The following is a 57,671-nucleotide window of genomic DNA, read 5'->3' as shown; positions in this document are numbered from 1 at the left end:
GGGAGGCGTGATCCCCCCTGAAATAACAGGAGTTAAGCAAACTGACTCAGTCGTGCCAATTGCTCGAAATAGTCGGGGAAGGTTTTCGCCGTGCATTTGGGGTCGAGGATCGTCACAGGCGTATCAGAGAGTGCCAACAACGAGAAACACATCGCCATACGGTGGTCGTTATAGGTGCCGATTTCGGCTGACGTCAACTGCTTCGGCGGGGTGATGCGGATGTAATCATGCCCTTCTTCCACTTCTGCGCCGGCTTTGCGCAGCTCGGTCGCCATCGCCGCCAGACGATCGGTTTCTTTGACGCGCCAATTGTAAATATTGCGCAGCGTAGTCGTGCCGCCTTCCGCGAACATCGCCGCAGTCGCGATAGTCATCGCCGCGTCGGGAATGTGATTCATGTCCATATCAATGGCGTGCAAGGCGTTGCGCTCGCATTCGATATAATCATCGCCCCAACGAATAATCGCGCCCATTTTTTCCAGCACATCCGCAAAACGCACATCGCCCTGAACGCTGTTACGCCCCACGCCGGTCACCCGCACGACGCCGCCCCGAATGGCGCCGGCGGCCAGGAAATAAGACGCGGAAGACGCATCCCCTTCCACCAAATAATCGCCCGGCGAGCGATAACGCTGCTGACCCGCGATCTGGAACGTTTGATAATCGTTGTTTTCAACGGTGATACCGAACGTTTCCATCATATGCAACGTAATGTCGATGTACGGTTTGGAAACCAAATCACCCTTGATGCTGATGCGCGTATCCTGAGGCGCCAGCGGGGACATCATCAGTAACGCCGTCAGGAACTGGCTCGATACGCTGCCGTCTACTGTAATATCGTCACCCTGGAAACCCCCGTGCAACCGCAGCGGCGGGTAGTTTTCCTGCTCCAGATAGTCGATACGCGCCCCGCCCTGACGCAGAGAGTCCACCAGGTGACCAATGGGGCGTTCTTTCATACGCGGTTCACCCGTCAGGATGACATCCCCTTCCGTCAAGCACAGCGCGGCGGCCAGAGGACGCATTGCTGTTCCGGCATTGCCAAGGAACAATTCAAGCGGCTCGCTGACGTGAAACGGACGGCCAAGCCCCACGATATCGCACTGGGTACGGTCGGCAGACAATTGATAGCTGACGCCCAGCGCTTTGAGCGCGTTCAACATGTGCCGCACATCGTCGCTATCCAGTAAATTGGTTAAACGCGTCGTGCCTTCTGCCAGCGCCGCCAGCAGCAGCGCACGATTAGAGACGCTTTTCGAGCCAGGAAGATTGATCGTGCCATTAACACGTTTTACGGGTTGTAGGGTCAGGGATTCCTGCATGTGAATTGTTGTCTCCAAAATATTGATACAAAAAACCCGGTATCAGACCGGGGTTTTTAAAGAGAGCGACCACGGCCGCATGATACGGCAATCAGCCGTGGCGACGTTCGAAGTCAGCCATAAACTCGGTCAATGTCTTCACGCCTTCCAGGGGCATCGCATTATAGATGGATGCACGCATACCGCCAACGGCCCGGTGGCCTTTCAGCGCATGCAGGCCGGCCTGCTGCGCTTCTTGCAGAAATACGCTATCCAACGCAGGGTCTGCCAGCAGGAATGGCACATTCATTCGTGAGCGGTTAGATAACGCAACGTCGTTACTATAAAAATCGCCGCGGTCGATGGCGGAATACAGCAGGTCGGCTTTGGCCTGATTCCGTTTTTCCATTTCAACCAAACCGCCCTGCGCTTTTAGCCATTTGAACACCAAACCAGAGAGGTACCATGCAAAGGTCGGCGGCGTATTGTACATGGATCCATTGTCGGCCAGAATTTTGTAATCCAGCATAGACGGCAATTCCCGGCGGGATTTACCCAGCAAATCATCACGGACAATCACCAGCGTCAAACCCGCAGGCCCGATATTTTTCTGTGCGCCGGCGTAGATCACACCGTAACGGGTAACGTCGATAGCGCGGGACAAAATGCTTGAGGAGTAGTCGGCCACGACCACTTTGTCGCCGAAATCAGGCTGCTCTTCGATAGCCATGCCGTCGATAGTTTCATTCGGGCAGTAATGGACGAATGCGGCGTCGTCCGACAGCGCCCACTCGTTCATAGGCTTCACCGCACGCTGGCCGTCGACACGCGTTTTCACGTCGACGACGTTGGGCGTGCCATATTTTTGTGCTTCATTAATGGCGCTGTGGGCCCAATAGCCGCCGTCGATATAGTCAGCCTTGGTATTGTCGCCTAGCAGGTTCATCGGAACCGCCGCGAACTGCGCTCGCGCACCGCCGTGGCAGAAAAGAACTTTATAGTTGGAGGGGATATTGAGGAGGTCGCGCAGATCCTGTTCAGACTCGGTAGCGACCTGGATAAATTCTTTGCTGCGATGGCTGATTTCCATCACCGACGTGCCCAGACCCTGCCAGTTACACAATTCCTGTTGCGCTTGACGCATTACATCGGCCGGCAGCATCGCCGGACCGGCGCTAAAATTAAAAACCTGAGTCATTTCCCCTCACCACACTCTGTCTAAATGATAAAAATGGCGACCTGAGTCGTCGCTGGTTTTGCTTGGTTATTGGTTTTATCACTCGTTATTCGCGCCTGCAACGCTTATTCACCCCGGTTGCCGAAAACGTTGCCAACCGAGCGCCGACGCCGTCCCTCTAGCTGTTGCTCGCCTGTTACAGAGAATAAATAGAGTCGGCGCATAAAAGTCCGTATCATGCCTTTTTTGCAAAAAAACAACCGAGTGAGCAACATGACCCAAACGTTTATCCCAGGCAAAGACGCCGCCCTGGAAGACTCCATCGCCCGTTTTCAACAGCAGCTCCAAGACCTGGGGTTCAACATCGAAGAAGCCTCATGGCTGAATCCGGTGCCTAACGTCTGGTCCGTCCACATCCGCGACCGTGATTGCGCGTTGTGTTTCACCAACGGTAAAGGCGCGACGAAAAAAGCGGCCTTGGCTTCCGCGCTCGGCGAATATTTCGAGCGCCTGTCCACCAACTACTTCTTTGCCGATTTCTATTTAGGCCAAAACATCGCTAACGGCGATTTCGTCCACTATCCGGACGAAAAATGGTTCGCCCTGCCCGAGGATGACACGCTGCCCGAAGGTATCCTCGATGAGCGTCTGCACGCTTTCTACGATCCCGAACAGGAATTGACCGCGAGCGACCTGATCGATTTGCAATCCGGCCATGCCGAGCGCGGTATCTGCGCGCTGCCGTTCACACGCCAGTCCGATCTCCAGACGGCCTATATCCCGGTCAACATTATCGGCAACCTGTATGTCTCTAACGGAATGTCCGCAGGCAACAGCGCGAATGAAGCACGCGTGCAGGGACTGTCCGAAGTGTTCGAACGCTACGTGAAAAACAGAATCATCGCGGAAGCCATCAGCCTGCCGAAAATTCCGGCGGATGTACTGTCCCGCTATCCGGGCGTCGTCGAATCCATCGCCACGCTCGAGCAGGAAGGCTTTCCGATTTTCGCCTTTGACGCTTCGCTGGGCGGGAAATATCCGGTGATCTGCGTGGTGTTGTTTAATCCGGCCAACGGCACATGCTTCGCCTCCTTCGGCGCACACCCTGATTTCGGCGTCGCGCTGGAGCGCACGGTTACAGAACTCCTGCAGGGACGCGGCCTGAAAGATCTGGATGTTTTCACTCCGCCGACTTTCGATAATGAAGAAGTCGCCGAGCATACTAATCTGGAGACACATTTTATCGACTCCAGCGGTCTGATCTCCTGGGATCTCTTCAAAGACGAGTCAGACTACACCTTTAGCGATTGGGACTTTAGCGGTACGACCGAGCAGGAGTTCGCGACGTTGATGGAGATCTTCCGCGCGGAAGATAAAGAAGTGTATATCGCCGATTACGAACATCTCTCTGTGTACGCTTGCCGTATTCTGGTGCCGGGGATGTCTGACATTTACCCCGCCGAAGATCTGCTGCTGGCAAACAACAGCATGGGCGCGCACCTGCGCGAAACGTTGCTGGCGTTACCGGACAGCCAATTTGAGCAGGAAGACTATCTGGCGCTGCTACAGCAGTTAGACGATGAAGGACTGGATGACTTTACCCGCGTGCGCGAACTGCTGGGTATTGCGACTGGCAAAGATAATGGTTGGTTCACGCTGCGTGTCGGGGAACTCAAATCCATGCTGGCGCTGGCGGGCGGCGATCTGGAACAGGCGCTGAGCTGGGTTGAGTGGTCGCAGGACTTCAACCAGTCAGTCTTCAGTCCTGAGCACAGCAACTACTATCGTTGCCTACAAACCTTGCTGGAACTGGCGCTGGAGCCTGAAAGAGAAGCTGCGCAATATTACGATGCGTTGGTCAAGATGTACGGCGGCGATACGGTTGAGCATGCCAGCGCAGCCATTGCCGGGGAATCCTGCTTCTATAAGCTTTTCTCCGTCGACGCTGCGCTGACCGCGTTGCCAGCACATCAGTCGCTATTGGCAGCTTATGAAAAGCTGCAGCAAGCCAAACGCAAGCACTGGCAGTCCTAACCCTCCTATCAATACGGCAGGCATATGCTTGCCGTACTTCACCATGATCCCATTTTTTATTAGTGGGATATATATTTACACTCCGATGGATTCCCATCGCTGCAACAATGCTTTACACTCCCCGCGGCTGTTCGCCCCCGGTTTCCATTTTTCGTCAGCCTCAATTATTCCAGATTAAATTCAGGGTTATTTTTACCTAACACCTTAATTTAATTATGGATATTATTTTTGATGTTACTACTTGGTTAAATTTCGACTAGTGGCGAAGAATTTAACCGCTATAATTATAAAATAAATGCTGTTTTTAATAAAAAAACCCTATTTCAACGCACCTCCTTAAACGATCTTTATATTTTTTAAAAATATTTTTTCGTTAAAATTCATTCGGTTAACTTGATTGCATGGTGTTTTGAGGGACTTGAGGCCTGTCAAGTACCCGCCATTATGATCCATGTCAAATTTCGCATTAATATGCTTTGTTAATATCACTGCGCTGATAAACTTTAAGAGAGAGTTAGTGTGAAAGCTGACAACCCCTTTACTCTGCTACTACCGGCAGCAATGGCAAAAGTTGCGGAAGATGCAGGTGTCTATAAAGCGACAAAAAAACCGCTGACTACATTTTCCCTCGCGATAAGTGCGGGAGTTTTCATCTCCATCGCATTTGTTTTCTACATCACTGCCACGACAGGGTCGGCCTCCATGCCTTTCGGCATGGCCAAACTGGTCGGCGGTATCTGCTTCTCTCTGGGGCTGATGCTGGTGGTGGTCTGCGGCGCAGACTTGTTTACGTCCACGGTGTTGATTCTTGTGGCTAAGGCCAGTGACCGCATTACCTGGCGTCAGTTAGGCTGCAACTGGGTGAACGTCTATTTTGGGAACCTGGTGGGAGCGCTGATCTTCGTTGCGCTGATTTGGTTCTCAGGCGAGCACATGGTCGCTAACGGCGCGTGGGGTTTGAATATCCTGCAAACCGCGAATCACAAGCTGGAGCATACGTTCACTGAGGCACTATGCCTCGGCATTCTGGCGAATCTAATGGTCTGTTTGGCCGTCTGGATGAGTTACTCCGGCCGTACCCTGCTCGACAAATGTCTGGTGATGGTTTTGCCGGTCGCCATGTTTGTCGCTAGCGGCTTCGAGCATAGCATTGCAAACATGTTCATGATTCCTATGGGAATTGTGATTAAAAACTTCGCTTCGGAAGAGTTCTGGCATGCCATTGGAATGGCGCCGAGCCAATTCGAACACCTGACCATCCACAATTTTATTGTCGATAACCTGATCCCGGTCACTATCGGCAACATCATTGGTGGCGGGTTGTTGGTAGGCTTAACTTATTGGGTTATTTATTTGCGCGGTGGAGACAAGCACTAGGGTGTTATCGGCCGCAACATCGGGTTTTAAAAATCCATATAAAAGGTAGGTGTAAAATGACCGATCTGAATGAAAAATTAGCCAACGCATGGCAAGGTTTTAGCAAAGGTGAATGGCAGAATGAAGTCAATGTTCGTGACTTCATCCAGAAAAACTACACGCCGTATGAAGGCGATGAGTCTTTCCTGGCGGGCGCTACTCCTGCGACTAGCGCGCTGTGGGATAAAGTTATGGAAGGTATCAAACAGGAAAACCGCACTCATGCGCCTGTTGATTTCGATACTGACCTTGCTGCCACCATCACCTCGCATGATGCCGGCTACATCGATAACAACCTCGAAAAAGTGGTTGGTCTTCAGACCGATGCTCCGCTGAAACGCGCGCTTATCCCCTTCGGCGGCATCAAGATGGTTGAAGGTTCTTGCAAAGCGTACAACCGCGAGCTGGATCCGGAACTGAAAAAAATCTTCACCGAATACCGCAAAACTCACAACCAGGGCGTGTTTGACGTTTATACCCCGGACATCCTGCGTTGCCGTAAATCCGGTGTTCTGACCGGTCTGCCGGATGCGTATGGCCGTGGCCGTATCATCGGTGACTACCGTCGCGTTGCGCTGTACGGTATCGACTACCTGATGAAAGAGAAATTCGCACAGTTCAGCTCTCTGCAGAGCAAACTGGAAAATGGCGAAGATCTCGAAGCCACTATCCGTCTGCGTGAAGAAATTGCTGAACAGCATCGCGCTCTGGGACAGATCAAAGAAATGGCAGCCAAATATGGTTGCGATATCTCTGCTCCGGCAACGACTGCTCAGGAAGCGGTACAGTGGACTTACTTCGGCTACCTGGCTGCCGTTAAGTCTCAGAACGGCGCCGCAATGTCCTTCGGTCGCGTATCCACCTTCCTGGATATCTTCATCGAACGCGATCTGAAAGCAGGCAAAATCACCGAACAGGACGCTCAGGAACTGATCGACCACCTGGTCATGAAACTGCGTATGGTTCGCTTCCTGCGTACCCCTGAATACGATGAGCTGTTCTCCGGCGACCCGATCTGGGCAACTGAATCTCTGGCCGGTATGGGCCTGGATGGTCGTACGCTGGTCACCAAAACCAGCTTCCGTTTCCTGAACACCCTGTACACCATGGGGCCGTCTCCGGAACCGAACATGACCATCCTGTGGTCTGAAAAACTGCCGTCAAACTTCAAAAAATACGCGGCTAAAGTCTCCATCGATACCTCTTCTCTGCAGTACGAGAATGATGATCTGATGCGCCCTGACTTCGACAATGATGACTACGCCATTGCCTGTTGCGTTAGCCCGATGGTTGTGGGCAAGCAGATGCAGTTCTTCGGCGCTCGTGCCAACCTGGCGAAAACCATGCTGTATGCAATCAACGGCGGCATGGACGAAAAAATGAAGATGCAGGTAGGCCCGAAATCTGCACCGATCCTGAGCGAAACCCTGAACTTCGACGAAGTCATGGAACGTATGGATCACTTCATGGACTGGCTGGCAAAACAGTACGTCACCGCGCTGAACATCATCCACTACATGCATGATAAGTACAGCTACGAAGCCTCTCTGATGGCGCTGCACGACCGTGATGTGTATCGCACCATGGCATGCGGCATCGCCGGTCTGTCTGTTGCAGCTGACTCCCTGTCCGCCATCAAATATGCCAAAGTTAAACCTGTCCGTGACGAAGACGGCCTGGCTATCGACTTTGACATCGAAGGCGAATACCCGCAGTTCGGTAACAACGACCCGCGCGTTGATGACCTGGCCTGTGACCTGGTTGAACGCTTCATGAAGAAAATTCAGAAGCTGAACACTTACCGCAATGCAGTACCGACTCAGTCTGTACTGACCATCACGTCCAACGTGGTATACGGTAAGAAAACCGGTAACACTCCGGATGGTCGTCGCGCTGGCGCGCCGTTCGGACCGGGTGCTAACCCGATGCACGGCCGTGACCAGAAAGGTGCTGTAGCCTCTCTGACCTCTGTCGCTAAACTGCCGTTTGCTTACGCGAAAGATGGTATTTCTTATACCTTCTCTATCGTGCCGAACGCACTGGGTAAAGACGACGATGTCCGTAAAGCCAACCTGGCTGGCCTGATGGATGGTTACTTCCACCACGAAGCATCTAACAGCGTAGAAGGTGGTCAGCACCTGAACGTGAACGTGATGAACCGTGAAATGTTGCTCGACGCAATGGAAAACCCGGAAAAATATCCGCAGTTGACCATCCGTGTTTCTGGTTACGCAGTACGCTTTAACTCGCTGACCAAAGAACAGCAGCAGGACGTCATCACGCGTACCTTCACGCAGTCCATCTGATTATCATGTCTGCCTGAAAAGGCGTAAAATAAAGGCTCCACTCTGTGGGGCCTTTTTTCACCGCTTCGCCGGAGTATTGAGAGCCTGTTTTGTCAGCCCGCCGTGACCGTTTAACGAGGGATGGCTGCCAAAACAGATTCGACGCAGCGTCATCCTGCTGTAAGTCATGCATGATGGCGTCATTCTGCGCCCCAGCTGGCCGCTATTGTTCGGCCCAACCCGGAGAAACCTCGCAATGTCAGTAATTGGTCGTATTCACTCTTTCGAATCCTGTGGAACCGTCGATGGTCCAGGCATTCGCTTCATCGTCTTCTTTCAGGGATGCTTGATGCGCTGCCTCTACTGCCACAACCGCGATACCTGGGATACCCACGGTGGCAAAGAGATTACGGTAGAAGAGCTGATGAAAGAGGTGGTCACCTATCGTCATTACATGAATGCATCCGGCGGCGGCGTCACAGCCTCCGGCGGAGAGGCCATTTTGCAGGCTGAATTCGTCCGCGATTGGTTTCGCGCTTGTCAGGAGCAAGGCATCAACACCTGTCTTGATACCAACGGATTCGTTCGCCGTTACGATCCGGTGATCGATGAACTGCTCGATGCCACCGATTTGGTGATGCTGGATTTAAAGCAGCTTGACGACACGATCCATCAGAACCTAGTGGGTGTTTCCAATCATCGCACGCTGGAATTTGCACGTTATCTCGCCAAACGTCAGCAAAGAACGTGGATTCGCTATGTGGTCGTCCCCGGCTGGTCTGACGACGATAAGTCAGCACATATGCTGGGTGAGTTCACCCAAGAGATGGGCAATATCGAGAAGATTGAACTCCTGCCCTACCATGAGCTGGGTAAACATAAATGGGTGGCTATGGGTGAGGAATACCAGTTGGATGGCGTGAAGCCCCCAAAAGCGGAGACCATGGACCGCGTGAAATCGATTCTTGAAAGCTACGGCCACCACGTCGTTTATTGACACTGACGGCGAGCCGGTCAATCTATGACCGGCTGATTGACTGATTCGTTAAGCCGCCGCCAGCGGATTGGGATGTTGGTGATTGGCTTTTTTAAGCAACATCACCAAATAACAAAAAGCGATGGCGCCGATCAGGACGAACAGTAATTTATCGGAATAGGATTGCATCAGCATCGCCGCCAAACTGGGTCCTGTCAGGCTACCTATCGTATAGCTCAGCAACAAAGCCTGATTCATCGCAACCAACTCTCCCGCCGCCACTTTCTCGCAGGCCCAGGACATAGCCACGGGATAGAGCGTAAATGCCGCGCAGCCCAGAATGAATAACGCCGGCACCATCGCATACCGACTGAAACCCAACATCATGATACAGCCGATGATCACCGCGAATACCAGCACTCTCAGCACCATCAGGCGACCATAGCGGTCCGCCATTTTGCCGACCGGCCATTGTCCAAAAATACCGGCGCTAATCAGCAATGCCATCCAATAACCGACCTGTGCGTCACTCATTCCCTGATGGGCCAGATAGAGCGGCATCAGACCATACATCGACCCCAAGATGATGCCGGAAATCACGCAGCCGTTAATGCCTAAACGGGCCGTACGGTAACGTAACATCTGCCAAACATTCACCTTGTGCGTCATTATTTGCGGCGGAGAAAGTCGGGCAAACAGCATCGGTAATACGCTGAGCACGACCAGTACGACCGCCCACGGCAAGACGCTGAAAACATCAGTATGAACCATGCTAAGAAGCAGTTGACCGACGACGCTCCCCAGATAGTACGCCATCATGTACGCCGCCAGCAGTTGCCCCCGGTTAGTCGCATGGCCGCTGCACAACAAAGCGCTCTCAACCACGACCCATATCAATGCGCAGCCAACGCCCGCAATGAAGCGCCACAGCAGCCAGCTCCAAAAATCAACCGACAACGCCAAGGCTGCGGTGGCGATAGCCAGCAGGATCGCGGCGAAGTAATAAGAGCGGTTAAATCCAAACCGATGGATCAAGGCCCCGGCCAACAACGTTCCAATTAGGTTGCCACTGAAGTAAGAGGACCCCACCAGCCCGACTTGCCATACAGAGAGCTGTTGAGCATTCAACCAAAGGGGGACAAGCGTATTGAGCACAGCAATGCAGACCGTTAGCAGCAGTAAACCGCTAAGCAGCAAAATGACCGGGCGCGTATAGGTGAACATGGGTCGATGACCATGAGAGAAGATATTTTGCGCGCATCATGCCACCAGCAAAGTTAAAGTCAATCCGTGTTGAGAGAGTAACCGCACGATTTGTTCATGGCCTGACACCGCGGCGCCCTGCAGCGTCTTATCGAGCCCGAGTTTGCAGCAGCTTTTACGATAATAGTCTTTTCTTATGATCGCTTGATCTCGCATTCATCTCTGCCAGATTCCGGGGAAGAACGCCCTGATTTTTACCTTAAAAGGCGACAGTCCAGGCATAAAAAAAGCGCCCCTGAGGGCGCTTTTTCAGCAAAGGTGATTTAACCGATGAATTCCAGACCGTTCATATACGGACGCAGCACTTCCGGCACTTCGATGCGGCCATCCGCCTGCTGGTAGTTTTCCATTACGGCGACCAATGCGCGGCCCACCGCCAGACCAGAGCCGTTCAGCGTGTGTACCAAACGGGTTTTCTTGTCACCTTTGGTACGGCAACGAGTCTGCATACGACGTGCCTGGAAATCCCACATATTGGAGCAAGAGGAGATTTCACGGTAGGTGTTCTGCGCCGGCAGCCACACTTCCAGATCGTAAGTTTTGCAAGAGCCAAAGCCCATATCGCCCGTGCACAGCAGCACTTTGCGATAAGGCAGGTTCAGCAACTGCAAGATTTTTTCCGCGTGGCCGGTCAACTCTTCCAGCGCTTGCATGGAGTCTTCCGGGCGAACAATCTGCACCATCTCGACTTTATCGAACTGATGGACACGAATCAGACCGCGAGTATCACGACCGTAAGAGCCCGCTTCAGAGCGGAAACACGGTGTGTGCGCCGTCATTTTGATCGGCAATGACTCTTCGTCCAGGATCTCGTTACGCACCAGATTGGTCAGCGGTACTTCCGCCGTTGGGATCAGCGCATAGTTGCTGCTGTCAGCCTCTTCCGACAACGGTTTGGTGTGGAACAGGTCTTCACCAAACTTCGGCAGCTGGCCTGTACCATACAGGGAATCCTGATTGACCAGATACGGGACATAAGCTTCGAGGTATCCATGCTGCTCGGTATGCTGATCCAGCATGAATTGGGCAAGCGCACGGTGCATACGCGCAATCTGTCCGCGCATGACGGAGAAACGCGAACCGGTCAGTTTGACGCCATCGGCCATGCTCAGGCCTTGATTGATTTCACCCAAATCGACGTGATCGCGAGGTTCAAAGCCCAGCTGGCGCGGCTCGCCCCAGCGGCTGATTTCCTGATTTTCAGTATCGTCCTTACCTAACGGCACACAGTCGTCAGGCAAGTTCGGGATCGTCAAAGACAGTTCACGAATCGCGTTTTGGAGCTGCTCGAGTTCTTTTTTTGCGGATTCCAGCTTCTCACCCAATGCGTTAACTTCACGGCGCAGCGGTTCAATATCTTCACCACGTGCTTTAGCCGCACCGATCTCTTTCGATCGGGAGTTACGTTCTGCCAGCAAACTTTCCGTTTCGACCTGTAGCGTTTTGCGACGCGCTTCTTGTGCACGCAGCGCCTCAACATCCAGTGTAAAACCTCGGCGAGCCAGTAGTTTTTCGGCAACTGCGTCTAGCTCATTACGCAGTAAATTGGGATCGAGCATGCTAGTCCTGTGCTTTTTATTGATGGAAGAGATATAACAGCGGGCCTGAAAAGGTCCCTGTAGCAGAAAATATCGGTTGTAACCTTACCGCAACGGGTAGGCTAGCGGTAGCGTTTTGTCGGGCTATTTTGATCCTGAGAGGCCAGCCAGGCGAGCTTTTCACCGATCTTTCCCTCTAAACCGCGAGAGGTTGGATAATAATACTGTGTGGCTGCCATTTCCGAGGGGAAATAGTTCTCGCCCGCCGCATACGCATTGGGTTCATCGTGGGCGTAACGATACTCAGCGCCGAGTCCCATCTCTTTCATCAGTGCGGTTGGCGCATTGCGTAAGTGATCAGGCACATCAAAATCCGGCTTGTCACGCGCATCGCGCATCGCCGACTTGAATGCCGTATAAACGGCATTGCTTTTCGGCGCGCACGCCAGATAGACAATGGCCTGAGCGATCGCCCTTTCCCCTTCGGCGGGGCCCACGCGGGTGAAACAGTCCCACGCCGCAATCGCCACCTGCATACCACGAGGATCGGCGTTCCCCACATCTTCCGAGGCAATCGCCAGTAAACGTCGGGCGACATACAGCGGGTCGCCGCCCGCCGTGATAATACGCGCATACCAGTAAAGTGCCGCATCCGGCGCTGAGCCGCGCACTGATTTATGCAAGGCGGAAATCAGGTCATAATATCGGTCGCCTTTGTTATCAAAACGAGCACTGCGTTCACCGGCGACTTCGTTGAGCAATTCCGGCGTCAGATGACGCTCACCGGCGGCGTCGACTTCCGCCATATCCGACATCATTTCCAGTAAATTGAGTGCACGCCGGGCATCGCCGCTCACGAGCTGAGACAGCAGACGGCGCGTCTCGTCAGGCAAGACGATGTGCTGTTTTCCCAAACCGCGTTCGCTATCCTCCAGCGCCTGAGTCAAGACGACTTCGATATCATCTGCCGTCAGTGCTTTTAATAAGTAAACGCGGGCGCGGGATAACAATGCGGAGTTCAGCTCGAATGAGGGATTCTCTGTCGTCGCGCCAATGAAGGTGATCGTGCCATCCTCGATATGAGGGAGAAAGGCATCCTGTTGGCTTTTATTGAAGCGATGGACTTCGTCCACGAACAGAATGGTGCGGCGTCCTGCATTGCGATTTTGCCGCGCGCGTTCAATCGCCTCACGAATCTCTTTGATGCCGGACGTCACTGCCGAGATGCGTTCCACATCGGCATCCCCGTAACGACCGATCAACTCCGCCAGCGTAGTTTTCCCCGTTCCCGGAGGTCCCCACAGAATCATGGAGTGAAGCTGGCCGGACTCAATCGCACGCGGCAACGGTTTACCCGGCCCCAGCAGATGCTGCTGGCCGATGTACTGGGCTAACGTGACTGGCCGCATACGCGCGGCCAGTGGCTGAAATTCATTCTCGGAAAAATCGAGGGACAGATTACTCACAGACGCCTCACTGACGTTGGTCGTCCACCGCAACCCCTTTGGGCGGTGTAAAGGTGAATTTTGCCGCGTCTACCGCTCCGTTTTGCTGATCTTTGAGGACGTAACTACTACGTTGACCGTCCTGTTCGGTGGCGGTAAAACCTTTGATGGTGCCGGAACTGGTCACGCTGATGGAGAATTGACGCAGGTTGCCGCTGGCGGACTTCGGCATCAGCTCAAAGTCATCGCCTTTCTGCGTGACATGGTAATTTTTCCAGTCGCTCGGGCTATTACGCGTAATCAGGATGAACGGCGTGTTCCCCGTCGCATCTTTTACCCAGGTCGCCGTGACCTGCTCAACGAACGGGTTATAGAACCACAGCGTTTTGCCGTCGGAAATCAGTACGCTTTCGTCAGGCGACGTCGTTTTCCAGTTAAACAGATTCGGGCGCTGAACCCACAGCTCTCCCTCGCCATCCTGTACCGATGAACCATCATTGCCCGTCACCTTTTGGGAAAAGCTGGCGTGGAAGCTGTTAACTTTGCTCAGGCGACTTTGCAGATCGCTGGAGGCATCGGCGTATACAGCGCTGGATACCATGCTCGACAGCAAACAACCGGTCATTAACCATTTTTTTATCATAAAAAGATCCTTTTACTATCCTGATGGCATCGTAGGCGACTGTCACAGACAACCACCCAGTGTATGACCTCACTGTAGTTCAGGGAGGTACACCGAAACAGCCGATGTTGTCTGTATTGTCAGGCTTTTACGCATCTTTGCACAGACGACAGCCGCTTCGGTCCAAGAATTACTCCATAGGAGGGGGGGCCAGAACTTCGCGATTACCATTATGACCCGGGGAACTGACAATGCCCTGTGCCTCCATCTGCTCGACAAGGCGCGCCGCACGGTTGTAGCCAATGCGGAACTGACGTTGTACGCCCGAGATCGACGCGCGACGTTTTTCCACCACAAAAGCGACCGCCTGATCGAACAACGGGTCAAGCTCTTCATCCCCATCCAGCCCCAGGCTACCGCCTTCGCCTTCTTCACCGCCCTTGACGATACTGTCGATGTATTCAGGACGACCGCGCGCTTTCCAGTCTTGAACGACGGCATGCACTTCCTGATCCCGGACAAATGCGCCATGCACACGCACGGGGATAGAAGAGTTGGGGGCCATGTACAACATGTCACCCATACCCAGCAGCGATTCCGCGCCGCCCTGATCAAGGATCGTTCTGGAGTCAATTTTACTGGATACCGTAAAGGCAATACGCGTGGGAATGTTGGCCTTAATCAACCCGGTAATCACATCCACCGACGGGCGCTGCGTTGCCAGAACCAGATGAATCCCTGCCGCACGCGCCTTCTGAGCCAGACGAGCGATCAGCTCTTCGACCTTTTTACCTACCGCCATCATCAGATCGGCGAATTCATCCACCATCACGACGATGTAAGGCAATTTTTCCAGCATCGGCGGCTGCGTTTCCATACTGTCGCCCGGTTTCCAGAACGGATCGGGAATCGGACGCCCCATAGATTCAGCCTGTTCGACGCGTTCGTTATAGCCACTCAGGTTACGCACGCCCAGCGCCGACATCAGCTTATAGCGCCGCTCCATTTCGCCAACGCACCAACGCAGCGCGTTAGCCGCATCCTTCATGTCCGTCACGACTTCTGTCAGCAGGTGCGGAATACCTTCGTAGACCGACAGCTCCAGCATTTTCGGGTCAATCATGATGAAGCGGACGTCTTGCGGAGAAGCCTTATACAACATACTGATAATCATGCGTTAACGCCGACGGATTTACCAGAGCCGGTCGTCCCCGCCACCAGCAAATGCGGCATTTTAGCCAGATCGGCCACCACCGGCTGACCCGCGATATCCTTGCCTAATACGACCGATAACGGCGAAGGATTGTCGCGGAAACGGTCGCAATCCAGCACTTCACGCAGGAATACGGTCTGACGATGTTTGTTCGGCAACTCCAGACCGACATACGGCTTGCCGGGGATAACCTCCACAATACGCACGGCCACGACGGACAGTGAACGAGCCAGGTCCTTCGCCAGGTTGGAAATTCGGGCTGCTTTTACGCCGGGCGCCAGATCCAGATCGAATCGCGTGATGACTGGACCAGGGTGATACCCCACCACCGTCGCCTTGACGCGGTAATCCGCCAAACGCGCCTCAATCAACCTTGCCGTCTGCTCCAGCGCAAAATCATCCACCGGATCATCGTTACCGGAAGGCGGAGTCAGTAGGTCGAAAGAAGGGAACGGCGTCGTCGGTTTCTGTAGCGGTTGATCGTTACGCATCAGGAACGGGTGGATCAGGCTATCCATGATGGACGGCGAGGCGTCATCTTCTTTGTCTTCTGCCGCTTCCGCAGCAGGCGCAGCAGGCGCAGCAGGCGCAGCAGGCGCAGCAGGCGCAGCAGGTTGAACATAAGGCGTCATCGGCGTTTGCGAAGCAACCTGTTCAACGGCTGCCGCGGCCTCTTCCTGCGGAGACAAAGTAAACAGGGGTTCACTTGGCGTATCGTCAACCAAATCAGCCAGCGGCGAGATGGCGAAGACGCTGTCTAACGGCGGCACCTGAGTAGGGCGAGATGGCTCGGCAGAGGGTTGTTGCGGTTGAGCGTAAGACGAAGCAACTGGCGCAGTGGAGGTTTCTTCCTCGCCACCATTCAAGGTGTCGTGACCGTAACGTTCCTGTTGCTGCTCTGCAAAGTCCTGCGCGAGCTGATGCATCAGCGCATCGTCTTCCTGGTCTGCCTCATTCTGTTCGACCGGCTCTTCAACGCCATTCGACTGCGTTTGACGCTGAGCTTCGCGCTCCTGCTGCTCCGCAAGCCGCTGCGAAGGCAACTTAATACCATACGAAGCCAGCTCACGCCGGGTTGGGATACGCACAGGATTCGGGCGCGGCAACTCAGGACCGACGCCCTGCTTGATCTGCGGATTTGTATCCTCGGCTGAAAATGCCGGCGTGAACGGTAGCGTAGAGGCAGCCTGATGTGTTGATACGGTCGCCGCTGCCGTTGCTGCGACCGGCGTCACTGGCGTCGACGGTACAGGGGGAACGCGCTCTGCGGGCGGAGTATGATGCACCGGGCTTTCGCTCATGGGCTCGGCGACTTTAGATTCTGGGACTTCGAAAGAATATAGCGGAGGCACAGCGTGTTCTTTGGTTTCGTTAACGTGCTTATCCATGTCCATAGGAACGGTGACGACCTGCTGGCTGTCAATCGGCGTGGCAGGCGCCGTCACGTTTTCCGCCGCTGTTGCGCTTGCAGACACGCTCTGCGCGACGTCGTCTATTACCGGATCGGCAGGTGGCGGCGAAGTCGGTTGTCCCTCATCGTCCGTTGACTGCGCGGCAGGAGCCGTAGGTGAAGCAAGCAACACATCATCCTCCTCCTCGTGGCCACGAAGTTCAACGGACGGCGTAGCGTCGGTTTCATGGTCCGTTTGGCGCGCGACGTCCTCGTCATCGATATAATCATCACGACGTCCGCGATTGGAGAAGAACGTCAGGCAGCCCATCACCGCGGCCCCGATTTTTTCTGCAATCGTCAGCCACGACCAGCCGGTGAATAGCGTCAGACCCGCAGCCCATACGCACAATAGGATCAAGGTGGAGCCGATGCTGTTAAAGCGCGGGATCATGGCACTGCTTAGCAGGCTGCCCAGCACGCCGCCGGAGGCAAAATAGTAGAGATCATCCACGTTGACGGCGGCCAGACCGCACGACGTCAAAATAAGCGCCAGAGCGCCAATCAAACGTAAGGAGAAGGTGAAATAATCAAGCGCATGCTGACGATTGCGCTGACGATAAATCAGCCAACACAGCGAGATCATGACGGGGGGAATGGCATAAGCCAGTACGCCAAAAACGAAAAACAGCGTATCGGCCATCCAGGCGCCAACGCCTCCGCCCAGGTTGTGAATGGGTTCATGCCAAGCGGTCTGAGACCAACTGGGGTCGGACGGGCTGAAGCTCAGCAACGCAGCGGTCAGGTAACAGGCAAACAGCCCCGCAACAACCAGCAACGCCTCTATCAAACGTCGCCCCGCGCTGAGTTTTTCCAGCGTAATTTCTTTATCTTCAGTGTATTCCTGGCTCAAGCGTCTCTCCAGGTTCCGGTAAAGGAGTCATGACAAAACGCCGAGAAAGTCCCGGCGCTGTAGCTGTATAAATTCACAGGAGTGTAGCTGAATTCACCGGGCTTTGCACCCATACCGTCAGCGGGTCTTGATGACCAGCCGGTTGCTCTGCTTAACTTCTTCCATCACCACATAAGTGCGGGTGTCGTTAACGCCAGGCAGACGCAACAGCGTTTCCCCAAGCAGTTTACGGTAGGCAGACATGTCCGGCACACGGGTTTTCAGCAGATAGTCAAAATCCCCGGAAACCAGATGACACTCCTGAATTTCTTCCAGTTTCTGTACCGCAGTATTGAACTGCTCAAAAACATCCGGCGCGCCGCGGTTTAGTGTGATTTCCACGAACACCAGAAGCGATGCATCCAGATAATGCGGATTCAGTAACGCCGTATAGCCATTGATAAAACCCTGTCGCTCCAGACGTCGAACGCGTTCCAGACACGGCGTGGGAGATAGACCAACACGTTTGGAAAGCTCCACGTTGGAGATACGACCATCTTTTTGCAATTCGTTCAGGATATTGCGATCGATACGATCAAGATCTTTTCCCGGACGTTTTTTTGTGTCTACCATTATTATTGTCTCTCTTCACTCTTCCCTGCTCATCGCTCCCTCCGGCCCACATCAATGTGCCAGAGTTGCCCCTAAAGAAGACCCCTGTCTATTTTGTACATTAAAAGTCACGTCTGTTTATTCCGCGTATCGCGTACGATAAACAGGTGCATGAGCTATGCTGTCGCCTGTCAATTAAACAATGCAAAAACGGATAAAAAGCCGAGCATTCAACTATTCACATACAAAAAATTTCCTCTTCATAGGATGTTTTCGCAAAAGCGCAGCCGATTGTCAAAGCAAAACAATTAAAATCAGAAGAAACTGCCAGATTCAAATGCCCGATACAGTACCAGGCAGCGTTTTGGCGCTTCAATAGCGACCGTATGTTACCGTGTTACATCCCAGCACCAGAGCCGTTTCACTTTTTTCAATGGCTGTTAACGATGGGATAAATAGTTAACAACATTCCCCCACGCTTTTTTTAGGCCGTTAATTTCCTTACAATCGCCCCATCGTCCCTTCACTGGAGTTAAGGAACTCATGGGTACAGCTAAACACCGCAAACTGTTAATTCTAGGCTCCGGCCCCGCCGGATACACCGCCGCGGTCTATGCTGCGCGCGCCAACTTGAATCCGCTGCTGATTACCGGGATGGAAAAAGGCGGTCAGTTGACCACCACCACGGAAGTTGAAAACTGGCCGGGTGATGCCGATGATCTGACCGGTCCTGCGCTGATGGAGCGCATGCACGCCCATGCAGCCAAGTTCAATACGGAAATCGTCTTCGACCACATCAACCGCGTTGATCTGCAGACCCGTCCTTTCCGTCTGTTCGGCGACAGCGATGAATACACCTGTGACGCCCTGATCATCGCCACAGGCGCCTCGGCGCGTTATCTGGGCCTGCCGTCCGAAGAGGCGTTCAAAGGCAAAGGCGTTTCCGCCTGTGCGACCTGCGACGGCTTCTTTTACCGCAACCAGAAAGTCGCCGTCGTCGGCGGCGGCAACACCGCCGTCGAAGAAGCGCTGTATCTGTCCAACATCGCCTCTGAAGTGCACCTGATTCACCGCCGCGATACTTTCCGCTCCGAAAAAATCCTGATCGACCGCCTGAACGAGAAAGTCGCAAACGGCAACATCGTGCTGCACACTGACCGGACGCTCGATGAAGTGTTAGGCGATGAAATGGGCGTCACCGGCGTTCGTCTGCGTGATACCCATAGCGAAACAACGGAAACACTGGACGTCGCCGGGGCCTTTATCGCTATCGGCCACAGTCCGAACACCGCCATTTTCGACAACCAGCTTGCACTGGAAAACGGCTATATCAAGGTGCAATCCGGTATTCACGGCAACGCGACTCAAACCAGTGTTCCTGGCGTATTCGCTGCGGGCGATGTCATGGATCACATCTACCGTCAGGCCATTACCTCCGCCGGGACGGGATGTATGGCCGCACTGGATGCCGAGCGTTATCTGGATGGTCTGGGCAACAGCTGATGATCTGTCTCCTGGGGGAGTTTTCGCTCCCTCAGGCTTTTGTTTCACGATTTGTAAAAATTGATCGCCCGCCCTTCTTTTCCTTCTCTTTTCGTTTGCATGACCTCTTCGTCAAGGTAACATGACGCCAATCTGACCGAACGCCCGAGCAAATGTTAACCCGCGGTTATACAAGCGTTATTTCGCATTACTCCTATAAGAAGACAATCGGCACCTGATGAAAAATACCCGACAACAAGAACTCACCCGCTGGCTGAAACAGCAGAGCCGGTTGGCGCAACGCTGGCTACGCCTTTCGCTTCTGTTAGGGCTAGTGAGCGGCCTGCTGATCATCGCTCAAGCCTGGCTGCTGGCTGCGCTCTTGCAGGCGCTCATCATCGATCACACCCCGCGCGGACAGTTAATCGCGCCGTTCTCATTATTGGCGGCCACATTTTGCCTACGGGCCATCGTGAGCTGGATACGAGAGCGCGTCGGCTTTCGCTGCGGCGAAGTCATTCGCAAACAGATCCGCAGCAGGGTGCTGGACCGTTTGCAGCAGTTGGGACCGGCCTGGATTCAGGGGAAACCGGCGGGCAGTTGGGCGTCGTTGATTCTGGAACAGGTCGACGATATGCAGGATTATTATGCCCGCTATCTACCGCAGATGTACTTGGCGGCGCTGATGCCGCTTCTGATCCTCATTTTCGTCTTTCCAATCAACTGGGCCGCCGGGTTAATCCTGTTTTTGACAGCCCCTTTGATCCCCATATTTATGGCGATGGTCGGTATGGGCGCAGCAGAAGCGAACCGCCGCAATTTCCTGGCATTAGAACGTCTCAGCGGCCATTTTTTGGACCGTCTGCGCGGTCTCGAAACCCTGCGGTTGTTCTTCCGCGGTCAGGCCGAAACCGATCACATCCGCCAAGCTTCTGAAGATTTTCGCCGTCGTACGATGGAAGTCCTGCGAATGGCCTTCCTCTCCTCCGGCGTACTCGAGTTCTTCGCTTCCATTTCCATCGCCATCGTCGCCGTTTATTTCGGGTTCTCTTATCTAGGCGAACTGAATTTTGGTCACTACGGGACTGGCGTCACATTGTTTGCCGGTTTTCTGGTCCTGATCCTGGCGCCGGAGTTCTTTCAACCGCTGCGGGATTTGGGCACGTTCTATCACGCTAAAGCTCAGGCCGTGGGCGCGGCCGAAACGCTGTTCACCTTCCTGTCTGAAGAGGGGGAGAAAGTCGGTCACGGACAGACAAGTTTCGATAGCGACGAACCGCTAAAATTAGTGGCCCAGGCGCTGACGATCCTCTCCCCGACCGGTACCGTCCTTGCCGGCCCACTGTCATTCACCCTCGAGGCAGGACAACGGGTCGCCTTGGTCGGCGCCAGCGGCGCAGGCAAAACGTCGCTGCTGAATGTCCTATTAGGATTCCTGCCTTATCAAGGCTCTCTGACCATCAATAACATCGAGCTAAACACCCTTACCCCCGAGGCATGGCGTAAACAGCTGAGCTGGGTCGGCCAGAACCCGCATCTGCCGGAACAGACGCTGCGACAGAATATCCTGCTGGGCCATCCCGAGGCAGACGAGCAGATGCTTCAGGAAGCGGTTGAGAACGCCTATGTTCACGAATTTCTGCCTTCGCTGCCGTTGGGACTGGAAACGGTCTTGGGCGACGGCGCGGCGCGTCTGTCAGTCGGACAGGCGCAGCGTGTAGCGGTGGCGAGAGCCTGCTTCGCCCAAGCCATTTGCTGCTGCTGGACGAGCCTACGGCGAGTCTGGACGCGCACAGCGAACAACGCGTGATGAAAGCGCTGGGCATAGCCTCAGCAAGACAGACAACGCTGCTGATTACTCACCAGCTCGACGAAGCCCGTAGCTATGATGAGGTATGGGTGATGGCGGCGGGTCGTCTGGTACAGCAAGGGCGTTTTAGTGAGCTCAGCGTCACGCCCGGCCCCTTTGCAGAATTGATGACACAGCGCCGAGGAGAGCTTTAAGATGAAGAAAACATCGGTCTTCCGAATATTGATGCCCTTTCTGGGGCTTTATCGCCGCTATTTTTGGCGTCTGAGTCTGGGCGTAGTGCTGGCCATTTTCACCCTGCTCGCCAGCATCGGACTGTTGACGCTATCCGGTTGGTTCCTGGCGGGCTCAGCGCTGGCCGGGCTCGCCGGGCTTTATACTTTCAACTACATGCTACCCGCCGCTGGCGTCCGCGGGGCAGCGATTACACGTACGGTGAGCCGCTACTTTGAACGACTGGTCAGTCACGACGCCACCTTCCGCGTACTGCTGCATTTGCGCGTGTTTACCTTCAGCCGCATTCTACCGCTCTCTCCCGGCGGACTCATCCGTTTCAGACAGGCAGACTTGCTGAACCGCCTGGTGGCGGACGTCGATACGCTGGACCACTTGTATCTGCGCGTTATCTCCCCGCTGGTCAGCGCACTGCTGGTCATCGTGGTCGTGACCTTCGGTCTTAGCTGGTTAGACAGCACGCTGGCAATGACGCTGGCGACCATTATGCTGCTGCTTCTGGTCATCCTGCCGCCGGTATTTTACCGCGCGGGCCAGCCTATCGGCGAGGCGCTGACGCAGTTGCGCGCGCAATACCGTCTGCAGTTGACCACCTGGCTACAGGGGCAAGCTGAACTGACCATCTTCGGCTCGTTAACCTCTTCCCGTCATCGACTGGATCAACTGGAGAACCGCTGGTTATCGCGGCAACGTCAGCAGGCGACGCTTGGCGCCCTGTCGCAATCTCTTATCATCCTGAGCAGCGGGCTTACCGTCACATTGATGCTATGGATGGCAGCGAACGGCGTCGGCGGAGACACGCAGCCGGGCGCGCTGATTGCCTTATTTGTTTTCGCGTCACTGGCGGCTTTCGAAGCCTTAGGTCCGGTCGCCAACGCCTTCCAACATATCGGCCAGGTCGCCGCCTCTGCTGTGCGAGTCGACCAGTTGATGAAGCTTAAGCCTGCGGTCGTCTTCGCCATCGGAGGACCCGCCCCATCCTCTCAGGCCGCGTTGACGCTAGAAAACGTGAGTTTCACCTATACGGATCAGCCCCTGCCGGTGTTGCAGCATATTTCGCTAAGCCTCCAACCGGGCGAGCACATCGCTCTGTTGGGCAAAACCGGCTGTGGTAAATCAACCTTGTTGCAATTGATCACCCGCGCCTGGGACAGTACCGAGGGCGAAATCACGCTTAACGGTTCGCCGCTGTCTGCCTGGTCTGAAGAGCATCTGCGCAGCATGATGAGCGTCGTGCCTCAGCGGGTACATCTCTTCAGCGACACACTGCGTGAGAACCTGCGGTTAGCAGCTCCGCAGGCCAGTGATGAGGAACTGGCTCACGCCTTGCAACAGGTGGGGTTGTCTAACCTGCTGGCGCAAGAGGGGCTGAATGCCTGGCTGGGTGAAGGTGGCCGTCAACTGTCCGGCGGCGAACAGCGCCGCATAGGTCTGGCGCGTGCGTTACTCCATCCGGCACCGCTGATTCTGCTCGACGAGCCCACCGAAGGGCTGGACGCTGAAACGGAACAGCGCATGCTTCAGCTTCTGCGCGAACACTGCAAAGAGAAAACCCTGCTGGTGATTACTCACCGTCTGCGCGGCCTCGAAAACATGGACCGTCTGTACATCATGGACGGCGGTGAGCTTATCGAACAGGGTGATCACCAGACGCTCATGGCTCAACAAGGCCGTTACTGGCAGTTTCACCAACATCTTTAACTGAGGCCTGACATGCAGCTGTTTGAGCTTTCGCCCTTCTCCGTACAGTTCCCCGATCCGGAACTGGCTTTGAACGATCCTAACGGCCTGCTGGCGTTCGGGGGCGATCTGGCTCCAGCCCGTCTAATAGCGGCTTATCAGCAGGGTATCTTCCCTTGGTACTCGGAGGGAGACCCCGTGCTGTGGTGGTCGCCCGACCCTCGGGCCGTCTTGTTTCCCGACGCGTTTCACCTTAGCCGGAGCATGAAAAAGTTTATCCGCAAGACCGAGTATCGCGTGACGCTCAATCAGGCCTTTGCCGAGGTCATCTCCGCCTGCGCCAACGAACGTGAAGAAGGCACCTGGATAGACGATGACATTATTGACGCTTATTGCCAGCTGCATCAGGCAGGACAGGCGCATTCGGTGGAAGTGTGGCATAATGACAGGCTGATCGGCGGTCTGTACGGCATTTCGCAAGGTGCGTTGTTCTGCGGCGAGTCCATGTTTAGCCGGGCGGACAATGCCTCGAAATGCGGTTTACTGGCGTTTTTGCGGCACTTTGTCCGACATGGCGGCCAATTGATAGACTGCCAAATATTGAATGAGCACACGGCATCGCTGGGAGCGACTGAAATACCGCGCCGGGAGTTTCTGCAACACCTTTCCCGACTGCGTCCCATGACGCTGGATGAACTGTGCTGGCAGAGACAAACCCTGCCGCTCGCCTAATCAAACGACCCGCCTATGACGAATTAATCAAGCGCTGAGTAGCAACGCTTCTTTACATAATGTGGGTTTTTCGGCATTATCTTGCCGGTTAAAAACTAAGGTAGTAAAACCTAGAGGATTCGATGGCCAAAGAAGACAATATTGAAATGCAAGGCACCGTACTTGATACGCTGCCCAACACCATGTTCCGCGTTGAATTGGAAAACGGGCACGTGGTTACCGCTCATATCTCCGGTAAAATGCGTAAAAACTATATCCGCATCCTGACGGGTGACAAAGTCACAGTGGAGCTGACCCCGTACGACCTGAGCAAAGGCCGCATTGTCTTCCGTAGCCGCTAACAGGCCCGCCATCGCTTAACGCGATCCCACGAGGATGTTCGCCCTCCTGCCCTTTCCGCTTGCGGTCAGGGCTTTTGTTTTTTGTGCCCGCCTTCACAATTTTCTCATCGCACCCAGTGACGCTTACTGCAGCTTGCGCATCGGTTGCCCCCTCATATCCCTATCTCCCCTAAGATAATCGCACTGAGCAATATTTACAAAATTGTTGCTTTTTTATTGCTCAAGTTGCTCATAATAGAGGAGTAGACAAAACGATGTTAACCGTCCAGGCGATGAGGCATATCCGTTTTTGATTATTTTACAGATAACCACAATTCTGGCTTTCCCCGTTCTGGTGATGAAGCACGCTCACGCAGACACTCCACAGCCGCAGCGTATCGTCACAGCTCCGCCGGATATCACAATGGGACCGCTATTCGAAGCGGTGCAGAAAGCAAAAATGTTCCCGGATCAAAAAACGTTCGTTGACGCGATTCCCCGGTACTCGCCATCGGCCATCATGGCGGATTACTACATGCAGCGTCGATTGAATAGCTTTGATCTGCAGCATTTTGTGCGGCACAACTTCATTATTCCTGCGGATGGGAAAGGCTATATTCCTCCCGGCGGCCAGACGCTGCGGGAGCATATCGTCGACCTGTGGCCGCATCTCACCCGCAGTACACCCGACATCACCCGTTGGGACTCGCTCCTACCGCTGCCCAACGCGTATGTCGTGCCGGGTGGACGTTTCCGCGAAGTCTATTACTGGGACAGCTATTTCACTATGTTGGGCCTCGCGGAGAGCGACCAGTGGGATCTTATCCGCAACATGGTGCAAAACTTTGCCTACCAGATTGACCGTTACGGACACATTCCCAACGGGAATCGCACCTATTACCTGAGCCGTTCGCAGCCGCCTTTTTTCACCAAAATGGTTGAGCTGCTGGCGAAGCACGACGGCGACAATCTTCTGGTCACCTATTTGCCGCAGATGAAGCAGGAATATCAGTACTGGATGGACGGAGAAAACAGCCTCCAGCCTGGGCAGGCGGATAAACGCGTGGTTCGCCTCGGCGACGATGTGCTGAACCGCTACTGGGACGACCGCAACGTACCGCGGACTGAGTCTTGGCTCGACGACGTCACCACCGCCAGTCAGGTGCCGGAAAGCGAACGCCCGCAGCTTTACCGAGACCTGCGAGCGGGGGCGGCATCCGGTTGGGATTTCAGTTCCCGTTGGCTGAAAGACCCGATGAAGCTTTCCACGATTCACACCACGGACATCCTGCCGGTGGATCTGAACGCATTGATTTACCACAACGAAATGGCGCTGGCAAAAGCCAGCCGTTTAGCCGACAAGATGACTGATGCCGATCATTACGCGCGGCGCGCTGACAAACGTAAACAGGCGCTGAATCGCTACTTCTGGAATGCTGAAAAACGCTACTACGCGGATTACGATTGGCCTCAGGGTAAAGTGAGCCAACAGTTGACGGCGGCGACGCTGTTTCCGCTGTACGTCCAAGCCGCCCCACAGGATTACGCTCAGGAGACCGCTCAGGCGGTCCGTGACGAGCTGGTACAGGAAGGGGGCATGGGGACGACAACGGAGCACTCTCACCAGCAGTGGGATGCGCCGAACGCCTGGGCGCCACTTCAGTGGGTTGCAGTGGAAGGGCTGCGTTATTATCAGCAAGAAGCGCTCGCAGAAGAAATTGCGGTTCGTTTTCTCAACAGCGTTCAGCACACCTATGAGCGCGAGCATAAGCTGGTAGAGAAATACGCGGTTGAAACCGGTGAACTCGGCGGTGGTGGTGGCGGTGAATACGAACTGCAGGACGGGTTTGGCTGGACCAATGGCGTCACCCTCAAGCTGTTAAGCCTCTATCCCCCCCAACAGCGAGACAAGTAAACATCCGGCTTGTTAACTTTCGAACAAATCCGTCACTGATTTTGTAAAAACAAGGGCATCCATTAGGATGCCCTTGAGGTCATAGGTGACGATGATGCGTCGTTAAACGCTAGACCGCGCCCTCGGTTTTGCGTTTCTGAGCGCTATGAAAGCTATAGCTCAGCTGCTGCGTCGAAGCATCCAATTCCACCGTAACAGATCCCCCTTCCACCAGAGAGCCAAACAGTAGCTCGTTGGCCAGCGGTTTCTTGAGGTTTTCCTGGATAATCCGCGCCATCGGACGCGCGCCCATCGCCTTGTCGTAGCCCTTCTCTGCCAACCAGTCGCGGGCATCTTCGCTGACTTCCAGCGACACACCTTTGGCATCCAGCTGCGCCTGCAATTCGACGATGAACTTGTCCACCACCTGCTGAATCACTTCGGTTGAGAGATGGTTGAACCAGATGATGCCATCCAGACGGTTACGGAATTCCGGCGTAAACACCTTCTTGATCTCTTCCATCGCGTCGCTGCTGTTATCCTGCTGAATCAGCCCGATGGATTTACGCTGAGTTTCACGGATCCCGGCGTTGGTGGTCATGACCAAAATGACATTGCGGAAGTCAGCCTTCCGACCGTTATTGTCGGTCAAGGTGCCGTTATCCATCACCTGCAACAGCAGGTTGAACACATCCGGATGCGCTTTCTCGATCTCATCGAGCAGCAGAACCGCATGCGGATGTTTGATCACCGCATCCGTCAACAGGCCGCCCTGATCATACCCGACATAGCCCGGAGGCGCGCCGATCAGACGGCTCACCGTATGGCGCTCCATATACTCGGACATATCGAAGCGCAGCAACTCGATGTCCATGGCTTTGGCCAATTGCACCGTCACTTCTGTTTTACCTACCCCCGTCGGGCCAGCAAACAGGAAAGAACCCACCGGTTTGCGTTCATGGCCCAGGCCAGCGCGGCTCATCTTGATTGCCTCGGTCAACGCTTCGATGGCTTTATCCTGACCGAACACCAGCATCTTCAGACGGTCGCCCAGATTTTTCAGCACATCGCGATCGCTGGCGGAAACGCTCTTCTCGGGAATACGCGCAATACGCGCCACGACCGATTCAATATCCGCCACGTTGACCGTTTTTTTGCGTTTACTGACCGGCATCAGTCGGCTACGGGCGCCTGCTTCATCGATCACGTCGATCGCTTTGTCCGGCAGATGACGGTCATTGATATATTTCACCGCCAGTTCGACGGCCGCGCGCACAGCTTTCGCGGTATATCGCACGTCGTGGTGCGCTTCGTATTTCGGTTTCAGACCGTTGATGATCTGAACGGTCTCTTCAACGCTCGGCTCCGTGATATCGATTTTCTGGAAGCGACGCGCCAGCGCCCGATCCTTTTCGAAAATATTGCTGAACTCCTGATAGGTCGTGGAGCCGATTACGCGGATTTTACCGCTCGACAGCAGCGGTTTGATCAGGTTAGCCGCATCGACCTGCCCCCCCGAGGCGGCGCCAGCGCCGATGATGGTATGGATTTCATCGATAAACAAAATGCTGGTCTGGTCTTGCTCCAGCTGTTTCAAGAGCGCCTTGAAGCGTTTCTCGAAATCACCACGATACTTGGTGCCCGCCAGCAGAGAACCGATATCCAGAGAATAAATGGTGCAGTCGGCGATCACTTCTGGGACATCGCCCTGCACGATACGCCAGGCCAGACCTTCAGCGATGGCTGTTTTACCGACACCAGATTCACCAACCAGCAGTGGGTTGTTTTTACGACGGCGGCACAGCACCTGAACCGTGCGTTCCAGTTCGCGCTCGCGACCAATGAGCGGGTCAATGCCGCCGACGCGGGCCAGTTGATTAAGGTTGGTGGTGAAATTCTCCATACGCTCCTCCCCTCCAGCCTGCTCTTCGTTAACCGGATTTTCCTGGCTAACCGACGGCCCGGATTCTTCTTTACGCGTACCATGGGAAATAAAATTCACCACATCAAGGCGGCTGACATCGTGCTTACGCAGCAGATAGGCGGCCTGTGACTCCTGTTCGCTGAATATCGCGACCAGGACATTGGCCCCGGAGACTTCGCTGTGTCCTGAGGACTGTACGTGGAACACCGCACGCTGCAGCACGCGTTGAAAGCTCAGCGTCGGCTGCGTGTCGCGTTCCGCTTCACTCTCAGGCAGCGTTGGCGTTGTCTGTTCGATGAAGGTTTCCAGTTCCTGACGTAAAGCATCCAGATCGACTGTGCATGCGTCCAGTGCTTCACGTGCGGAGGTATTGCTGAGCAAAGCCAGCAGCAAATGCTCCACGGTCATAAACTCGTGTCGGTGCTCACGCGCTCTGGCGAAAGCCATGTTGAGACTGAGTTCCAGTTCTTGATTGAGCATAGGCACCTCCCCCAATATATTGCCTTAAATCAGGCTTTTTCCAGCGTACATAGCAACGGATGCTCGTTATCTTTGGCATAACGATTAACCTGATCGGCTTTGGTTTCCGCCACCTCGGCGCTGTATACGCCGCAGATGGCCTTTCCCTGATAATGAACCGTAAGCATCAGTTGCGTTGCACGTTCGATATCATAAGAAAAGAACTTTTGCAGTACGTCAATAACAAATTCCATCGGCGTGTAGTCGTCGTTATTGAGCACAACGTTATACATGGACGGCGGCTGCAATGCCTCAGCATGGCGAGCTTGGTCTGGTCCTCAGTGTGCGACCACGTACTATGATTTCCCATCATTTTTCCACATCTTAACTGTCATCTTGCCCTGGTCTACTGTACTTAACAGTAGCACGTCTATTTTTTATTTTACCATTGCCGGACCAAAATCACCCGGCAACAAAAGGACATCAACCCATTTCTGCGATAGGCGTAATCTTCTCCGTCATTCCGTTACCCATATCAAAATTTGACGAAGCCAACACGCACCCCCCATTCATCGCGCTTGACGACCCACGCTTTTTTAATAGAGTCTGGAGACGATTGATGATGTTTTAATCAATTTGATTTTACCTTAACCAATAACCCCACCGTAAAAATACGCTTACGAAGGATGGAGATGTATGGAGACGGGTACTGTTAAATGGTTCAATAACGCCAAAGGCTTTGGTTTTATTTGCCCTGAGGGCGGAGGGGAAGACATTTTCGCACACTACTCAACCATTCAAATGGACGGCTATCGCACGCTAAAAGCCGGCCAGGTGGTTAATTACAGTGTGCACCAGGGACCGAAAGGCAATCATGCCAGCCTGATCGTGCCGTTAATCAACGAGCCGGTAGTCTGACAATTGACCGAGTATGACACGTTGTCGACGCTGCATCTGTCTATAAGGCTGGCCACCGAGGTGGCCAGCCTTTTTATCTTATCTATCGCGAAAGTTTATGGCCATGGCGAGTATGTTCACGCGCACCAGACGATAGACCGTGATATAGGCAATCAGAGTTCGAAGGCGGTACGAAGAGAGTCACGTTCTGCATCGCTCAGATCAAGACGCATTAACCGATCGTCCAATAATACAGGGATGTTGGCATCTTTCAGTAATACCGCCCACGCCTGTTTCATACTCTCGTCCAAATAAATGGGCTGTTCATTTCGCTTCAGCAGGCTCGCCAGTTTGATTTTCTTATTATCTTCGCCGATATAGGTATAGGCTGAACGCGCATGAAAACCGATTTTCTGATCTCGCTGACTTCGACAGGAACAAGCGTCAATTCCGACAAACATTTCGCTTTACGACCAGCACGAAAAAATTTCACGCTGTTATTAAAGGACAGAATAACTAGAATAAGCAAAGCGCCGACAAGTCCGCCCGCGGCGATAATACGGTTATTCAACTTATCCAACCCTAGCGTCAGCGTCGCCAGCTCAGGATGCTCGGACGAGATCACGACATCCGTTGTGTAATTGCCGCGAGAGACATCCAGAAACATGATATTTATCTCTGATGCGTGTTGTTCATTTTTATAATTGTACTCCACATCCGCAGAACAGATCGTAATGCTATATTTCATTCGGCATTTACCATGAGAAATATCGGCATTATCAATAATCAGCGGGCTTTTATTGATAATATAATCTCGATAAATATCGGGCACTTCGCCTTTAATAAACACCAAAGCGAAACATAGCAATAACAAAGCCACAATAAACGCACCCAGACTGCTCGCAATGCCGGGGCGGGAAATAAAAATGGGTCGAGAAGAGATTATCGCCTTTGCATTTTCCATTAAAAACATATCCTTATTTTGCTGCTGTAGTGAAATTGACGTTTCATATAAGTCAGAAACAACAAAAAGCGGCGCGATTATAATAACTTTCCCTTCTTCTGTAAAAAATTCATTAAGCCTGGAGCAAAAATCACAGTTCATTGAATAGCAAAAACTCTCATATAATAAAATATGGGTTAGTTCATAAAATAAAGAGGTATTGCTAATAAAAGCCGGTCAACCTGATCGCGTCGGCCGATCTCTCTGTCATCACTATTCGTTAATCAGCCCTTCCCCGCGCCAGCCAAAGTACACGTGAGAACATATGGCGAATTAGTGGTGGAATGGCTTCTTCGCCTCTTGCCGCGGCGTCCATCGCAACTTCTATCGCGAGATCCGGCTTGGAGGTGCGGTGAATAGCCTTGCTGATAATTTTGGGCGGCGACAGCGGGACATTGTCCGGCAGTTGCGCTACGCGGTGGTAAACCTGCGCAAAGCCGCTTTTGTACATGAAATATTCCATATCTCGCGCTGGCAGCATCGTCAAATGATCGCGTTCATGTTCCTGCTGATCTACCAACAAGCTTCGGGTCGTGGCGGCATACTTTTTCCCCGCATCGTCGCCATCGACCAACACATGCCACTCGATGCCCATACGCTGAGCGAACTTGAGCAACGGCTTCAGGCCCGCCTGGGCGAACTCCACCACCTTCACCCCTTCGGCGCCGAAACGGTGACCGCTTTGGCGAGCCAGTTCGCCGATCATCCAGACCTCGGTCTCCCCTTCCACCAGCAGCCAGCAACGGGCAAACAGCGACGCAGGCCGATTAATGCGGATATGGAACGCAATACGGCGCGCATCCTCCACCGACATGCCTTGTGGCCCGAGGCGATAGGTCGCCACCCGCGTCGAATGACGCACCAGTCGACACAGTTGTTCCACCGGCACCAGCGATAGCAATTCGCCCGAGTTGGTCGTGGTCATTTTTTGAAGCGGTAGCTGACTCAACAACCCCCAGGCCACGGACAACATAATCGGATGCAGACGCGTTTCTGGATCTTCAATCAATAATAGTGGACGCGACTCCGGGTCGAGCCTCACCGCGCCTTTCGCCTGCAGTAGCGTCACGAACAGGCTAAGCAAAATAAGGCGATGATTCCGGCTGTTGGGACCCGCCATCATGCGGTTGAGCGTATCCAACGCTCGCCACGAGCGGCCGCCGCCCAACCGGGCATGTCGCTGATGACGCTCGCTCGGCGACGCGTTTTGCTCGGAGAAATAGTGCTCAACCAGCTGACGCATAATCGCCACGCCTTGATGCAGATCGCGATGGGTTATGCGATTAGGGTCCTGCCCCAATGCCTCAACCAGCGTTTCGAACTGCTGCGCCAGATGCTCCCCATGTTCGGCTTTCGCTTCAATCGCCGGCGTGGGCAACCGCCGCATAAATCGAGCATCCCGTAATCTGAGCACAGGATGAAGGCGAATCAGCGCCTGTACCAGCGCATCGATATTCGACAAAGGGCGCGCTTGACCATGCTCATCCAGAAAATTGCGCCAGGTCATGACCGCGTTTGACTCATCAACCTCGCCTTCCAACCGATAAACAATCCGTTTCAGGCGATCGTCGCCGTGAATAAATAAAGGAGATAGCTTACGGTAGCGCGCAGAGTGATGATGACCGACATCGGTTTCACGAAACGTGAAAACGACCTGAAGGTGGTTTTCGCGGCTACTCTCGTCGCCGGGAGTAAAATGGAAATCATCCAACTGGAAGCGATACAGCGGCTGCGCGGGAGACAGTAGTAGAGACAGCGCGTCGAGCAAGCTGGATTTGCCCCAGGCATTTTCACCAATCAGGACTGTGTTCTCCTCCAGCGCCAGAGACAACCGGTTAATCCCCCGGAAACCCACAATATCGACCTTTTCCAGATACATGCGCCACTCCTCATGGGCTACTTCATTACCAGCATGGCGACATGCCACCGACAGGGGGAAACCCTGCCCGCCATCACCGCTTTACCCGATTTTGTTTTTTATTTAAAATCACACAATTACAACTTATCACGCCAGCTAAACCGCGCCACTCTCCCAAGGAAAATCTTCACCATGTATTCAGGATTATTGATTATTCTGCTGCCGCTGGTACTGGGCTATCTGATTCCGGTGCGCCATCAAAGCGTGCTGCAAGGGGTCAATCGGCTACTGAGCTGGATGGTGTATGTGATCTTGTTCTTGATGGGCATCAGTCTCGCATTTCTGGAGAACCTGAGCAGCAACCTGCTTGCCGTACTGCAATATGCCGCCGTCAGCACGGTCTGCATTATCGCCGCCAATCTGTTGGCGCTGTGGCTGCTGGAGAAACGCAGCACCTGGAAGGCCACGGCGGTCTCCCACGACGCACTCCCTTCCCGGCTAAAAATGATGCTGGAATCGCTACAACTGTGCGGCGTGGTGTTAGGCGGATTCCTGTTAGGGCTGAGCCAATGGCCCCCATTAAAATTTGCGGCGTCCGGCGGAGAATACGCGCTGCTTGTGCTGCTGTGTCTTGTCGGGATCCAACTGCGCAACAGCGGCATGACCTTGCGACAAATCGTACTCAATCGTCGCGGCACGATTATCGCCGGTGTCGTCGCCGTCAGCGCACTGTGCGGCGGCGCGCTGGCTTCAGTGCTGCTCGATCTGCCGTTAAAAACCGGTCTGGCGATGGCTTCCGGTTATGGCTGGTATTCGCTCTCGGGCATTCTAATGACGGACGCCTACGGTCCGGTTATCGGCAGCGCCGCCTTCTTTAACGATCTGGCGCGGGAACTGATTGCCATCATGCTGATTCCCAGCCTGATTCGCTCGCGACGCGCCAGCGCGCTCGGCCTGTGCGGCGCTACCTCAATGGACTTTACCCTGCCGGTGCTGCAACGTAGCGGCGGCGTCGATATGGTTCCCCCCGCCATCGTGCACGGTTTCATCCTGAGCCTGCTCTCGCCAGTCCTGATCGCGCTATTCGTCGCATGATCCAACAGAGCGGGTGAACACCCGCTACTGACCTCCGTATTTCTCCAGCAGCGAATCCACGATAGCCTCGGTTTCCGCATCGGCGATACCATCGAAGCGCTGGGAGCGGAAATGCATCTGGAAGGCCGCAATCACACGCTGCTGCTGTTGCGCCGTCATCGAATCACTGACCTCGTAGCCATAGCGAGCCAGTTTATTCAGCAGCAGGCGGGGAGCGACAGGTTCACTCGGCGCGCGGCTCGCAAGATAAAATCGCACCCGATCCGCATCAGGCCAGGCACCAATACCGGCATCCGCCAGCGCCTTCCAGGGGAATAGAGGTCCGGGATCGACCTTTCTTTGCGGCGCGATATCGCTATGGGCCACCACATTTTGAGGCGCAATTTGATGACGTTGCAAAATATCGCGCGCCAGATGCGTCAGGAGCTTCACCTGCTCCGGCGAATACGGCGCCCATCGGCATCCCCCCAATAGCGCACAGCGGTATCCCTGATTCTCTAGTTCAATCCCTATAGAGACAGAATTCAGTTGAACCGCTCCACGCCAATAGCTAATGCCGGCATGCCACGCGGCCTGAGACTCCGGCACCAGTTGCCACGCCACGGGACGTCCCGCGCTTAGCGGCGGCTGTTCAGGGATCAAATAGTGCGCGCTGACCTCGCCCTGCGTCAGGAGACGCAGCGAGTTGGCGAAGTCTTCCGCGGTATAATGAATGACCAGCAGTCTGACTCGGGAGGTCTGATTGCGCGAAACCGCCTCCGTGTACAACTGGTAGTTTTTATCGATGGTCGAAGCGGGCACGCCCGTGACGGGCGCTTTGCATCCTGCCAGCAGCGTCAGGAGTCCGAAAAACAGCACGTCACGCATGAACCCGCGACCGTTAACGGCTGATTTTGACGGCGGTGCCGCTGATCGTGACCATCAGCATGCTGCTGTCCTTTCCCACGGTTTCATAATCAATATCGATGCCAACCACGGCATTGGCGCCTAATTCCGCCGCTTGCTCTTCCAGCTCTTTGAACGCAATCTGGCGCGCGCGGCGCAGCTCTTTCTCGTAAGCGCCTGAGCGGCCGCCGACAATATCCCGGATCCCCGCAAAGAAATCACGGAAGATATTCGCGCCGAGGATCGCTTCCCCCGCGACCACGCCGCAGTATTCCGTAATCACAAAACCTTCCAGCGTGGGGGTCGTAGACAGTTGCATAGCAATCTCCTTAAGCAATACGGATGAGTCGTCGAAAACATCATTATCATGTTTACGCAGTCACGGCGAATGGCGCGATGCCGCCTGCGTCAAGCCGACAAAGTATAGCCTGCGAATGCGCGGGAGCCTCCGGCGGATTCACGGCGGTTCTACCGTGGAGAATACCGTAGGCGATGAAAAATAGTTTGTTTGCTGTGTTTCTCACCTGAGATATCAGGCGATGGGGACGGGATACCATTATTTTATGCTACTAAATGGGCAATAAAGCACCTGTTTGCAAATTTTAACCCGTGACGATTGCATAACTATTCTGCCAACGTTACCATTTGCGGCATCAATGTCTATTCAATTATTGCGCATGAGTATTCAACTAGACAGCATTAACTGTTTCTACGGCGCGCATCAGGCGCTGTTCGATGTCACCCTAGACTGCCCGGTCGGTGAAACGCTGGTCCTGTTGGGCCCCAGCGGCGCGGGAAAAAGCTCCCTTCTGCGAGTGCTAAACTTGCTGGAGATGCCGCGTTCCGGTTCGCTGTCTATCGCCGGTAACCAGTTCAACTTCAGCCGCACACCGGGCGACGACGCTATTCGCGAACTTCGCCAGAACGTGGGGATGGTGTTTCAGCAATATAACCTGTGGCCGCATCTCACCGTGCAGCAGAATCTGGTCGAAGCACCGTGCCGCGTACTGGGCTTAGGTCGACAGGAAGCGCATGCCCGCGCTGAAAAACTGCTGAAACGTCTGCGTTTGAACGACTTCGCCGACCGCTATCCGCTGCATCTTTCCGGCGGCCAGCAGCAGCGTGTGGCGATTGCGCGCGCGTTGATGATGGAACCGCAGGTACTGTTGTTTGATGAGCCGACGGCAGCGCTCGATCCGGAAATCACGGCTCAGGTCGTGGGCATCATTCAAGAGCTAAGCCAAACCGGCATCACCCAGGTCATCGTTACTCACGAGGTGGATTTCGCGCGTAAAACCGCTAGCCGCGTGGTGTATATGGAAGACGGACGCGTTGTGGAACACGGCGACGCTTCGCACTTCACCCAGCCGCAAACCCGTGAGTTTGCCAGCTACTTATCACACTGATGATTCAGGAAAGTTATATGAAAAAGGTACTTGTTGCCGTGCTGCTTGCCGGATCGAGCTTGTCAGCCAGCGCAGCAGACGCCCTGCGTTTTGCGACTGAAGCGTCTTATCCTCCCTTCGAATTCGTCGGCGCCGACAACCAGATCCAGGGATTTGATATCGATCTGGCTAAAGCGTTATGTCAGAAAATGGAAGCGACCTGTACCTTCAATAATCAGTCGTTCGACAGCCTGATCCCGGGTCTGAAATTCCGCCGCTTCGATGCCGTTATCGCCGGTATGGACATCACGCCCGAACGTCAGCGTCAGGTCAGCTTTACCCAGCCCTACTATGACAACTCCGCCCTGTTTATCGCCCAGAAAGACAGCGTGAAAGCGGTGTCCGCGCTGAACGGAAAACGCGTCGGCGTGCAAAATGGTACGACCCATCAGAAATACCTGCTGGATACGCATCAGGACATCACCGTCGTGCCCTACGACAGCTATCAGAATGCGGTGCTGGATCTGAAAAACGGTCGTGTTTCCGCCGTGTTCGGGGATACCGCGGTAGTCAATGAATGGCTGAAGCAGAACCCCAATCTGGCCGTTGTCGGCGAAAAGGTGACGGACAAAGCTTACTTTGGCGCCGGTCTCGGCATCGCCGTTCGTCTGCATAACGATGCGCTGCTGCAAAAGTTCAACGATACGCTGAACGGCATCAAACAGGACGGGACTTACCAGGCCCTCTATCAAAAATGGTTCCAGCAATAGTCTGATACCCAATGATTGAATTACACCCTTTAGTCAGCGCCGCCGGTATGACCGTCGGCCTTGCCCTTTGCGCTCTGTTTTTAGGCCTGATTCTGGCGATGTTGTTTGCCCTGTGGGAAACGGCACGCTGGAAAATCGTCAGCGCCTGCGGCACCGCGCTGGTCACCTTGATTCGCGGCCTGCCGGAAATTCTGGTGGTGCTGTTTATCTACTTCGGCTCTTCGCAGCTGCTGCTGATGTTGGCGGACGGATTCACGATCAATCTGTATTTGTTCCAGATTCCGATCCAGCTGAATATCGAAACCTTCGAAGTCAGTCCATTCTTATGCGGCGTTATCGCGCTGGCGCTGCTGTACGCCGCCTATGCGTCACAGACATTGCGCGGCGCGCTGAAGTCGGTCCCTCGCGGTCAGTGGGAATCCGGTCAGGCGTTGGGAATGACCAAGGGCGCGATCTTTCGTCGTCTGATCATGCCGCAGATGTGGCGCCATGCGCTGCCGGGACTGGGAAACCAGTGGCTGGTGCTGCTGAAAGATACAGCGTTGGTATCGCTGATCAGCGTGAACGACCTCATGTTGCAGACCAAAAGTATTGCCACGCGAACGCAGGAGCCTTTCACCTGGTACATGATGGCTGCGGCCATTTATCTGGTGATCACCCTACTGAGCCAGTGGGTCCTCAAGCGTATTGAAACCCGCGCCACTCGCTTCGAACGGAGGCCCTCCTGATGCTTGACTATATTCCCGAGCTGCTCAAGGGACTGCATACCAGCATCACGCTGACGGCCGCCGCGCTTATCGTGGCGCTGTTTTTGTCGCTGCTGCTGACCGTCGTGCTGACGCTGAAGACGCCGTTGCTTTCTACGCTGTCTCGCGCTTATATCACGCTGTTTACCGGCACCCCGCTGCTGGTGCAGATTTTCCTGATCTACTACGGTCCGGGCCAGTTTGACGCCATCAAGCAGATCCCCTGGCTGTGGTCGTTGTTCTCTCAGCCGTGGCTGTGCGCCATGGTCGCGCTGGCGCTTAACAGTGCCGCCTACACCACCCAGCTGTTTTACGGCGCGGTGCGGGCGATTCCCGACGGTCAATGGCAATCCTGCGCGGCCTTGGGGATGAACAAACGCCAGACGCTGCGTATTCTGCTGCCTTTCGCCTTCAAACGTGCGTTGTCATCCTACTCGAACGAAGTCGTGCTGGTGTTCAAAGGGACCTCCCTCGCCTACACCATTACGCTGATGGATGTTATGGGCTACGGGCAACAGCTGTACGGGCGCACTTACGACGTTCTGGTGTTCGGCGCCGCTGGCATCGTTTACCTTTGTGTGAACGGTCTGCTAACGTTAATTCTGCGGATGGTTGAACGCAGGGCTTTAGCCTTTGAAAATCACGATGCATAACGACGCGCGACCGTGATACTGCCAGCCCGAAAGAGCCCGACTCTCTCGGGCTTTTTTATGCAGTCAGTACGCAACCCATGATGCGAGGAATTCGGCGCTAATCGGCGAAGGGCCTTCGCCTCAGCTTTCCCATCCAGTCATACCGCTCAGCGCCCTGCCTCACTATTGAATTTATAGTTATTTTATTTGCATATAAATTCACTCAATGGCAAGGTAGGCCTCTAAGGCGGACCGTGATTTCGTCTAAAAATAATTATCTGGAGTGAACACAATGAAGAAATTGGTACTTGCCACATTGCTGGCTGGAATGACCTTTGGCGCGACGGCTGCGGACAGCATTCGGTTTGCCTCTTCGGCCACCTATCCGCCGTTTGAATTCATGGATGCGAATAATCAAATCGCCGGCTTCGATATGGATCTGGCCAAGGCCCTGTGCGACCAGATGAAGGCGACGTGTACCTTCACCAATCAGGCGTTCGACAGCCTGATCCCGGCGCTGAAATTCCGTCGTTATGACGCTGTCATTTCCGGAATGGACATCACCCCAGAGCGGAGCAAGCAAGTCGCCTTTTCACAGCCCTACTACGCCAACTCCGCCATTGTGATCGCGCAGAAAGGGAAATTCGCCACTTTCAGCGATCTCAAGGGTAAACGTATCGGTATGGAAAATGGCACCACTCACCAGAAATACCTGAATGAAAAGCATCCTGAGATACAGACGGTGTCTTACGACAGCTACCAAAATGCGATCATCGACCTCAAGAACGGCCGTATCGATGGGGTATTCGGTGATACTGCGGTGGTCAATGAGTGGCTGAAAAACAATCCTGAGCTGGCGACGGTAGGCGAGAAAATCACCGACCCAGCCTACTTCGGCATTGGTCTGGGTATCGCCGTACGTCCGGACAACACCGCCCTGCTGACCAAATTGAATCAGGCGCTGAGCGAGGTGAAAGCAAACGGCACCTACAAAACGATCAGCGATAAATGGTTCCCGGCGCAGTAAGTCAGAGAGATATCATCGTCAACGGGCTGCACAACAGCCCGTCTTAACCCCCTTCCCGATTCAGCCCCTCACGTTTAATCCGGGTTTTACCCACAAGCACTTGATGACGAGCCAGGAATTGTCACGCCACCCGCTTCAGCAAGGTCAGCACTTCATAATGCGCGGTATGCGGGAACATATCGAACAGCTGAATTTGCTCGGCGCGATAGTCCGGTAGACGCGACATATCCTTGGCCATGCTTTGCGCATTACAGCTGGAGTACAGGATGTACGGCGGCGCCATCCGGCTGAGGTACTGGCAGAGATCTTCCCCAATACCGCGACGAGGCGGGTTCACAATCACCAAATCCGGCACGGCCCCTTCCCCGGTCGCGAACCGCGTCGAATCGAGCGCCTCGAAGTGAACCTTCTCCAGACCGAGCTGCTCGGCGGAGCGTCGCGCGCAGGCGATGGCTTCAGCGCTGATTTCAATGCCGGTCAGCGTCATCTCCGGCGTTGCGCAGTGAAGCCCGAAGCCGCCGACACCGCAAAACAGATCCCACAGGCTGTGAACCGGTAGCTCGCGCACCCAACGTCGCGCGGTATCGTATAACGCGGCGGCCACGTCAGGATTAGTTTGAAAGAAACTGTGAGGACGGATGGCGAGCGGTATCTGATTGAACGCTTCCTCCAACACCTGCTGTCGACTCAGCGGAATCTCTCGGTCACCTTCCATGATCGCCTGATGCACCGGCTGGATATTCGCCGAGATCACGGTCAGCTGCGGCAGCTGTTCCTGTAACCACGGCAGCGCCGCGCGCAGTTGATCCAACTTGGTTTCCGAGCGCAAAACAAACCGCAGCATACATTGACCGTTCAACCGACTTTCCGTCAGCAGCAGGTATTTCAGTTCGCCGCGCCGACGGGCGACCTGATAGGGCGTTAATCCCGCCCGTGCAATAAACGTCTTCAATACCGCGAAGATAGGTTGGAAACTGTCGGGATAAAGCGGGCAATCGCACAGATCGACGGGAGTGCCGTCACGATGTAATACGCCCAATAGCGGTCGTTCGACGCTGCCGCTCACCACCATTTTGGCTTTGTTGCGAAAAGCCGCGAGCGGCGACGGAAATGCAGGGAGCCACTGACGAACCGGATGGTCGACCAGCAATTCATTCAAGTGCTGCTGTTTGTCTTCCAACTGCTGCGGATACTCTTTTTCCAACCATTGGCAGGAACGGCAGGAGCCGTCGTTGTAGCGGGCGCAATCCATCACGGTAAATCTAAAACCTGTTAAGAAACTAAAGGAGGCGAATTGTATCACCCCCTTGAGCGAAAGATTATTTGTGGCGCATAAAAAATCGCTGGCTGCGCCGGGGGACAAACAGGAGCAACAACATGACGACATCCGCCGCTTTGTGTTCCAGCAGCTGTTGAAGCACGCCCATTTCATCCTCTGCGCTTAGATAAAAAATGGGAGGCAGCACATTCGCGACCGACGCGACAAGAAGGTAGAGCACCGTCAGGCCTTGGCAAGCCAGATAGCACCAGCGTCCCCAGTCGCGTCCATAAAGCACCGCAAACCCACAGCGAACTTCAAGGCAAAACAGCAACCATGCCGCCAGCATCAGCAGCGTGGTATCCCATTGCGCGGCGCTGTCGCTTAGCCAACCGCTGAACCCCTCCAGGCCCAGCTCGCCAATCACCAATGCCAGCCCCACGCAGCGGGTGGCGATAATCCCGGTTCCCGCCACCATAACCGCGACGGGCGTGCCGCGTCGGTACAGTCGCAATGCATCCTTTTTTATAGACAGAATAAGACTCTCCTCCCCATAAACCATAACGCCACCTCAAATCAAGGTGGCGTTATGGTGACGGCCGGACCGGCGCTCACTCGCAGTATGCCGATCAGCCTGACGGGCTTTTTGCATATCGCGTTGCCGCTGCTTCTCCGCCCGAGCCATAAACCACCACGCAATAATACCAATAATGCCAACCACCAAGAGTATCAGCGAAGCCAGCGCGTTAATCTGCGGATTAACCCCCATCCTCACGCTGGAGAAGACTAGCATAGGTAGCGTGGTTGCACCGGGGCCCGAGACAAAACTGGCGATCACCAGATCGTCCAGCGACAGCGTGAACGCGAGCAGCCAACCCGAAACCAGCGCAGGCGCAATCATCGGCACGGTGATAATAAAGAACACTTTGAGCGGCGTCGCGCCCAAGTCCATCGCCGCTTCTTCGATCGAATGGTCCAACTCGCGCAGACGCGCGCTGACGACCACCGCCACATAGGCCGAGCAGAAGGTCACGTGCGCCAGCCAGATGGTCAGCATCCCACGCTCCGCCGGCCAGCCGATGGCGTGCCCCAGCGCGACGAACAGCAGCAGCAGCGACAGACCGGTGATGACGTCGGGCATCACCAATGGCGCCGTCAGCATGAAGGCGAAACCGTTCGACCCGCGGAAGCTGCCGAAGCGCACCATGACCAGCGACGCCATCGTCCCAATCACCACGGCCATCGTCGCCGACGCCGCCGCAATCGTCAGGCTGAGCACCACCGCGCTTATCATCGCGGAGTCATGGAACAGCGCCGTATACCACTGCGTGGACCATCCCGCCCATACTGTCACCAGACGAGAGCTGTTAAACGAGTAGACCACCAGCATCAGCATGGGCGCATACAGAAAGGTGAAGCCCAGCACCAAAATCAAAATTCGCCAAGGGGATCGCACTGCCGGTAAATCATTCATGCCTGCTCCTCCGCCGCTTTATTTTGGTGTTTATGGAACCAGATGATGGGGACGATCAGCAGGAGCAACATGACCGTCGCCACCGCGGACGCCACCGGCCAATCGCGGTTGTTGAAGAATTCCTGCCATAGAATACGGCCGATCATAATGCTGTCAGGGCCGCCCAGCAGTTCCGGAATAACGTATTCGCCGACGGTCGGGATAAAGACCAGCATCGACCCCGCGATAATACCGCCCTTGGTCAACGGCACGATGACGCTCAAGAAGGTTTTGAACGGTCGAGCGCCAAGATCCAGCGACGCTTCCACCAGCGAGTAGTCCAGCCGCGTCAGCGCGGTGTAAATCGGCAGTACCATAAACGGCAGGTAGGAGTACACCACGCCGATGTAAACCGCCAGATTGGTGTGAAGGATCGTCATCGGACTGTCGATAACGCCTAGCCACAACAGAAAGTTATTCAGAATGCCGTTTTCTTTCAAAATCCCCATCCACGCATACACCCGGATCAGAAACGACGTCCATGAAGGCAGGATCACCAGCAGCAACAGAATATTGCGGGTCGACGGTTTGCTGTGCGCGACCGCCCAGGCCAGCGGATAGCCCAGCAGCAGACAGAGCAGCGTCGAAATCGCCGCGACCTGCAACGACTGGAGATAAGCCTCGATGTACAGCGGGTCAGATAACAACTGCAAATAGTTGCCGATGTTCAGCGCAATATTTAACGTGCCATCGACCCACGTCATCAGATCGGTATATGGCGGCACCGTACGCGCCATTTCCGCCAGACTGATTTTGAAGACAATCAGGAACGGCAGCATGAACAGACACAACAGCCATAAATACGGCAGCGCGATCACTGCTTTGTGTCCATGCAGCATCCGCCAGCGCCTGAGCAGGCCGACGGTTTTTCCCGATGTCGGGTGTTGTTCAGATAAAGTCGTCATTGATGTGTGCTCCCCTTGCTACACCGTCAGCACCACACAGCTGTCCGCATCCCAGCACAACCGCACTTCATCGCCCCACGTCGGCGCATTTTTGCGATAGCGATAGGCGTTCTGCAACTGAGCGCTGATGATCTGTCCGCTTTGCAGGCGAACGTGGTAAATCGACAAATCGCCCAGATAAGCGATATGAACGACCTCGCCCACCGCGAAGTTGCAGCCGTCTTCCGGCACGTTTTCACACAGCATGATTTTTTCCGGGCGCAGCGCGATGGATACAGGTACACCATCGACGACCGAGACGTCGGAAGCCACTTTGAGCGGATGCACCAGCCCCGGGCTTTGCACGATGAACGCATCGTCCTGACGCTCCTGCAACAGCCCTTCAAACATGTTCACCGAGCCGATAAATTCCGCGCTGAACCGGGTGGTCGGATTCTCGTAAATCTCTTCCGGCTCGCCGATCTGCACAAACTTGCCGCGGTTCATGATGGCGATACGCCCCGCCATCGTCATCGCTTCTTCCTGATCGTGAGTGACCATGACGCACGTCACGCCAACGCGATCCAGAATATCGACGACCTCGAGCTGCATGCGATCGCGCAGCTTTTTGTCCAGCGCGCCCATCGGTTCATCCAACAGCAGCAGCTTCGGACGTTTCGAGAGGCTGCGCGCCAATGCGACACGCTGGCGCTGGCCGCCGGAAAGCTGATGCGGCTTACGGTTGGCGAACTCCTGCATATGCACCAGCGACAACATCTCCGCCACGCGGTCTTTGATCTCGCCGCGTGACAGTTTGTCCTGTTTAAGGCCAAACGCGATATTTTTCTCAACGGACATGTGGGGGAACAGCGCATAGGACTGGAACATCATATTGATAGGACGCAGATAAGGCGGTACCAGCGACAGATCCTGACCGTCCAGCATGATTTGCCCCTGCGTCGGGCGCTCGAAACCGGCCAGCATGCGCAGCAGTGTAGATTTACCGCAGCCGGACGCACCCAGCAGAGCGAAGAGTTCACCCTTGTAGATGGTCAGGCTGACATCATCAACGGCCACTTGTCCGTCGTAGGATTTGGTCAGATTGCGGACCTCCAGCAACGGAGTGACCGCCTTTTGGGTTTTAGGCTGAGGGCGGGAAATCGCTTCGTTCACAAATAGGGCTCTCCGGCAGAAGCAAGATACATCGCAGTCAATGGACTGCGACAGATGAAGGGGCAATCAGGCGATCGCCGCCGCCTGATTGCCAAGGTCAGAATAGCTGTTATTTACCGCTCTTGACCTTGGTCCACGAACGGGTGATCACGCGATCGATTTTCGGGGACTGCACTTTTAACGTAAACAGCTTGGCGCGAACATCGGCCGGCGGGTAAATGCCCGGGTTATTTTTAACGTCGTCTTTCACTAGCGGCAAAGACGCCTTGTTCGGGTTAGCGTAATAGACATAGTTGGTAATCCCCGCAATTACATCCGGTTTCAGCAGGTAGTTAAGGAATGCATAGGTCTCATCCAGATTTTTGGCATCTTTCGGGATCGCCAGCACGTCGAAGAAGGCCAGCGCGCCCTCTTTCGGGATGCTGTAACCAATATTGACGCCGTTTTTCGCCTCTTTGGCGCGGTTCGACGCCTGCATCACGTCCCCGGCCCAGCCAATCGCGACGCAAATGTCGCCGTTAGCCAGATCGTTGATGTATTGCGAGGAGTGGAAGTAGCGGATGCTTGGGCGCAGCTTCAGCAGCAGGTCGTTGGCGGATTGCGTGTAGTCGCTCTCTTTCGTGCTGTTAGGATCTTTACCCTGATAATTCAGCACGGTGGCATAGATTTCCGCCGGAGCGTCGAGGAAGGAAACGCCGCAACTTTTCAGTTTTTCCAGGTTTTCAGGTTTGAGCACCAAATCCCAGCTGTTCACCGGAGCATCTTTGCCCAGCACCGCTTTGACCTTGTCGACGTTGTAGCCGATACCAGTGGTCGCCCATAAATAGGGCACCGCGTATTGATGACCCGGATCGTGAGGTTCAATCAGTTTCATCAGCTCAGGATCGAGGTTTTGGTAATTCGGCAGTCGGCTCTTGTCGAGCGGCTGAAAAATGCCCGCGCTCAGCTGACGCTCCAGAAAGCTGGCCGAAGGCACCACCAGGTCGAATCCGGTGCTGCCCGCCATCAATTTGCCTTCCAACAGTTCGTTGGAGTCAAATACGTCATAAACGACTTTGATGCCCGACTCTTTCTGGAAATTCTGCAGCGTGTCCGGCGCAATATAGTCGGACCAGTTGTAGACATGCAGCGTTTTATCTTCCGCCAATGCTGTGGCGGACGCCGCCATCAGCACGCTGGCAACCACACCCGATAACCATTTTTTACGTTGGGTGAACATATCCGTTCATTCCTCCATCTCAGGGGACAAATTAGGATTGACTGTGCATCTATCGATAACGCGAGTGTGTCGACCAGGGCAGCATTCGCAATGTGTTTTCATCGACTTGCGTCAGAATTCAGTATAGCGAATGACCGTCGGAACACGGCGGACCGCAGGCATAACTACCGTTTTAAAGCATAACCGGACTGAACTGGAGGCACCATAGAGGGGGAGTAAAACCGGGGTTTATGAATGATTTAGGGGGATTTGGTTGATACTGCTCGGCCAATGTCGCCTAAATGCCGTGGAATATAGGGCAAATAGGCGAAAAAGCTAAAATAAAACTCGGAGGGTCAAAAATAAGAAAATGCGATGGTACTAACTGATTAATAACACGATCAATGAAGGCTGGGCGCGGTAGCACGACTAGCAGGACTCTCTTCTTCATCACCGATAAACAGCAGATTGTTGGCACCTGCTTCCATAATCACCATCGACGTTTGTTCTTCAGCCTGCTGCATAAAGTAACGGAACTGTTCCAGACTGATCCCCGCACCGGCGCTAAAGGTCTGGCAGGCGATCAGCTTCGGCAGGTTATCGTCCTGGATGTCCAGAAATACCTTGGCCGTCAGAGAACTGGCGTTAGTTTGGCTCAGGTCGCCCACCAGCGGGATTAGCGCCGTCGGCTTCACTTCCGCCAACGCGGAAAACACGATGACCTTATCGACGATATCGACCTTGGCATCAAATATGCCGTCGAAATTTTGCATATGCGGCAAATGCAGCGCGTCGCAAGAGTCACATTCGAAATAAATGATGCCCAGTTGATCCAGCCACCGCCGTAGCACATTCAAATCAGGGACGATGATTGAATCCATATAAACTTGCCTCATTACTTACCCATCAGTGAAAAAAAGACACCGGCCCGCCAGACTATCGTGCGCTAATGCCCTCTATCAACATCCCGCCGGTGGAATCGGCGGCGACAGAGCATGGCCTGCGCATAAGCTCGCGGGGAGTGACGTACAGTCACCGGGCAGTCGGATAACGAAGACGCAAAACGAGTTGAGCGCTATCGCCTATTCGCTGCCTGATACGGCGCCTGAACGCGAATCTAGTATATCAAGAGCGACACCGCTGAGTCCCCCTGTTTTTGCCGACCGCCGGGCTGGCCTCTCCTTGAGTGGTCCTCATGGCCCACGAAAATCGCGTCGAGTGCGACGTTCGTCAGCCTGCCTTGACGCGTTAGCGCCACACGGGTCATCGGAAAAAGCGCACTGACTCAGTGCCGCGTCAGCGTCTAATCCATCCCTGAGAATGTAGGTAATTCAACATGAAAGGACGTTGTTCTTTTGCCAACGCTTTTCGGATATGGTCGCTCCAGCTGCCGCTGTGCTTATTGTCGCCGCGCTGCTGGTAATATTCCGTCAGCTGCTGGTCATACTGCGCCAACACGCTTTTATCCAACGGTGCATAGGTATTTTCATGGATCATCAGCTCCGCAGGCAGACGCGGCTTTTGATCCGGCTGGGCCGCCGGATAGCCAAGGCAAAGCCCGAACAACGGCAGCACCTGTTCAGGCAGTTTAAGCAACGCCGTGACTTCCGCGATATGGTTACGGATTCCGCCGATGTACACGCCGCCCAGCCCGAGCGACTCCGCCGCCACCAACGCATTCTGCGCCATAATGGCGGTATCGACGCAGCCCAGCAACAGCTGCTCCGCCAGCCCCACCTCCGCTTCCGGGAAGATTTGCAGGTGTCGATTGAAGTCCGCGCAAAAAACCCAAAACTCCGGCGCCTGCGCCACATACGCCTGACCTCCGCTCAGTTTGACCAGCGCCTGACGAGACGCATTGTCGGTAATGCGAATCAGGGAGACACATTGCAACATGCTAGAGGTCGAGGCACTCCGGGCGGACTGAAAAATGGCCTGACGCTGGTCGTCGGTCAGCGGTTGGTCGGTAAACTGGCGAATGGAGCGGTGATGACAAAGTAAATCGATAGTGGGAGTCACGATGGCGATCCTTACGCGTGATGAAAGTGGCTGACGCGCCGATGGACAGCGGTGGGCGCGGCAATCGACAAAATTAACAGCGACAGTATGCGTCGCTCAGCCCACAATTATAAGACAGCCTGCAAGGCTCACAACGCAGAGCATCGAACTTCTTCGCGGCACTGATAGCCTCAGGGCATCACTACGACAGGCAATGACTGCTTTTTATTGCGTTTTCATCCGGGCATAGTAAAAGGGTTGGCTAAATTTGAGATTGAATGAAGGAGTAAGCATGTTTGCTGTAATTTTCGGACGTCCAGGTTGTCCTTATTGTGTACGCGCCAAAGAACTGGCGGAAAAACTGACCGCTCAGCGCGATGATTTCAGCTATCGCTACGTTGATATTCAGGAAGAAGGGATCACCAAAGCCGATCTGTCAAAAACCGTCGGCAAACCGGTTGAGACCGTTCCGCAGATTTTCCTGGATGAGCAGCACATCGGCGGCTGCACAGATTTTGAAGCTTATGCGAAAGAACATCTGAATCTGTTCAAGTGACAATGTCACTTAACAGATAATTGATGAGACAGAAGGCGCTTCCCGCGCCTTTTTTACGCTGAAGGATGAATCACCATCGAGACTTCACTCCCTGCGAGGAAAGACAAGCCCCACGTTACCTCAGCGAAAGAAGTGACGCATCACCGCCCTCAGAAATAGCAGCAGCAACCCGCCCAGCAAAGTCCAGAATACTGACACCACGACATACGCCAAATCTTGCCAGAATGACCCGCAAGACGCATGGCCTGCACGCAGCAGCCACAGACAGAGGGGAACCGCGATCAAGGCGCCAATCAGGGTATAACGCATTCTGTCGCACCCCGTCAGATAGCTGGAGATCATACCCGGCAGTAAAAATAGCAACATGCCCGGTTCGCCATTACCCCCCTGTACCGTCGCTACTTTGAACGACATCATCTTTTGACTGAGAAAAACCAGTGTAAACAACACCATGCAACTGATTATCCCAATCCAACCTTTATTGTTTGCCATGCTTCGCCTTCTCACTATAAACAGGTGACAATACCTTCCGACCTCGTCATAAAGCACAGGCCACTCATCATGGTATTTCCCTGATGTGCCAAGACGGTGCTCTTGGCGCGTTTTATCTGCATACACAGCTGGTTGTAACGCAAATAAACTTCTAGAATAGCGACCGCCACACCAATCGTTACAGACACGGCTGATTCCCTTCATTTCATGCAACTCCGCTGTCGACGCCAGCGTCCTTGTGATGGAGTAAATTTAGCCTAAATTACTTTTATATCAAGAACTTAATAGTAAAAAATAAGTTGCATCCCATGAATATAAACGTCGCTGATTTGTTAAACGGGAATTACATTCTGCTGCTGTTCGTCGTTCTGTGTTTGGGTCTTTGTTTGGGGAAGTTAAGGCTAGGTTCCGTACAACTCGGTAATTCTATTGGAGTTTTAGTGGTCTCATTGTTTCTGGGACAACAACATTTCACTATTAATGCCGAAGCCCTCAGCCTGGGATTCATGTTGTTTATTTTTTGTGTAGGCGTCGAAGCTGGCCCCAACTTCTTTTCAATTTTTTTCCGCGACGGCAAAAACTATCTGATGCTGGCCCTGGTTATGGTCGGTAGCGCGCTGGTACTCGCGCTGATATTAGGCAAGGTTTTCGGCTGGGGGATCGGGCTAACCGCCGGTATGCTGGCGGGATCCATGACCTCAACCCCGGTACTGGTCGGAGCAGGTGATACGCTGAGGAACGCGTTCGGCGCCACGCCTGTGCTCGGCATCGAGCAGGAACACCTGAGTCTGGGCTATGCCCTAACCTATCTCATCGGCTTGGTCAGCCTGATCTTTGGCGCACGCTATCTGCCCAAATTACAGCATCAGGATCTCCCGACCAGCGCCCAGCAAATCGCACGCGAGCGCGGTCTGGACGCCGACAGCCAGCGTAAGATTTATCTGCCGATTATCCGCGCTTATCGCGTCGGGCCGGAGCTGGTAGCCTGGGCCGATGGTAAAAACCTGCGCGAATTGGGCATCTATCGCCAAACCGGCTGCTATATCGAACGGATTCGGCGTAACGGTATTCTGGCCAGCCCGGACGGCGATGCGGTGCTGCAACTGGGCGACGAAATCTCGCTGGTCGGCTACCCGGATGCGCACGCGCGGCTCAATCCCAACTTCCGCGACGGCAAAGAGGTCTTTGACCGCGACCTGCTGGATATGCGTATCGTCACCGAAGAGATTGTGGTGAAGAACCACAACGCCGTCGGCAAACGGCTCAGTCAGCTTAAACTGACCGACCACGGCTGCTTCCTCAACCGCATTGTCCGTAGCCAGATTGAAATGCCGATTGACGATGGTGTGGTGCTGAATAAAGGGGATGTGTTGCAGGTCAGCGGAGATACCCGACGGGTCAAAAGCATTGCAGACCGCATCGGATTTATTTCCATCCACAGTCAGCTCACCGACCTGCTCGCCTTTTGCGCCTTCTTTATTATCGGCATCATGATTGGACTGATCTCATTCCAGTTCAGCCACTTCTCGTTCGGCGTCGGCAACGCCGCCGGCCTGCTGTTTGCGGGCATCATGCTGGGCTTTCTGCGCGCCAACCACCCGACTTTCGGCTACATCCCTCAGGGGGCGCTGAATATGGTGAAGGAGTTCGGGCTGATGGTCTTCATGGCGGGCGTTGGACTGAGCGCAGGCGGCACCATCAACAGCAGTCTCGGCGCCATTGGTCTGCAAATGCTGCTGTCCGGGCTGCTGGTCAGTCTGGTGCCGGTGTTTATCTGTTTCCTGTTCGGCGCTTACATTCTGCGTATGAACCGGGCGTTACTGTTCGGGGCGATCATGGGAGCCCGTACCTGCGCCCCGGCAATGGACATCATTAGCGATGCCGCCCGCAGCAATATTCCGGCGCTCGGCTACGCGGGAACTTATGCCATTGCCAATGTTCTCCTGACGCTGGCCGGCTCGCTGATTGTGATCATCTGGCCGGAGCTTCCTCTGTAGGGATGAGCGCACATAAAGGGATTAACCTATGCGCAACGCGGTGGACAAAACTTTCCATTTGTCCATCGCGTTACCGGCTTCCTAAAAGAGGCAATATACCCTTCGTATTTTACGGTCTACATCTGCCAAAACCTTATTTTGGTAGGACGCTAATTACCTGCATTTGTAATTAGTTACGCTTATTTAAATAGACACTCCATTAGTTTCTCACCGTCTGTTTGCACCACCGTTAGCTAAACCGCTATATTACTGTCCCGTCTGCCGACTCACCGGCTCAGGCTATTTCCCGCATGAACATGGCTGTTCCTGCTGCTTCAGACTGCGGTTGACCGCACTCTGGCCCGGCACACAGAACACGCTGTGCGCCACCTTTTAGACCTCTGAACATGAGCCACCTCGCGTTGGCGTCAGCCTATCGCTGTCGACGGGGGTCCATCGTTAACACGGAGGCGGACACCTTTCTCGCTGCACGTTTTTATTTTGACACTATTTACTTTACTGGGGACCATCATGGTAATGCGCCGCATCGAACGGCTGAACACACTGGCTCACGCCTTGAAGAAAACCGACAAAATGCACCTTAAAGAGGCGGCGCTGTTGCTGGGCGTTTCTGAAATGACCGTCAGACGCGACCTGAACAGCGAGGAGACGAGCGTGATGTTGCTAGGCGGCTATGTGGTCAGCGATCCCAGAAGTCACGCAGTCGGCGGTTATCTCGTTGCCGAGCGTGAACAGTGTCAGGTGGAGGAGAAACGACAAACCGGCGAGCAAGCGGCATTGTTAGTCAAAGCCAACGACATCGTTTTTTTCGACTGCGGCACCACGACCAGCTTCATCATTGAAGCGATCCCGGATGACATTTGTTTCACCGGCGTCTGCTACTCACTCAACACCTTTATGGCGCTGCAAAATAAGCCGTTGTGTCAGGCTATCTTGTTGGGCGGACTGTTCAACGCAGACAAAGCGCTGTTCACCCCTATCGGCCACCAGCACGACATGGACCATCTCTGCCCGCACGTCGCGTTTATCTCCGCGGAAGGGGTCGATCTTCAAGTCGGGGCCACCTGTCTGGATGTCGCTGAACTGGCGATAAAACATCGCGCTTTATCGGCCAGCCAGCGCAACGTGTTGGTCGTCGACAACAGTAAATTCGAGAAACGCAGCCCGGCCCGCATCGGCGAACTGACGCTTTTCGATGCAGTGGTCAGCGACCGTTTACCGACCGCCGACTACATTCACTATTGCGCCAAACAGGATATCCAGTTACTCACTCCCGACCTGCCCGACATGTCGGCTCTCCCCATCACCCCAGCAGACCGCCAAACCACTGATTCAGCTTCATCAGCACCGCATCCCACAGGCGGCTGAAGAACCCGGCTTCCGGGACGTCATCCATCGCCACCAGCGGCCGCTGTGCGATGGATTTTCCGTCCAGCTGAAAATCGACCGTCCCGACCACCTGCCCTTTTTTCAGCGGCGCCGTCAGCGATGGTGAATTGAGCGTGAAGCTGGCCCGCAGATTTTTACTCTGTCCTTTGGGAATGCTGAGCGCGGCGTCTTCCGCCACGCTCAGCCGCGCCTGCGAACTCTCGCCGAACCACAGACGTTGCGTCGTCAGCACCGTATCGCTGAGCAGAGGCGTGACCGTATCGTAAAATCGAAATCCCCAGGTCAGCAGCTTTTCACTTTCGCGGAAGCGTACGGCATCGGTCGGCGCGCCCAGCACAACGGAAATCAGGCGCATCTCGCCTTGCGTGGCGGACGCCACCAGATTATGGCCTGCGCCATTGGTATGACCGGTCTTCACTCCATCTACCGCCAGATGGCTGCTCCACAGCAGACGATTGCGGTTCACCTGACGAATATTATTGAAGGTGAAAGACTTCTCTTTGTGCAGCGCATATTCGTCAGGCACGTCGCGAATCAGCGCCCGGCTCAGCAACGCCATGTCCCGCGCAGTGCTGTATTGTCCCTCCGCATCCAGACCGTGGACGGTCAGGAAATGCGTGTTGGTCAACCCCAGTGCTTTTACGTACTGATTCATCAGCCCGACAAACGCATCCTGACTGCCCGCCACATAATCCGCCAGCGCGATGCTGGCATCGTTGCCGGACTGAATGACGATACCTTTATTCAATTCTGAGACGGCAATCTGATCGCCGGGCTTCAGGAACATCAGCGAGGAACCGCGCAGCGCCGGATTGCCGGTCGCCCAGGCATCTTTTCCGACGGTCACCACATCAGTGGTTTTGATTTTGCCGGCTTTCACCGCCTGCCCGATCACATAGCTGGCCATGATTTTGGTCAGACTGGCGGGATCGAGCCGCTCATCCGCCAGGGATTCGGCCAGCACCTGCCCGCTATGGAAATCCATCAGGATATAGGCTTTGGCGTCAATCTGCGGCGCAGGCGGCGCTTGTTCCGCGACCGCGGGAAATACCGTTACGAAGATCAGGCTGGCGATACCGGCCTGTAAGCGGGGAAAACGCATCATGATTTTCATCGGTTAGCAGCTCTGTCCTTAAGTCGTTAACTACGGAGAGGAACTCTATGCAGACATATTCTGACACACTCAAAAGTAGCCGTTCACGTGCCGTAATAAAACGTCTCAATGTGTAAAGTTACTCAAACGTGAGGAAAGACCAATTGGAGGAGACGGTAACTGCGGGTAAAACCGAAGAAAAAAGAGAGGATAAAGGGCACCTCGCCCACCGCCTCGAAAAGGCTATGGGAAGGCGCCCCGATGCGATCAGCGTCGCTCGCGCTTATCGGCCCGTTTCGCCAGCCAGTCGCCCAGCGTTTGTACGATCTGCACCAGAATCACCAGCGCAATGACCGTCACCACCATGACCTGCGTTTCGTAGCGGTAGTAGCCAAAGCGGATCGCCAGATCCCCGACACCGCCGCCGCCAACGATGCCCGCCATCGCCGAGTAGCCGATCAGGCTCACCAACGTAATCGTCAGGCCGCGCAGCAGCCCGGAACGCGCTTCCGGCAGCAGCACCGTGCCGATGATACGCATCGGACTCGCGCCAAATGCTTCGGCGGCTTCCACAATACCCGGATCGACTTCCCGCAGCGCGCTATCCACCAGCCGCGCGTAGAACGCGATAGCGGCCACGGACATAGGCACCGAGGCGGCGATGGGGCCGATGGTGTTGCCGAGCAGGATCTGCGTCAGCGGGAGCAGCAGCACCAGCAAAATCACGAACGGAATCGAACGGATGATATTCACCAGCACGGTGCTAAGCAGATAGAAAAAGCGGTTCTCCCAGAACAGATGCCGGTCGGTGACGTAGATCAATAGCCCCAGCGGCAGGCCGCCGATCACGGCGAACAGTGTGGAAATGCCTACCATCTGGAAGGTTTCACCGAATGCGGCGATCAAATCACCCCATAACTCATCCATGCAGCACCTCCACGTTGGCGGTTTTATGTCGAATATAGTCTACGGCGGCCGTGACCTGCGACGGGTCCGACGGGTGCGTCAGCAGCGCCACTAAAATGCCCAGCGCCCGGTTGCCGATGTACTCGATTTTGCCGTGCAGAATATTCACGGATACGCCGAAGCGCGTTGCCACATCCGACAACACCGGCTGTTCGGCGGAATCGCCCACAAACAGGATTTTCAGCAGCGTCCCCTGCAAATCCTCTTTCAGTCGGGTAGGCAGTTCCAGATTCAGCGTATGCGCCACCAGCTGGCGAGTGAAATCATGCTGCGGCGTCGCGAAAATATCGAACACGTCGCCCTCTTCCACCACGCGCCCGCCGGTCATCACCGCCACGCGATTGCAGATCGTCTTAATGACGCTCATTTCATGAGAAATCAGTACGATAGTGATGCCGAGCTTTTCGTTGATCTCTTTCAGCAACGACAGGATCGCGGCGGAGGTTTCCAGATCCAACGCCGACGTCGGCTCGTCGCACAGCAGCACTTCAGGATGATTGGCTATCGCCCGCGCAATGCCGACCCGCTGCTTTTGCCCGCCGCTGAGCTGCGCCGGGTAGGCCTGAGCCTTGTCCGCCAGCCCGACCAGCGCCAGAATTTCCGGCACCCGGCGCTCAATCTCCTGCCCGGACTTGCCCGCCGATTTCAGGCTGAACGCCACGTTTTGCGCGACGGTGCGCGTCTGCATCAGATTGAAGTGTTGGAAAATCATGCCGACTTTCTGCCGGCAGTGACGCAGCTTGGCGCCGCGAAGATCGCTGATGCGCACGCCGTTCACGCTGACATGACCTGAGGTCGGGCGCTGCAACAGGTTGATGGTGCGCAACAGGGTACTTTTCCCTGCGCCGCTCGCCCCAACGATGCCATACACATCGCCCCGGCGGATATGCAGTGAAACATCATCCACTGCTTTTGTTTCTCGTTGTTTTCCGTGAGGAAAATCAACGCTGACATTGTCTATGCGAATCATCGTTCGCGGACTCCCAACCGAATAACAGAACAACAGAAAGCCGGTCAGTGACCGGCTCTATAAAAAGAACGCAGCCAGACCGGTTACGGGGCCGTGGTCGGCGCAGGCGTCTGCGCATGCATCCATTCCGGTTTCTGGAACTGGCTGAACATCGTCGCCGGGTTGTCGATGACCGCCGCATAGGCTGGCGATTCAACGGCGGCTTTGATGTCCTTCACAAACGGTTTATCCACATCCGCCGTCCGAACGGCAATTACGTTCTTCAGGTTTTCATCCAGCGTTTCCAGCTTCAATGCCGAAGAGAGTTTCAGTCCGGCGGAAATCGCAAAGTTACCGTTGATCAGCGAGGCCGTCACGCTATCCAGCGTACGCGGCAGCTGCGCGGCTTCGAGCGGTTTGAACACCAGCCCTCGCGGGTTGCTAACGATATCTTTTTCCGACGCCTTGGTTGGATCGATATCGGCTTTGATGGTAATCAGTCCCAGCGATTGCAGGAAACGCAGGCCCCGAGCCAGGTTAGTGGGATCGTTGGACAGCGTCACGATGTCGCCTTTCTTCAGTTCATCCAACGAGGTGATTTTGCGCGAATAGAAGCCCATGCTGGCGGTCGGCACTGCGATAAGACGGGTCAGTTTCAGCCCCTTATCCGCTGCGAACTTGTCCAGATACAGGGTATGTTGAAACAGGTTGGCGTCGATGCTGCCGTTCGACAGCGCGAGATTAGGCTGAACGTAGTCGCTGAATTCGCGCACCACGACCTTATAACCTTTCTGCGTCAGCTCCGGTTTGATGGCCTGTTTCACCATATCGCCATAGGGGCCGGGCGCTACGCCGAATACGATGGTGTGTGCGTCGCTCTGCGCGAAAGCGCAGTGAATACCCGAGGCCAGCAGCGCTGCAGCAAACGTCGCCCGAATAGAATGTGAAAATGTCATAACACCCTTCCTGTCTGAGTCATTGTTGTCATTGGTTATCATGATTATTAGGGGAATCAGCGTAATAAATAAATAATAAAAAACCCTATGATATGCAGGCATAACGATGAGCGACTTTATTTCGCGCCATCCGCATGGTCTTATCTACACTAAGGGTCAAAACGTAACAGAAGGATCGACACAATGCTAACCCTGTGGGGACGCGAGAATTCGACGAACGTCAAAAAGGTACTCTGGTGTGCCGAGGAGTTAGGGCTGACGTACCAGCACATTCCTCTGGGCGGGGCTTTCGGTGGTAATCACGACCCCGACTATCTGGCGCTGAATCCCAACGGACTGATCCCCTGCCTGCGGGACGATGAGCTGGTGCTGTGGGAATCTAACAGCATCGTGCGCTATCTGGCAGCGCAGTATGGGCAAGGTTCGCTGTATCTGGCCGATGCGAAAGCGCGCGCCAGCGCGGAGAAATGGATGGATTGGGCGATGTCCTTAGCCTCGTTTTTTGGGCCGGTGTTTATCAATATGATGCGCACGCCTCCCGCCCAGCGCGATATGGCCGCCGTTGAAGCGAATATCGCGCGTTGCGAATCGCTGCTGAGCATCGCCGATGACGCGCTGGCTTCCCTGCCCTGGCTCTCTGGGGAACACTTCGGCATTGGCGATATTCCGCTGGGCTGCATCGCCTACGGCTGGTTCGGCATGCCCATCACGCGCCAGTCGCACCCTCATCTGGAGCGCTGGTATCAACAATTAACGACGCGTTCGGCGTTTAAAAATAAAGTGATGATCCCTCTGAGCTAAACCGTCGGGTCCTCCGTCAAGATTGGCGGCCGGGCCTGTTTCCTGCCGTTGATTCAGGTATAATCCGCCGACTTTTTCCCGTACAACCCGATGTATGAGACGCTATGACTGTTAACTCCTTCGATCCTTCGCAGACCACCACGTTGGCGGCCCCGGAGAAAACGCTGACCCAGCAAAAGAACGGCGGCGACAAGCCGCAGGGCAATAAAATCGGTTTTGTCAGCCTGGGCTGCCCCAAAAACCTGGTGGACTCCGAGCGCATCCTCACGGAGCTGCGCACCGAAGGGTATCAGGTGGTGCCAAGCTATCACGACGCCGACCTGGTGATCGTCAACACCTGCGGCTTTATCGACAGCGCCGTGCAGGAGTCGTTGGAAACCATCGGCGAAGCGCTGAATGAAAACGGCAAGGTCATCGTCACCGGCTGTCTCGGCGCTAAAGAGAATCAAATTCGCGAAGTGCATCCCAACGTGTTGGAAATCAGCGGGCCGCACAGCTACGAGCAGGTGCTGTCCCACGTCCATCACTATGTCCCGCAGCCCGCGCACAACCCATTCACCAGCCTGGTGCCGGAGTCCGGCGTGAAGCTGACGCCGAGACACTACGCCTACCTGAAGATTTCGGAAGGCTGCGACCATCGCTGCACCTTCTGCATCATCCCCTCCATGCGCGGCAAACTGGACAGCCGCCCTGTTGGCTCCGTCCTGGATGAGGCTAAACGTCTGGCCGACGCCGGAGTGAAAGAGCTGCTGGTGATCTCGCAGGATACCTCCGCCTACGGCACCGACATCAAACACCGCACCGGCTTCTGGAACGGCCAGCCGGTCAAGTCCAGCATGGTCAGCCTGTGCGAACAGCTGGCGACGCTGGGGATTTGGGTCCGCCTGCACTACGTCTACCCTTACCCGCACGTCGACGAGGTTATCCCGTTGATGGCAGAAGGCAAAATCCTGCCGTATCTGGATATCCCGCTACAGCACGCCAGCCCGAAAGTGTTGAAGCTGATGAAACGCCCCGGCGCGGTCGAACGCACGCTGGAGCGCATTAAACGCTGGCGTGAGATCTGCCCGGCGCTGACGCTGCGCTCAACCTTCATCGTCGGCTTCCCCGGCGAAACGGAGGAAGACTTCCAGATGTTGTTGGATTTCCTGAAAGAAGCGCAGCTGGATCGCGTGGGCTGCTTCAAGTTCAGCCCGGTGGAAGGTGCTACCGCCAATACGCTACCCGATCCGGTGCCGGAGGAGATCAAGGAGGAGCGCTATCACCGCTTCATGCAGCTGCAACAGCAGATTTCCACACAGCGCCTGCAGGCGAAAATCGGCCTGGAGCTGCCGGTACTGATCGATGAAGTCGATGAAGAAGGCGCTATCGGTCGTAGCATGGCCGACGCCCCGGAAATCGACGGCGCGGTCTATCTGAACGGCGAAACTCGCCTCAAGCCGGGCGATCTC

Annotated in this window: 46 protein-coding genes and 4 pseudogenes; 22 read left to right on the top strand and 28 right to left on the bottom strand. The window is 54.7% G+C overall.

Going from position 1 to position 57,671, the window contains the following annotated elements; translation table 11 throughout:
* Positions 1-32: 32 nt before the first annotated feature.
* Together aroA and serC are read right to left on the bottom strand one after the other, a co-directional pair.
* Entirely contained in the window at positions 33-1,322 is a 1,290-nt protein-coding gene (gene aroA, locus AU509_RS01675; protein WP_094117499.1) for a 3-phosphoshikimate 1-carboxyvinyltransferase, read from the bottom strand.
* Positions 1,323-1,413: 91 nt separating this feature from the next.
* A complete protein-coding gene (gene serC, locus AU509_RS01670; protein ID WP_085651633.1) occupies positions 1,414-2,499 on the bottom strand; it encodes a 3-phosphoserine/phosphohydroxythreonine transaminase in 1,086 nt (361 codons plus the stop codon).
* A gap of 252 nt (positions 2,500-2,751) precedes the next feature.
* Here serC and ycaO point away from each other — a divergent pair, with 252 nt between their 5' ends.
* The 4 genes from ycaO to pflA all read left to right on the top strand — a co-directional run bounded on the left by ycaO (position 2,752) and on the right by pflA (position 9,210).
* The gene (gene ycaO / locus AU509_RS01665) at positions 2,752-4,512 is read left to right on the top strand and encodes a 30S ribosomal protein S12 methylthiotransferase accessory factor YcaO (protein ID WP_094117611.1); all 1,761 of its coding nucleotides are present in this window, start codon (positions 2,752-2,754) and stop codon (positions 4,510-4,512) included.
* Positions 4,513-5,031: 519 nt separating this feature from the next.
* On the top strand, positions 5,032-5,889 hold the full coding sequence (gene focA / locus AU509_RS01660; protein ID WP_085653003.1) for a formate transporter FocA: 858 nt from the start codon (positions 5,032-5,034) through the stop codon (positions 5,887-5,889).
* A gap of 56 nt (positions 5,890-5,945) precedes the next feature.
* Positions 5,946-8,234, top strand: a complete 2,289-nt coding sequence (gene pflB / locus AU509_RS01655) for a formate C-acetyltransferase (protein ID WP_085653004.1) — start codon at positions 5,946-5,948, stop codon at positions 8,232-8,234.
* Positions 8,235-8,469: 235 nt separating this feature from the next.
* The gene (pflA, locus tag AU509_RS01650; RefSeq protein ID WP_085653006.1) at positions 8,470-9,210 is read left to right on the top strand and encodes a pyruvate formate lyase 1-activating protein; all 741 of its coding nucleotides are present in this window, start codon (positions 8,470-8,472) and stop codon (positions 9,208-9,210) included.
* A 48-nt stretch (positions 9,211-9,258) separates the two neighbouring features.
* On the opposite strand, the gene AU509_RS01645 is transcribed toward pflA, so the two are convergent.
* From AU509_RS01645 to lrp, 6 genes and pseudogenes are all read right to left on the bottom strand, one after another.
* Positions 9,259-10,413 carry an MFS transporter gene (locus AU509_RS01645; protein WP_094117498.1) on the bottom strand — a complete coding sequence of 385 codons (1,155 nt, stop codon included), beginning with the start codon at positions 10,411-10,413 and terminating at the stop codon, positions 9,259-9,261.
* A gap of 302 nt (positions 10,414-10,715) precedes the next feature.
* Entirely contained in the window at positions 10,716-12,011 is a 1,296-nt protein-coding gene (gene serS, locus AU509_RS01640) for a serine--tRNA ligase (protein WP_085653008.1), read from the bottom strand.
* A gap of 101 nt (positions 12,012-12,112) precedes the next feature.
* The gene (locus tag AU509_RS01635; protein WP_085653009.1) at positions 12,113-13,456 is read right to left on the bottom strand and encodes a replication-associated recombination protein A; all 1,344 of its coding nucleotides are present in this window, start codon (positions 13,454-13,456) and stop codon (positions 12,113-12,115) included.
* 7 nt (positions 13,457-13,463) lie between these two features.
* Entirely contained in the window at positions 13,464-14,078 is a 615-nt protein-coding gene (gene lolA, locus AU509_RS01630; protein WP_409359739.1) for an outer membrane lipoprotein chaperone LolA, read from the bottom strand.
* A 169-nt stretch (positions 14,079-14,247) separates the two neighbouring features.
* Positions 14,248-17,573 (bottom strand): annotated as a pseudogene (locus tag AU509_RS01625) (DNA translocase FtsK 4TM domain-containing protein).
* 117 nt (positions 17,574-17,690) lie between these two features.
* Positions 17,691-18,185, bottom strand: coding sequence for a leucine-responsive transcriptional regulator Lrp (lrp, locus tag AU509_RS01620; RefSeq protein ID WP_011094192.1), 495 nt, complete (start codon positions 18,183-18,185; stop codon positions 17,691-17,693).
* Positions 18,186-18,707: 522 nt separating this feature from the next.
* On the opposite strand from lrp, the gene trxB reads away from it, so the two are divergent.
* From trxB to treA, 6 genes and pseudogenes are all read left to right on the top strand, one after another.
* The gene (gene trxB, locus AU509_RS01615) at positions 18,708-19,667 is read left to right on the top strand and encodes a thioredoxin-disulfide reductase (RefSeq protein WP_085653011.1); all 960 of its coding nucleotides are present in this window, start codon (positions 18,708-18,710) and stop codon (positions 19,665-19,667) included.
* A gap of 217 nt (positions 19,668-19,884) precedes the next feature.
* Positions 19,885-21,650, top strand: a pseudogene (gene cydD / locus AU509_RS01610) (heme ABC transporter permease/ATP-binding protein CydD).
* Position 21,651: 1 nt separating this feature from the next.
* Positions 21,652-23,391 carry a heme ABC transporter ATP-binding protein/permease CydC gene (gene cydC / locus AU509_RS01605; RefSeq protein WP_094117497.1) on the top strand — a complete coding sequence of 580 codons (1,740 nt, stop codon included), beginning with the start codon at positions 21,652-21,654 and terminating at the stop codon, positions 23,389-23,391.
* A gap of 12 nt (positions 23,392-23,403) precedes the next feature.
* Positions 23,404-24,102: a leucyl/phenylalanyl-tRNA--protein transferase gene (aat, locus tag AU509_RS01600; protein WP_094117496.1), complete on the top strand. Its 699-nt coding sequence runs from the start codon at positions 23,404-23,406 to the stop codon at positions 24,100-24,102.
* A gap of 122 nt (positions 24,103-24,224) precedes the next feature.
* Positions 24,225-24,443, top strand: a complete 219-nt coding sequence (infA, locus tag AU509_RS01595) for a translation initiation factor IF-1 (protein WP_002211347.1) — start codon at positions 24,225-24,227, stop codon at positions 24,441-24,443.
* Positions 24,444-24,747: 304 nt separating this feature from the next.
* Positions 24,748-26,337, top strand: a complete 1,590-nt coding sequence (gene treA / locus AU509_RS01590) for an alpha,alpha-trehalase TreA (RefSeq protein ID WP_409359742.1) — start codon at positions 24,748-24,750, stop codon at positions 26,335-26,337.
* 109 nt (positions 26,338-26,446) lie between these two features.
* On the opposite strand, the gene clpA is transcribed toward treA, so the two are convergent.
* A complete protein-coding gene (clpA, locus tag AU509_RS01585; protein WP_085653016.1) occupies positions 26,447-28,720 on the bottom strand; it encodes an ATP-dependent Clp protease ATP-binding subunit ClpA in 2,274 nt (757 codons plus the stop codon).
* Between the two features lie 29 nt (positions 28,721-28,749).
* Positions 28,750-29,069: pseudogene (clpS, locus tag AU509_RS01580) on the bottom strand (ATP-dependent Clp protease adapter ClpS).
* 326 nt (positions 29,070-29,395) lie between these two features.
* On the opposite strand from clpS, the gene cspD reads away from it, so the two are divergent.
* Positions 29,396-29,617 carry a cold shock-like protein CspD gene (cspD, locus tag AU509_RS01575; RefSeq protein ID WP_085653018.1) on the top strand — a complete coding sequence of 74 codons (222 nt, stop codon included), beginning with the start codon at positions 29,396-29,398 and terminating at the stop codon, positions 29,615-29,617.
* Between the two features lie 152 nt (positions 29,618-29,769).
* On the opposite strand, the gene AU509_RS18405 is transcribed toward cspD, so the two are convergent.
* The 3 genes from AU509_RS18405 to AU509_RS01565 form a co-directional block, all read right to left on the bottom strand.
* Positions 29,770-29,895 (bottom strand): hypothetical protein, encoded by a 126-nt coding sequence (locus tag AU509_RS18405; protein WP_254901498.1) that lies wholly within the window; start codon positions 29,893-29,895, stop codon positions 29,770-29,772.
* A gap of 35 nt (positions 29,896-29,930) precedes the next feature.
* Positions 29,931-30,701, bottom strand: a complete 771-nt coding sequence (locus AU509_RS01570; protein ID WP_139824003.1) for a hypothetical protein — start codon at positions 30,699-30,701, stop codon at positions 29,931-29,933.
* Positions 30,702-30,819: 118 nt separating this feature from the next.
* Positions 30,820-32,478, bottom strand: a complete 1,659-nt coding sequence (locus AU509_RS01565) for an ATP-dependent nuclease (RefSeq protein ID WP_094117494.1) — start codon at positions 32,476-32,478, stop codon at positions 30,820-30,822.
* A 171-nt stretch (positions 32,479-32,649) separates the two neighbouring features.
* On the opposite strand from AU509_RS01565, the gene AU509_RS01560 reads away from it, so the two are divergent.
* Positions 32,650-33,552 (top strand): LysO family transporter, encoded by a 903-nt coding sequence (locus tag AU509_RS01560; protein WP_085653020.1) that lies wholly within the window; start codon positions 32,650-32,652, stop codon positions 33,550-33,552.
* Between the two features lie 24 nt (positions 33,553-33,576).
* On the opposite strand, the gene AU509_RS01555 is transcribed toward AU509_RS01560, so the two are convergent.
* Together AU509_RS01555 and AU509_RS01550 are read right to left on the bottom strand one after the other, a co-directional pair.
* The gene (locus tag AU509_RS01555) at positions 33,577-34,419 is read right to left on the bottom strand and encodes an N-acetylmuramoyl-L-alanine amidase (RefSeq protein WP_094117493.1); all 843 of its coding nucleotides are present in this window, start codon (positions 34,417-34,419) and stop codon (positions 33,577-33,579) included.
* 13 nt (positions 34,420-34,432) lie between these two features.
* Positions 34,433-34,756 (bottom strand): heavy metal-binding domain-containing protein, encoded by a 324-nt coding sequence (locus AU509_RS01550; RefSeq protein WP_085652308.1) that lies wholly within the window; start codon positions 34,754-34,756, stop codon positions 34,433-34,435.
* Between the two features lie 358 nt (positions 34,757-35,114).
* Here AU509_RS01550 and artP point away from each other — a divergent pair, with 358 nt between their 5' ends.
* From artP to artJ (AU509_RS01525), 5 genes are all read left to right on the top strand, one after another.
* Positions 35,115-35,843 carry an arginine ABC transporter ATP-binding protein ArtP gene (gene artP, locus AU509_RS01545; protein WP_162896370.1) on the top strand — a complete coding sequence of 243 codons (729 nt, stop codon included), beginning with the start codon at positions 35,115-35,117 and terminating at the stop codon, positions 35,841-35,843.
* A gap of 17 nt (positions 35,844-35,860) precedes the next feature.
* On the top strand, positions 35,861-36,592 hold the full coding sequence (gene artJ / locus AU509_RS01540; protein WP_094117492.1) for an arginine ABC transporter substrate-binding protein: 732 nt from the start codon (positions 35,861-35,863) through the stop codon (positions 36,590-36,592).
* A gap of 11 nt (positions 36,593-36,603) precedes the next feature.
* Entirely contained in the window at positions 36,604-37,320 is a 717-nt protein-coding gene (gene artQ / locus AU509_RS01535) for an arginine ABC transporter permease ArtQ (protein WP_085652305.1), read from the top strand.
* Positions 37,320-37,991 (top strand): arginine ABC transporter permease ArtM, encoded by a 672-nt coding sequence (gene artM / locus AU509_RS01530; RefSeq protein ID WP_085652304.1) that lies wholly within the window; start codon positions 37,320-37,322, stop codon positions 37,989-37,991. The genes artQ and artM overlap by 1 nt, the downstream gene beginning before the upstream one ends.
* A 271-nt stretch (positions 37,992-38,262) precedes the next feature.
* The gene (artJ, locus tag AU509_RS01525; protein ID WP_085652303.1) at positions 38,263-38,997 is read left to right on the top strand and encodes an arginine ABC transporter substrate-binding protein; all 735 of its coding nucleotides are present in this window, start codon (positions 38,263-38,265) and stop codon (positions 38,995-38,997) included.
* Between the two features lie 121 nt (positions 38,998-39,118).
* Here the strand turns inward: artJ (AU509_RS01525) and rlmC are convergent, their stop codons facing one another.
* From rlmC to nfsA, 8 genes and pseudogenes are all read right to left on the bottom strand, one after another.
* Positions 39,119-40,249 (bottom strand): 23S rRNA (uracil(747)-C(5))-methyltransferase RlmC, encoded by a 1,131-nt coding sequence (rlmC, locus tag AU509_RS01520; protein WP_085652302.1) that lies wholly within the window; start codon positions 40,247-40,249, stop codon positions 39,119-39,121.
* A 67-nt stretch (positions 40,250-40,316) separates the two neighbouring features.
* Entirely contained in the window at positions 40,317-40,769 is a 453-nt protein-coding gene (locus AU509_RS01515) for a YbjO family protein (RefSeq protein ID WP_254901497.1), read from the bottom strand.
* 120 nt (positions 40,770-40,889) lie between these two features.
* A pseudogene (potI, locus tag AU509_RS01510) lies at positions 40,890-41,729 on the bottom strand (putrescine ABC transporter permease PotI); the annotation flags it as partial.
* Positions 41,726-42,673 (bottom strand): putrescine ABC transporter permease PotH, encoded by a 948-nt coding sequence (gene potH, locus AU509_RS01505; RefSeq protein WP_085652300.1) that lies wholly within the window; start codon positions 42,671-42,673, stop codon positions 41,726-41,728. The gene potH and the pseudogene potI, both read right to left, overlap by 4 nt.
* 18 nt (positions 42,674-42,691) lie before the next feature.
* The gene (gene potG, locus AU509_RS01500) at positions 42,692-43,825 is read right to left on the bottom strand and encodes a putrescine ABC transporter ATP-binding subunit PotG (protein ID WP_085652299.1); all 1,134 of its coding nucleotides are present in this window, start codon (positions 43,823-43,825) and stop codon (positions 42,692-42,694) included.
* A gap of 109 nt (positions 43,826-43,934) precedes the next feature.
* Entirely contained in the window at positions 43,935-45,044 is a 1,110-nt protein-coding gene (potF, locus tag AU509_RS01495; RefSeq protein WP_085652298.1) for a spermidine/putrescine ABC transporter substrate-binding protein PotF, read from the bottom strand.
* 380 nt (positions 45,045-45,424) lie between these two features.
* Positions 45,425-45,904 carry a type III secretion system chaperone family protein gene (locus AU509_RS01490; RefSeq protein WP_085652297.1) on the bottom strand — a complete coding sequence of 160 codons (480 nt, stop codon included), beginning with the start codon at positions 45,902-45,904 and terminating at the stop codon, positions 45,425-45,427.
* Positions 45,905-46,319: 415 nt separating this feature from the next.
* On the bottom strand, positions 46,320-47,042 hold the full coding sequence (gene nfsA, locus AU509_RS01485; protein WP_085652296.1) for an oxygen-insensitive NADPH nitroreductase: 723 nt from the start codon (positions 47,040-47,042) through the stop codon (positions 46,320-46,322).
* A 271-nt stretch (positions 47,043-47,313) separates the two neighbouring features.
* Between nfsA and AU509_RS01480 the strand changes: the two genes are divergently transcribed.
* On the top strand, positions 47,314-47,577 hold the full coding sequence (locus tag AU509_RS01480) for a GrxA family glutaredoxin (protein ID WP_026740479.1): 264 nt from the start codon (positions 47,314-47,316) through the stop codon (positions 47,575-47,577).
* Positions 47,578-47,697: 120 nt separating this feature from the next.
* Here AU509_RS01480 and ybjM read toward each other — a convergent pair whose 3' ends face one another.
* Positions 47,698-48,069, bottom strand: a complete 372-nt coding sequence (gene ybjM / locus AU509_RS01475; RefSeq protein ID WP_094117490.1) for an inner membrane protein YbjM — start codon at positions 48,067-48,069, stop codon at positions 47,698-47,700.
* Between the two features lie 308 nt (positions 48,070-48,377).
* Here ybjM and AU509_RS01470 point away from each other — a divergent pair, with 308 nt between their 5' ends.
* Both AU509_RS01470 and deoR read left to right on the top strand, forming a co-directional pair.
* On the top strand, positions 48,378-50,066 hold the full coding sequence (locus AU509_RS01470; protein ID WP_094117489.1) for an aspartate:alanine antiporter: 1,689 nt from the start codon (positions 48,378-48,380) through the stop codon (positions 50,064-50,066).
* Positions 50,067-50,576: 510 nt separating this feature from the next.
* Complete coding sequence (deoR, locus tag AU509_RS01465; RefSeq protein ID WP_094117488.1) at positions 50,577-51,434, top strand: DNA-binding transcriptional repressor DeoR; 858 nt, start codon at positions 50,577-50,579, stop codon at positions 51,432-51,434.
* Here deoR and AU509_RS01460 read toward each other — a convergent pair.
* The 4 genes from AU509_RS01460 to AU509_RS01445 form a co-directional block, all read right to left on the bottom strand.
* A complete protein-coding gene (locus tag AU509_RS01460) occupies positions 51,370-52,557 on the bottom strand; it encodes a serine hydrolase (protein WP_100053496.1) in 1,188 nt (395 codons plus the stop codon). The genes deoR and AU509_RS01460 overlap by 65 nt on opposite strands.
* Positions 52,558-52,815: 258 nt before the next feature.
* Positions 52,816-53,475: a methionine ABC transporter permease gene (locus tag AU509_RS01455; RefSeq protein WP_085652291.1), complete on the bottom strand. Its 660-nt coding sequence runs from the start codon at positions 53,473-53,475 to the stop codon at positions 52,816-52,818.
* Positions 53,468-54,484, bottom strand: coding sequence for a methionine ABC transporter ATP-binding protein (locus AU509_RS01450; protein ID WP_085652290.1), 1,017 nt, complete (start codon positions 54,482-54,484; stop codon positions 53,468-53,470). The genes AU509_RS01455 and AU509_RS01450 overlap by 8 nt, the downstream gene beginning before the upstream one ends.
* An 83-nt stretch (positions 54,485-54,567) precedes the next feature.
* A complete protein-coding gene (locus tag AU509_RS01445) occupies positions 54,568-55,419 on the bottom strand; it encodes a MetQ/NlpA family ABC transporter substrate-binding protein (protein WP_085652289.1) in 852 nt (283 codons plus the stop codon).
* A 183-nt stretch (positions 55,420-55,602) separates the two neighbouring features.
* Between AU509_RS01445 and AU509_RS01440 the strand changes: the two genes are divergently transcribed.
* Both AU509_RS01440 and rimO read left to right on the top strand, forming a co-directional pair.
* A complete protein-coding gene (locus AU509_RS01440) occupies positions 55,603-56,220 on the top strand; it encodes a glutathione S-transferase family protein (protein WP_094117486.1) in 618 nt (205 codons plus the stop codon).
* A 104-nt stretch (positions 56,221-56,324) separates the two neighbouring features.
* A partial coding sequence (rimO, locus tag AU509_RS01435; protein WP_176223440.1) for a 30S ribosomal protein S12 methylthiotransferase RimO occupies positions 56,325-57,671 on the top strand: 1,347 nt, incomplete at its 3' end.

Source organism: Lonsdalea britannica (genome assembly GCF_002111595.1).
GTDB lineage: Bacteria > Pseudomonadota > Gammaproteobacteria > Enterobacterales > Enterobacteriaceae > Lonsdalea > Lonsdalea britannica.
The sequence above is the reverse complement of the archived record's forward strand: the minus strand, read 5'-3'. Positions and strand labels throughout refer to the sequence as shown.

Bases quoted from the DNA above. Each gene is read 5' to 3' on its own strand.
- aroA (WP_094117499.1), bottom strand. From the start codon at position 1,322: ATGCAGGAATCCCTGACCCTACAACCCGTAAAACGTGTTAATGGCACG.
- serC (WP_085651633.1), bottom strand. From the start codon at position 2,499: ATGACTCAGGTTTTTAATTTTAGCGCCGGTCCGGCGATGCTGCCGGCC.
- ycaO (WP_094117611.1), top strand. From the start codon at position 2,752: ATGACCCAAACGTTTATCCCAGGCAAAGACGCCGCCCTGGAAGACTCC.
- pflB (WP_085653004.1), top strand. From the start codon at position 5,946: ATGACCGATCTGAATGAAAAATTAGCCAACGCATGGCAAGGTTTTAGC.
- pflA (WP_085653006.1), top strand. From the start codon at position 8,470: ATGTCAGTAATTGGTCGTATTCACTCTTTCGAATCCTGTGGAACCGTC.
- AU509_RS01645 (WP_094117498.1), bottom strand. From the start codon at position 10,413: ATGTTCACCTATACGCGCCCGGTCATTTTGCTGCTTAGCGGTTTACTG.
- serS (WP_085653008.1), bottom strand. From the start codon at position 12,011: ATGCTCGATCCCAATTTACTGCGTAATGAGCTAGACGCAGTTGCCGAA.
- lolA (WP_409359739.1), bottom strand. From the start codon at position 14,078: ATGATAAAAAAATGGTTAATGACCGGTTGTTTGCTGTCGAGCATGGTA.
- lrp (WP_011094192.1), bottom strand. From the start codon at position 18,185: ATGGTAGACACAAAAAAACGTCCGGGAAAAGATCTTGATCGTATCGAT.
- trxB (WP_085653011.1), top strand. From the start codon at position 18,708: ATGGGTACAGCTAAACACCGCAAACTGTTAATTCTAGGCTCCGGCCCC.
- cydC (WP_094117497.1), top strand. From the start codon at position 21,652: ATGAAGAAAACATCGGTCTTCCGAATATTGATGCCCTTTCTGGGGCTT.
- aat (WP_094117496.1), top strand. From the start codon at position 23,404: ATGCAGCTGTTTGAGCTTTCGCCCTTCTCCGTACAGTTCCCCGATCCG.
- infA (WP_002211347.1), top strand. From the start codon at position 24,225: ATGGCCAAAGAAGACAATATTGAAATGCAAGGCACCGTACTTGATACG.
- clpA (WP_085653016.1), bottom strand. From the start codon at position 28,720: ATGCTCAATCAAGAACTGGAACTCAGTCTCAACATGGCTTTCGCCAGA.
- cspD (WP_085653018.1), top strand. From the start codon at position 29,396: ATGGAGACGGGTACTGTTAAATGGTTCAATAACGCCAAAGGCTTTGGT.
- AU509_RS18405 (WP_254901498.1), bottom strand. From the start codon at position 29,895: ATGAAACAGGCGTGGGCGGTATTACTGAAAGATGCCAACATCCCTGTA.
- AU509_RS01570 (WP_139824003.1), bottom strand. From the start codon at position 30,701: ATGAACTGTGATTTTTGCTCCAGGCTTAATGAATTTTTTACAGAAGAA.
- AU509_RS01565 (WP_094117494.1), bottom strand. From the start codon at position 32,478: ATGTATCTGGAAAAGGTCGATATTGTGGGTTTCCGGGGGATTAACCGG.
- AU509_RS01560 (WP_085653020.1), top strand. From the start codon at position 32,650: ATGTATTCAGGATTATTGATTATTCTGCTGCCGCTGGTACTGGGCTAT.
- AU509_RS01555 (WP_094117493.1), bottom strand. From the start codon at position 34,419: ATGCGTGACGTGCTGTTTTTCGGACTCCTGACGCTGCTGGCAGGATGC.
- AU509_RS01550 (WP_085652308.1), bottom strand. From the start codon at position 34,756: ATGCAACTGTCTACGACCCCCACGCTGGAAGGTTTTGTGATTACGGAA.
- artP (WP_162896370.1), top strand. From the start codon at position 35,115: ATGAGTATTCAACTAGACAGCATTAACTGTTTCTACGGCGCGCATCAG.
- artJ (WP_094117492.1), top strand. From the start codon at position 35,861: ATGAAAAAGGTACTTGTTGCCGTGCTGCTTGCCGGATCGAGCTTGTCA.
- artQ (WP_085652305.1), top strand. From the start codon at position 36,604: ATGATTGAATTACACCCTTTAGTCAGCGCCGCCGGTATGACCGTCGGC.
- artM (WP_085652304.1), top strand. From the start codon at position 37,320: ATGCTTGACTATATTCCCGAGCTGCTCAAGGGACTGCATACCAGCATC.
- artJ (WP_085652303.1), top strand. From the start codon at position 38,263: ATGAAGAAATTGGTACTTGCCACATTGCTGGCTGGAATGACCTTTGGC.
- rlmC (WP_085652302.1), bottom strand. From the start codon at position 40,249: ATGGATTGCGCCCGCTACAACGACGGCTCCTGCCGTTCCTGCCAATGG.
- potH (WP_085652300.1), bottom strand. From the start codon at position 42,673: ATGACGACTTTATCTGAACAACACCCGACATCGGGAAAAACCGTCGGC.
- potF (WP_085652298.1), bottom strand. From the start codon at position 45,044: ATGTTCACCCAACGTAAAAAATGGTTATCGGGTGTGGTTGCCAGCGTG.
- AU509_RS01490 (WP_085652297.1), bottom strand. From the start codon at position 45,904: ATGGATTCAATCATCGTCCCTGATTTGAATGTGCTACGGCGGTGGCTG.
- AU509_RS01480 (WP_026740479.1), top strand. From the start codon at position 47,314: ATGTTTGCTGTAATTTTCGGACGTCCAGGTTGTCCTTATTGTGTACGC.
- ybjM (WP_094117490.1), bottom strand. From the start codon at position 48,069: ATGGCAAACAATAAAGGTTGGATTGGGATAATCAGTTGCATGGTGTTG.
- AU509_RS01470 (WP_094117489.1), top strand. From the start codon at position 48,378: ATGAATATAAACGTCGCTGATTTGTTAAACGGGAATTACATTCTGCTG.
- deoR (WP_094117488.1), top strand. From the start codon at position 50,577: ATGGTAATGCGCCGCATCGAACGGCTGAACACACTGGCTCACGCCTTG.
- AU509_RS01460 (WP_100053496.1), bottom strand. From the start codon at position 52,557: ATGCGTTTTCCCCGCTTACAGGCCGGTATCGCCAGCCTGATCTTCGTA.
- AU509_RS01455 (WP_085652291.1), bottom strand. From the start codon at position 53,475: ATGGATGAGTTATGGGGTGATTTGATCGCCGCATTCGGTGAAACCTTC.
- AU509_RS01450 (WP_085652290.1), bottom strand. From the start codon at position 54,484: ATGATTCGCATAGACAATGTCAGCGTTGATTTTCCTCACGGAAAACAA.
- AU509_RS01445 (WP_085652289.1), bottom strand. From the start codon at position 55,419: ATGACATTTTCACATTCTATTCGGGCGACGTTTGCTGCAGCGCTGCTG.
- AU509_RS01440 (WP_094117486.1), top strand. From the start codon at position 55,603: ATGCTAACCCTGTGGGGACGCGAGAATTCGACGAACGTCAAAAAGGTA.